General features: G+C 30.7%; 41 protein-coding genes, 3 tRNA genes and 2 pseudogenes (2 of these 46 cut by a window edge). 21 read left to right on the top strand and 25 right to left on the bottom strand.

What is annotated here, in order from left to right:
• The 15 genes and pseudogenes from OLM55_RS09365 to OLM55_RS09290 all read right to left on the bottom strand — a co-directional run.
• Positions 1–280, bottom strand: partial view of a DnaJ domain-containing protein gene (locus OLM55_RS09365; RefSeq protein WP_264558639.1) — the 5' portion only. Its footprint begins 248 nt before the window's first position; the window shows 280 of its 528 coding nt (coding positions 1–280); the start codon lies at positions 278–280; its stop codon lies beyond the left edge, outside the window.
• Positions 280–477, bottom strand: coding sequence for a hypothetical protein (locus tag OLM55_RS09360; protein WP_264558638.1), 198 nt, complete (start codon positions 475–477; stop codon positions 280–282). The genes OLM55_RS09365 and OLM55_RS09360 overlap by 1 nt, the downstream gene beginning before the upstream one ends.
• 213 nt (positions 478–690) lie before the next feature.
• On the bottom strand, positions 691–1,548 hold the full coding sequence (locus OLM55_RS09355) for a tetratricopeptide repeat protein (protein ID WP_264558637.1): 858 nt from the start codon (positions 1,546–1,548) through the stop codon (positions 691–693).
• Between the two features lie 224 nt (positions 1,549–1,772).
• The gene (locus OLM55_RS09350; protein ID WP_264558636.1) at positions 1,773–2,099 is read right to left on the bottom strand and encodes a helix-turn-helix domain-containing protein; all 327 of its coding nucleotides are present in this window, start codon (positions 2,097–2,099) and stop codon (positions 1,773–1,775) included.
• Positions 2,099–5,287 (bottom strand): type I restriction endonuclease subunit R, encoded by a 3,189-nt coding sequence (locus OLM55_RS09345; protein WP_264558635.1) that lies wholly within the window; start codon positions 5,285–5,287, stop codon positions 2,099–2,101. Before OLM55_RS09345 ends, OLM55_RS09350 begins: the two co-directional genes overlap by 1 nt.
• Positions 5,284–5,748: a DUF6998 domain-containing protein gene (locus OLM55_RS09340; protein ID WP_264558634.1), complete on the bottom strand. Its 465-nt coding sequence runs from the start codon at positions 5,746–5,748 to the stop codon at positions 5,284–5,286. Before OLM55_RS09340 ends, OLM55_RS09345 begins: the two co-directional genes overlap by 4 nt.
• Positions 5,748–6,773: a hypothetical protein gene (locus OLM55_RS09335; RefSeq protein WP_264558633.1), complete on the bottom strand. Its 1,026-nt coding sequence runs from the start codon at positions 6,771–6,773 to the stop codon at positions 5,748–5,750. Before OLM55_RS09335 ends, OLM55_RS09340 begins: the two co-directional genes overlap by 1 nt.
• Positions 6,774–6,775: 2 nt before the next feature.
• Complete coding sequence (locus tag OLM55_RS09330) at positions 6,776–6,997, bottom strand: KTSC domain-containing protein (RefSeq protein ID WP_264558632.1); 222 nt, start codon at positions 6,995–6,997, stop codon at positions 6,776–6,778.
• A complete protein-coding gene (locus OLM55_RS09325) occupies positions 6,994–8,778 on the bottom strand; it encodes an ATP-binding protein (RefSeq protein ID WP_264558631.1) in 1,785 nt (594 codons plus the stop codon). Before OLM55_RS09325 ends, OLM55_RS09330 begins: the two co-directional genes overlap by 4 nt.
• A complete protein-coding gene (locus OLM55_RS09320) occupies positions 8,765–9,991 on the bottom strand; it encodes an SIR2 family protein (protein ID WP_264558630.1) in 1,227 nt (408 codons plus the stop codon). The genes OLM55_RS09325 and OLM55_RS09320 overlap by 14 nt, the downstream gene beginning before the upstream one ends.
• 31 nt (positions 9,992–10,022) lie before the next feature.
• Positions 10,023–11,279, bottom strand: a complete 1,257-nt coding sequence (locus OLM55_RS09315) for a restriction endonuclease subunit S (protein WP_264558629.1) — start codon at positions 11,277–11,279, stop codon at positions 10,023–10,025.
• Positions 11,263–12,830, bottom strand: a pseudogene (locus OLM55_RS09305) (N-6 DNA methylase). The gene OLM55_RS09315 and the pseudogene OLM55_RS09305 overlap by 17 nt, the downstream one beginning before the upstream one ends.
• 665 nt (positions 12,831–13,495) lie before the next feature.
• Positions 13,496–13,569, bottom strand: a tRNA-Arg gene (locus tag OLM55_RS09300).
• 14 nt (positions 13,570–13,583) lie between these two features.
• Positions 13,584–13,658 (bottom strand) — tRNA-Pro (locus OLM55_RS09295).
• A 10-nt stretch (positions 13,659–13,668) separates the two neighbouring features.
• Positions 13,669–13,752: transfer RNA gene (locus OLM55_RS09290), tRNA-Ser, on the bottom strand.
• Between the two features lie 274 nt (positions 13,753–14,026).
• Between OLM55_RS09290 and OLM55_RS09285 the strand changes: the two genes are divergently transcribed.
• Positions 14,027–15,205, top strand: a complete 1,179-nt coding sequence (locus OLM55_RS09285) for an acetyl-CoA C-acyltransferase (RefSeq protein ID WP_264558626.1) — start codon at positions 14,027–14,029, stop codon at positions 15,203–15,205.
• Positions 15,206–15,271: 66 nt separating this feature from the next.
• Complete coding sequence (locus tag OLM55_RS09280; protein ID WP_264558625.1) at positions 15,272–16,033, top strand: C40 family peptidase; 762 nt, start codon at positions 15,272–15,274, stop codon at positions 16,031–16,033.
• Positions 16,034–16,079: 46 nt separating this feature from the next.
• Here OLM55_RS09280 and OLM55_RS09275 read toward each other — a convergent pair whose 3' ends face one another.
• Entirely contained in the window at positions 16,080–17,246 is a 1,167-nt protein-coding gene (locus tag OLM55_RS09275) for a tetratricopeptide repeat protein (RefSeq protein WP_264558624.1), read from the bottom strand.
• A 63-nt stretch (positions 17,247–17,309) separates the two neighbouring features.
• Positions 17,310–19,871, bottom strand: a complete 2,562-nt coding sequence (gyrA, locus tag OLM55_RS09270; protein ID WP_264558623.1) for a DNA gyrase subunit A — start codon at positions 19,869–19,871, stop codon at positions 17,310–17,312.
• Between the two features lie 260 nt (positions 19,872–20,131).
• Between gyrA and OLM55_RS09265 the strand changes: the two genes are divergently transcribed.
• Genes OLM55_RS09265 through OLM55_RS09255 form a run of 3 tightly spaced genes read left to right on the top strand, consistent with a single transcriptional unit; the run spans position 20,132 to position 23,724 of the window.
• Positions 20,132–22,681: an ATP-dependent Clp protease ATP-binding subunit gene (locus OLM55_RS09265; RefSeq protein WP_264558622.1), complete on the top strand. Its 2,550-nt coding sequence runs from the start codon at positions 20,132–20,134 to the stop codon at positions 22,679–22,681.
• 25 nt (positions 22,682–22,706) lie between these two features.
• A complete protein-coding gene (locus OLM55_RS09260; protein ID WP_264558621.1) occupies positions 22,707–23,141 on the top strand; it encodes an ATP-dependent zinc protease in 435 nt (144 codons plus the stop codon).
• Between the two features lie 10 nt (positions 23,142–23,151).
• Positions 23,152–23,724, top strand: a complete 573-nt coding sequence (locus tag OLM55_RS09255; protein ID WP_264558620.1) for a HutD family protein — start codon at positions 23,152–23,154, stop codon at positions 23,722–23,724.
• A 39-nt stretch (positions 23,725–23,763) separates the two neighbouring features.
• Here the strand turns inward: OLM55_RS09255 and rho are convergent, their stop codons facing one another.
• Positions 23,764–25,416: a transcription termination factor Rho gene (rho, locus tag OLM55_RS09250; RefSeq protein WP_264558619.1), complete on the bottom strand. Its 1,653-nt coding sequence runs from the start codon at positions 25,414–25,416 to the stop codon at positions 23,764–23,766.
• Between the two features lie 186 nt (positions 25,417–25,602).
• Between rho and OLM55_RS09245 the strand changes: the two genes are divergently transcribed.
• Positions 25,603–26,013 carry a DUF4293 domain-containing protein gene (locus OLM55_RS09245; protein ID WP_264558618.1) on the top strand — a complete coding sequence of 137 codons (411 nt, stop codon included), beginning with the start codon at positions 25,603–25,605 and terminating at the stop codon, positions 26,011–26,013.
• A gap of 86 nt (positions 26,014–26,099) precedes the next feature.
• Here OLM55_RS09245 and OLM55_RS09240 read toward each other — a convergent pair whose 3' ends face one another.
• A complete protein-coding gene (locus OLM55_RS09240; protein ID WP_264558617.1) occupies positions 26,100–26,594 on the bottom strand; it encodes a metallophosphoesterase family protein in 495 nt (164 codons plus the stop codon).
• Between the two features lie 95 nt (positions 26,595–26,689).
• On the opposite strand from OLM55_RS09240, the gene truA reads away from it, so the two are divergent.
• From truA to OLM55_RS09220, 4 genes are all read left to right on the top strand, one after another.
• The gene (gene truA, locus OLM55_RS09235; protein WP_264558616.1) at positions 26,690–27,427 is read left to right on the top strand and encodes a tRNA pseudouridine(38-40) synthase TruA; all 738 of its coding nucleotides are present in this window, start codon (positions 26,690–26,692) and stop codon (positions 27,425–27,427) included.
• A gap of 35 nt (positions 27,428–27,462) precedes the next feature.
• Positions 27,463–29,211 carry an ABC transporter ATP-binding protein gene (locus tag OLM55_RS09230; RefSeq protein WP_264558615.1) on the top strand — a complete coding sequence of 583 codons (1,749 nt, stop codon included), beginning with the start codon at positions 27,463–27,465 and terminating at the stop codon, positions 29,209–29,211.
• Positions 29,212–29,288: 77 nt separating this feature from the next.
• Entirely contained in the window at positions 29,289–30,677 is a 1,389-nt protein-coding gene (lpdA, locus tag OLM55_RS09225; RefSeq protein WP_264558614.1) for a dihydrolipoyl dehydrogenase, read from the top strand.
• Between the two features lie 83 nt (positions 30,678–30,760).
• The gene (locus OLM55_RS09220) at positions 30,761–31,885 is read left to right on the top strand and encodes a hypothetical protein (RefSeq protein WP_264558613.1); all 1,125 of its coding nucleotides are present in this window, start codon (positions 30,761–30,763) and stop codon (positions 31,883–31,885) included.
• 169 nt (positions 31,886–32,054) lie between these two features.
• Here OLM55_RS09220 and OLM55_RS09215 read toward each other — a convergent pair whose 3' ends face one another.
• The 3 genes and pseudogenes from OLM55_RS09215 to OLM55_RS09205 form a co-directional block, all read right to left on the bottom strand.
• Positions 32,055–32,945, bottom strand: coding sequence for a Ppx/GppA phosphatase family protein (locus OLM55_RS09215; protein ID WP_264558612.1), 891 nt, complete (start codon positions 32,943–32,945; stop codon positions 32,055–32,057).
• 36 nt (positions 32,946–32,981) lie between these two features.
• Positions 32,982–35,068, bottom strand: a pseudogene (gene ppk1, locus OLM55_RS09210) (polyphosphate kinase 1).
• Positions 35,034–35,552 (bottom strand): SixA phosphatase family protein, encoded by a 519-nt coding sequence (locus OLM55_RS09205; protein ID WP_264558611.1) that lies wholly within the window; start codon positions 35,550–35,552, stop codon positions 35,034–35,036. The pseudogene ppk1 and the gene OLM55_RS09205 overlap by 35 nt, the downstream one beginning before the upstream one ends.
• 341 nt (positions 35,553–35,893) lie before the next feature.
• Between OLM55_RS09205 and OLM55_RS09200 the strand changes: the two genes are divergently transcribed.
• From OLM55_RS09200 to OLM55_RS09185, 4 genes are read left to right on the top strand one after another with little or no spacing between them, the layout of a single operon-like run.
• A complete protein-coding gene (locus tag OLM55_RS09200) occupies positions 35,894–36,412 on the top strand; it encodes a hypothetical protein (protein WP_264558610.1) in 519 nt (172 codons plus the stop codon).
• Positions 36,413–36,464: 52 nt separating this feature from the next.
• Positions 36,465–43,862, top strand: coding sequence for a gliding motility-associated C-terminal domain-containing protein (locus tag OLM55_RS09195; protein ID WP_264558609.1), 7,398 nt, complete (start codon positions 36,465–36,467; stop codon positions 43,860–43,862).
• A 40-nt stretch (positions 43,863–43,902) separates the two neighbouring features.
• Positions 43,903–44,811, top strand: coding sequence for a type IX secretion system membrane protein PorP/SprF (locus tag OLM55_RS09190; RefSeq protein ID WP_264558608.1), 909 nt, complete (start codon positions 43,903–43,905; stop codon positions 44,809–44,811).
• 12 nt (positions 44,812–44,823) lie between these two features.
• Positions 44,824–46,728: an OmpA family protein gene (locus OLM55_RS09185; protein ID WP_264558607.1), complete on the top strand. Its 1,905-nt coding sequence runs from the start codon at positions 44,824–44,826 to the stop codon at positions 46,726–46,728.
• Positions 46,729–46,787: 59 nt separating this feature from the next.
• Here the strand turns inward: OLM55_RS09185 and OLM55_RS09180 are convergent, their stop codons facing one another.
• Positions 46,788–48,323: a YifB family Mg chelatase-like AAA ATPase gene (locus tag OLM55_RS09180; RefSeq protein WP_264558606.1), complete on the bottom strand. Its 1,536-nt coding sequence runs from the start codon at positions 48,321–48,323 to the stop codon at positions 46,788–46,790.
• 299 nt (positions 48,324–48,622) lie between these two features.
• On the opposite strand from OLM55_RS09180, the gene OLM55_RS09175 reads away from it, so the two are divergent.
• The 7 genes from OLM55_RS09175 to OLM55_RS09145 all read left to right on the top strand — a co-directional run bounded on the left by OLM55_RS09175 (position 48,623) and on the right by OLM55_RS09145 (position 54,803).
• Positions 48,623–50,089, top strand: a complete 1,467-nt coding sequence (locus tag OLM55_RS09175) for a sodium:solute symporter family protein (protein ID WP_264558605.1) — start codon at positions 48,623–48,625, stop codon at positions 50,087–50,089.
• Complete coding sequence (locus tag OLM55_RS09170; RefSeq protein ID WP_264558604.1) at positions 50,070–50,504, top strand: GNAT family N-acetyltransferase; 435 nt, start codon at positions 50,070–50,072, stop codon at positions 50,502–50,504. The genes OLM55_RS09175 and OLM55_RS09170 overlap by 20 nt, the downstream gene beginning before the upstream one ends.
• 6 nt (positions 50,505–50,510) lie before the next feature.
• Positions 50,511–51,641 (top strand): amidohydrolase, encoded by a 1,131-nt coding sequence (locus OLM55_RS09165; RefSeq protein ID WP_264558603.1) that lies wholly within the window; start codon positions 50,511–50,513, stop codon positions 51,639–51,641.
• Positions 51,634–52,785 (top strand): alanine racemase, encoded by a 1,152-nt coding sequence (gene alr / locus OLM55_RS09160; protein ID WP_264558602.1) that lies wholly within the window; start codon positions 51,634–51,636, stop codon positions 52,783–52,785. Before OLM55_RS09165 ends, alr begins: the two co-directional genes overlap by 8 nt.
• Complete coding sequence (locus OLM55_RS09155; protein WP_264558601.1) at positions 52,785–53,858, top strand: alanine/ornithine racemase family PLP-dependent enzyme; 1,074 nt, start codon at positions 52,785–52,787, stop codon at positions 53,856–53,858. Before alr ends, OLM55_RS09155 begins: the two co-directional genes overlap by 1 nt.
• A 275-nt stretch (positions 53,859–54,133) precedes the next feature.
• Positions 54,134–54,613 (top strand): hypothetical protein, encoded by a 480-nt coding sequence (locus OLM55_RS09150; RefSeq protein ID WP_264558600.1) that lies wholly within the window; start codon positions 54,134–54,136, stop codon positions 54,611–54,613.
• The gene (locus tag OLM55_RS09145; protein ID WP_264558599.1) at positions 54,603–54,803 is read left to right on the top strand and encodes a helix-turn-helix transcriptional regulator; all 201 of its coding nucleotides are present in this window, start codon (positions 54,603–54,605) and stop codon (positions 54,801–54,803) included. The genes OLM55_RS09150 and OLM55_RS09145 overlap by 11 nt, the downstream gene beginning before the upstream one ends.
• Before the next feature lie 46 nt (positions 54,804–54,849).
• Here OLM55_RS09145 and OLM55_RS09140 read toward each other — a convergent pair whose 3' ends face one another.
• Both OLM55_RS09140 and tilS read right to left on the bottom strand, forming a co-directional pair.
• A complete protein-coding gene (locus tag OLM55_RS09140) occupies positions 54,850–56,895 on the bottom strand; it encodes a protein-disulfide reductase DsbD family protein (protein WP_264558598.1) in 2,046 nt (681 codons plus the stop codon).
• Between the two features lies 1 nt (position 56,896).
• A protein-coding gene (tilS, locus tag OLM55_RS09135) for a tRNA lysidine(34) synthetase TilS (RefSeq protein ID WP_264558597.1) crosses the window boundary here: on the bottom strand, positions 56,897–57,671 show its 3' portion. Its footprint extends 530 nt past the window's final position; 775 of the gene's 1,305 nt are visible here — the last part of the coding sequence; its start codon lies off the right edge, out of view; its stop codon occupies positions 56,897–56,899.

Raw genomic sequence — 57,671 nt, 5'->3', positions numbered from 1 at the left:
GCCAATCTCTATTTTCGGATTTTTCTTGTTTATTTTCTTTTTCTCGCTTCTCTTCTTTAAATTGTTTAAACTTATCATATTCTATGTCGTAACGTGCTCTTGCTTCCTTGTCTTTTAAAATTAAATACGCTTCGTTTATTTCTTGCATACGCAATGTCGTGTCCGTTCCTTGATTTCTATCAGGGTGCCATTTAATTGCTTGCTCTCTAAATGCTTTCTTTATTTCTTCGTCAGAAGCATTTTGAGGTATGTCAAGAAGCTTATAATAGTCTTTAAACATTATGATTTATCTAGTTCTTGATTTTTGTTGTTATCATTTGGTTCTTCTGGATTGTATTTCCAAACTCCGTAAATTATAGCAAACCCAATAATGTTTTTCACAATAATTGGAATGCCAATTTCTTTAGCTGCGGTCATAAAGACTATTACCACAAGAATGACAACAATTTTGATTGTCCATAAAATACCTTTACTCATTTTCTTTGTTTTTAATTTTATTGCTTACTCTGGTCGGTTTTCAGCTTCCCCGTTTTGTCTGCTGTCGCTCTACGCTTGCAGTTAACGGTTGGGCTATGAGTAGTTGCGTGATTTAGCACTTAACTTAGCAAGTACACACCAAACTGAAAATCCGCGAGGATTTTCAGAAGTATGCGAGAACAAGCAATTACTTATAGCCATTGTTGTGCATAGTTATTTTTTATTCCAGTTCTGTTCAAATTGGTCGATATATTGCAAATATCTTTTGTCTTTAGTTGAGTACTTTCTGGTTAATTCAGCCCATTCATCAAATTTCTTTTTATTCTTGAGTTTGAAATAAGCTTGAGCCATATTAACTGACATTTCACTTTTTCCAAAATCATTATCGGACATCTTAATTCCTTTTCGATAAGTTTTTTCTGCGTCTTCCACTTTATTTAAACCTAAATACGAATAACCTAATTCTCTAAAAAAGTAGTAGTTTTTAGGGTTGTTTTCAATTGCTTTTTCCAAAATTGGAATTGCTTTTTCGAATTGTCCTAAATGATTGTAGGCATATGCTAATTCAAATTCAAGTCCATCAAAATGAGGCTCAATTTCATAAGCTTTTAACAAAGGTTTTAGAGCTTGTTCACAAGCACCAACGTGGTTGTAGTGATAGCCTTCTTGTTTTAAATAGTCCACTTTTTCAGAGCCTTCTTTATAAATCGATAACCATTCAGGCTCTTTAGGTAAATTCAGCGCAGAAATTTGATTGTCGGTCAAAACAGAAACCAAACTTGTATTTGGTTCCAGTCGATATTTCATAAATCCAACTGTTGAATCACGTTTTATATTTATTAGCTTTTGCTCTTTTATTTGAAATTTAGTTTCGTAATTAAAGGTGAAACCTGCTTGATTATCTAAATAAATGAATCCATAAGCGTAAGTTGAATCCGTATCTTTTTTTGGAAATGCAACCCATTTGTCGACTGCGTCAAAATATTTGGTGTCAAATTTTAATTCAGTCAATTCATTTTGTGAAAATCCAATATTTGAAATCAATATCAGAGCTAAAATTGTTATTCTCATAGTTTTTTTCATAATTATGCACAACTTGTTTATATATATAATAAAATCATACAAATCAATTTGATTTTATCTGTATATGTATGAATTTACACATACAATTATACGAATAATAAAACATATATAAATGTGGGAAACCGTAATTTATTATAAAAAATGCTTAGTTTATTTGCTTGTGATTATTATAAATTGACAGTTATTAATCTTACATCGTTAAAGTAATTTCTTTAAATTTTGTTATCCAATTTACTTTTATCTATTATAATTTTGGTTAACTCTAAACCTATATTGATTAACTGTTTAACATCAAAAAAGTATTTATCTAAGTCTGATTTTTTAAAAAATAGTTTGCTCCCAAATTTATAATACGGTATGGTTTTACTACCTACTTTACCGTATATTTTAGGGACTGACATTTTTAAGTATTTTGACGCCTCGTTGATGTCCATTAATTCGTTTTCAATAGGAGTAAAATTGGTTTTATCTTTCAACTCTTTTATTTCATTCTCTATTCTATCTAAACGTTCTAAAATTAGTTCGAAAGGGTTTTCCATTAATTATACTTCTTAAAATTCTCAGCTTGTTCAAAGATTTCTTTATAAACTTCATCTCTATCAATTGGTGGATAACCATTGTCTGCTAATAAGATTATTAAACCCACTTTTAGTTCTGCTTTTATATCATCCCGTTTACTCCAATCCGTGTATTTAGCTTTATCATCTACAACTTCTTTTACTTTTTTAGCTAACAGTATTAATTTATCTTCAGGATAAGGAAAATCATATTTAATAGTTAGCGTCTTTAAAATATCGTAAAAGGCTTTTTCTTCAAAGTCAATTCCTAATTCTTTATAAGATTCATTTTCTTCTTGTAAAGCATAATATAGGTCAATAATTTCATTTGTAAAGTCTTCTAAAACTTCACTTCTAAGAATGTCGGTATCTTCTCTTTCGTTATATTTAGAAACTATTGATTCTAATCTTTTTGAGAAATCTACTCCTGCAACTTTATTGACTTTTTTCATTTTATCAATAGCTTGCTGCAATAGTTTTTGAAGCAGCTTAAACTTAGTATGTGGCAATTTTATTTTATCTAATTTAGCCAAATAATCTTCTGAAAAAATATCTACCTCAGTAGCTTCCTCTTCACCCAATTTAAATATTTCCTCTACTCCTTCACTCTCAATAGCTTCTTGAATCATAATTCTAACTTTATCATTCATTTGAGCAGAGTCTGGAGCAGTTCCTCTTGTTAGTTTATAAACTATGGAACGAATTGCCATGAAGAAATAAATTTTATCTTTTTCTTCTTGTGAGATTAGTTCACTACCAGAACAAATATCAAAAGCAGCTTTTAATCGTTTTACTATATTCATAAAACGATTTTCTATTTCTTTGGTAGTTTGAACAAACTCAGCACCTTTATTTAAAGTTTGTAATTGTTCTAAAGGACTACCTGTAAAATAACCATCTGAATTAAATTTATGAAATATTTTTTCTAATAAATCAATCTGATTCTTTACAATTATAACTGATTTTTCTACTTCTTCAATATTAGATTCTCCACCGTTATTATATTGAGCCAAAGCTAAATTCATTTGCTTTTTAATTCCAATATAATCTACTACCAATCCTTTTTCTTTTCCTTCAAATTTTCTGTTTACTCGGGAAATTGTTTGAATTAAATTATGTTTCTGAAGCGGTTTGTCAATATAAATAGCATCTAAAAACGGTACATCAAAACCTGTTAACCACATATCTACTACAATAGCAATCTTAAAATTAGAGTTTTCAAATTTAAACTGACGGTCTAATCCTTTTCTAAATTCTTTTGTTCCAAGTAAATCATATAATTCTTTTGGATCATCTTTTCCACGTGTCATTACCATTTTAACTCTTTCAATGGCTTTTAGTTCACGTTTTTCTGTTTCAGTAAGTAACTCTATGTTTTCTGCCTCTTTTTCTACACCCCATTCAGGTCTTAACTCAATAATATTTTTATATAAATCATATGCTATTTCTCTACTACTACAAACAAACATTACTTTACCTCTAACGCTTGAATTTTCTTCAATACGTCTATCATAATGTTTTACAAAATCTTCTGCAACAGCTTTTAACCTTGAAGGGTCGCCTAAAATGACATTCATTTGAGACATTGCTTTTTTGCTTTCCTCAATTTGATTTTCATTACTTCCTTCTTCAGCACATTGTTCGTAATACCCTTCTATTTCTTTCAGTTTATCATTGTGTAACATGACTTTTGCAGCACGACCTTCGTACACTAATCGAACGGTAATTTCATCAATTACAGACTCTCTCATTGTATATTCATCCACAATATCCCCAAATACATCAATCGTTGCGTCAATAGGTGTTCCAGTAAAACCAACATAAGTAGCATTTGGCAAAGAGTCGTGTAAGTATTTTGCAAATCCGTATGTTTTCTTAACTCCTCTTACATCATCATGTGTTACTTTTTGTTCTAAATTTGTTTGACTACGATGTGCTTCATCTGAAATACAAATTACATTTGTTCTATCTGTAAGTAATTGTGTGTCTTCTGTAAATTTATGGATAGTAGTTAAAAATACTCCTCCACTATTTCTTCCTTTTAATCTTTCTCTTAATTCTACTCTTGATTCAACACTAATTATTGTTTCATCACCAATAAAACCTTTTGCATTTGTAAACTGTCCAGATAATTGATCATCAAGATCCGTTCTGTCTGTAATAATTATAATGGTAGGGCTTTTGAAATAAGCACTACGCATTAACACTCTACTCAAAAACAACATCGTAAAACTCTTTCCACACCCTGTTGTTCCAAAGTATGTTCCGCCTTTACCATTACCATTAGGTTTCTGGTTTAGCTTAATACTATCGAATAATTTAATTGTTGCATAATATTGTGGATAACGACAAACTATTTTATCATTTCTTTTAGAGCTATCTGGTAAATAAATAAAATTTTGAATGATGTCACGAAGTCTATTACGATTAAACATTCCTTGAATTAAAGTAAACATAGCATCTATACCATCTACCTCTTTAACCATTCCTTCAATCTTACGCCAAGCATAGAAAAACTCATAAGGAGCAAAAAACGAACCTGCTTTGGTGTTTACTCCATCACTTATAACGCAAAAAGCATTGTATTTAAACAACTCCGGAATATCTCGCTTATAACGTGTTGTTATTTGAACGTATGCGTGGTTTAGTGTTGTATTTTCTTGAATAGCCGTTTTAAATTCAAAAACTACTAATGGAAAACCATTGATATATAAAATAAGGTCTGGAATACGCGTTTCGTAACCCTTAATTGCTAATTGATTAACAATTCTATATTGGTTGTTGTCTTTTTCAGAATAGTCTATTAATTGTATGTAAATATCCTTTTGAGCTCTATCTTCTCGTTTTAACAGAAAACCGTTACTCAACTTATCCATGAATGTTTTATTTGAATCATATAAATCTGAAGCAGGTAGCTTTTCAAATTCTCGAATAATCATTTGGATTTCGCTATCCGTAATGTTTTCACTTGTATATTGCGATTTTAAATATGCAATAATATCAGCATCAATTAAAACTTTTTCGGAAGTGATATGACCGTATAAAGTTGGTGGTTCAGACACTCCATTAAATTCTACTTTACGAATATCATTAACTACTTGGTGGACCATATCCTCCTGTTTGAGTAAATCAATAAATGATTGTTCTAATTGTGCTTCTGTGAATTTCATATCACTTGATTTAATAATTTTATTTTATCTTTTTCTAAAACCTCTTTATTTAACTCTCTTAAAACTCCTTTTGACAAAGTATAATATGTGTTTTTATAATGCTTTAACTTTCTAGGTTTTATATAATGTTCTAAGATATATGTTCCTGGACCATTAAACAGCTCTTCAATATCACCATTTTCTAAAATATTGATACTTAAAAAATAATCTGGTATTTTATCTTCTCCAAATGGAAAGTAACTATTGTTTTTAAAAGACGATTTAATTTGAACCATTCTACAAGTAGCTATTTCTTTTGCATCATGTTTAAAAGCATTTTCGCTTAATAATTCTAAGCCATACTTTTCTGCCGCCAACACTTCGCCAATATCACCTACTAAACGACCGTCTAAAGAAAAGCTACGTTTGTATTTTTCTTTGAGCGTTTTTGTGATTGACAGGAGTTGTTTTATTTCTTGCATTATAATTTCTCAATATCTTTTTCAACCAATTTAAACTTATCTTTTACATCCTCACCTAAATAAAAATCAAGCAAATCCTTTTTAGTTAAAGTACCTGATTCAAGGAATGATTTTAAATATTGCTGATTAAATTCGGCTAATAAAATTGATTTTTCAATTTGCTTTAAGATTTCTTTGTTGGTGTCAATATTCTGTTGAACTAAAGTTTTAATCTTTACAATTTCATTAATATCTTTAATAATACGATTAACTAATACCGCTAGTAAATCTTTATCTAATTCAATTGTTTTAGATTTTGTAGCAATGTCTCGAGCCAACATATATGCTATTCCTAAATTAGTATAATCTCCAGCTTGAGAATTAATAATTGCAACAAAACCAATTTCAGGTATATATCCAACATTATCACAGAATTTCAAAATTGAAATATCTACAACTGAAATATCAAAAACAATAATACTCACTTTGGAATTCCTATTTGCATTTGTTTCAATTAATTGACTCCATGCAGTATCTGTTTTTCGGATAAAAATATTATTATTTTCAATATCTCCAAGTTTTATACTCTTATCAAATTTACACTCAATACCAATTTTTAAATCTGAAGTTCCGTCAACTTCACAAATAATATCACCCGTTTTATTTTTCGGAATATATCCTGCTTTATTTCCTGTAAGTAATGCTTTGTCTTTAATTTTTTTCTTTAAAAAGAATTCATTTAAAAACTCCGCTATATCATCTTCAGCCAATGCTCCTTTTATTGTTGATTTATAGAAAAGTTCTTTTTTCATTTCAAAAATCATCTTTAAACTTTCAAGTTCAGTACCTAGCTCATTTGTTGTTTTTGATAAAAATGAAGCAATTCTATCTTCCATTAAAGCCAAAACACCAATGTATATGGCTTTAATCAATTTCGAATTTCTATCTTCTGAAGGTTGATTATTAAAGTAATTAAATACTACTTTATTTTCAATTTCAAACTCTTTTATTTCAACTCTTTTTAATTTTTGATTTAAATATATCATTATTATTCAATTCTTTCATATGGATAAACATTCTTGAAATTACTATTTAAATAAGAACCACAAGAAGTAGCTTCTATTAAGTTTTGAAATTCATGTTCAGGAACTCCTTTATAGACATAAATACTACCATTTAAAAATCTAACATAGACTTCTTGATTTTGTTCATCATATCCAATACTTTCTAGATTAGAAGAACTTACAGGTTTCATTTCAGGTAAACTCATAATTTATAATTTTTATTTCTCCAAGATTTTATTAAGTTTTTATATTCAGTTTGTGCGTCATCAATACTTTCTGACCATTTTTCAGAAGCTTTCGGATCTGAACTTTTAGGTGCATTAGCAATTTTAAAGAACTTTACTCTAGACGGAATTTTAACAGCTTCACCAGATATAAGTGCTTCACCTGTTCTTAAACTAGGCAATAAATCTACCATGCTCTGTAATTCATCCTGAACGGCTGATTTAATATGTCCTCTATCTTTTGAATTGTTCATTCGTAACGCAATCATTGTTCCACATTGACTTAATACGGTTTCATCAAGTTCAGAAGGTCTTTGCGTAACAAGTAATAATCCAACTCCATATTTTCTTCCTTCTTTTGCAATCATTTGAACTGTTCTTGATGAAATAGAATGTTCACCAGATTTTAAATAACTATGTGCTTCTTCCAAAACAATTAATAATGGTTGATTTTTACCTCCAACTTTTGTATTAACACCCCAAAATAAGCCATCATAAATAATTTTTAAAAGTGTACCAGAAATTGAAGACATAATTTCACTTGGGATTCCTGACAAGTCTAAAATAGTTATTGGTAATTCATTGCCAAGCCACTTAAAAAATAAGCTATCTAAATCTTCTTCAATCTTACCTTCTAAATCAGGTGTAAATTTACCAGGTGTAAATAAAAAACTATAACTACTATCATTTAATTTGTTTCTCATAGAATCTAAAAAACTAAGGAGTCCTTTAGCTTTTTGATTTAGAAATGGAGCACTATTACCCATACCTGCTGGAGTATACTCATTAGATATTAAACTATTCTCATTTCCAACTGTAATTAATGCGCTTAAACTTGTACGTGAAGTATCGGTAAAAGTTTGTTTTTCAAAATCAATTAAATCAAACCAAAGTTTATTAATACTAAAAGGAATTGGTGAATCTGCAGTAATTGATTCTTTAGTAACTTCTATTTCATTTTCTACGGCACTCTTTATTTTAGCTTCTACTACTTTTTCTCTAATATATTCTCTGTTCTGATCAGTTAAATTTCCTGAGAATATTTTCATTAATTCATTAAATGGTAAAGCCCAAAAAGGAATTTGTAGTTTATTGTCATCATCTTTAGAGTTTACATCTATAACTTTAGAGTATTTTGACAATGCATCATTATATTCTCCATGTGGGTCAATCACTAAAATTCTCGAACTAGGAAATTCTCTATTAGCAATTGATTGGAGCAAAACAGAAACTGAATTAGATTTTCCACTTCCAGTAGAACCTACAATTGCACAATGTCTTGAAATAAGTTTATCTAAGTCAATTTTAGCATCTAAACTTTCAGAAACACTAATATTACCAATAGTTATTGAATTAGAATCTTCATAACCACCATATATGATATCTAAGTCATTTATTGTGACCAAATGTACTTTATCTCCAGTTGTTGGAAATTGAGTTACACCTCTTTCAAATTTTTTTCCAATTTGTTCACCAGCTAATACAATATTAATCCATCTAGTATTCTTTAAGTGGTCGTAATCTTTTGCAACTGCTTCTCTTAAACTTTCTGGGATTGCTCCTGAGCCAATTTGGGTCACAATTCCATATAAATTTGCATAACCTAAAGGTATTCTAACAAATGAACCTATTTGTCCAACTCTGTAAACAATACCATCAATAATAGGCATGTCAGATTTTATATTATCAAAAAGCTTAACAGAAATACTATTTCCATTAATACTATCTATTTCACCGATTTCTGTAATTTTATTTTTTGCCATTTTCCCCTAACTTTTTGATTTCATTATCACTAATTATAGAATTAAGAAACATAACAAGTTTACCAAAATCAGGTAAAATAAATTCTCCTTTACCAGTCCATTCTCCGTTTTCTGTTTCTTCAATATTATAATATAAATCTATTTCATCATCTAGATTAGGTTTTGTTTTAATTATCCATTCTCCATAATTACCACCTATTACAGCTTCTTTCGAAGCATATATTGAAACTTTAGAATTATTTAAGCCAATTTTTGTAACATTCGAGTGTTCATTAATTCTATCATATTTATCAAAAATTAATCCAATTACATGAGAAGTTGTATTAGTTTTTAATGCTGAAATAATACGGGAATTAATATGTTCATCTCCCCAAGAATATCCACAAGTAATTAAAATTGTATCATCCTGTTTCAAAAAGTTAGATAACCTATCCAATAAACTTTCATACGGTTGTTTCTTAGAGTCTTTATATTTTAAAGTTGATGGATAAATCAATATATCATCATCATCAGGACTAACTCTTAGAATCTTTCCAGTATCTTCATCAAAATGCCAACCTAAAGAACCATGTATTTTCCACAGTTTAGTTTGATTAGTTAAAAATGAAAAATCTTCGACTGATTCAGGATTATAAAAAGCTCTTAGACTACCACAAAAACCATCGTAATAAGGTATTTCTTTATGTTCTAGTCCTAGTTCAAATAAAAAATCATAATTAGTTGTAAAAATTTCAATTGGAAATTTTCTTTCAGCTTGTCCAATCCAATTTGCAAAATCCGTTTGTACAAGTTCACTAACTACATCTTTATTCACTATTTTATTTTCAACATCAAGATGAACACTAACTTTTTTTCTAACACTCTTTTTTACTTCAGTTATTAATTTTATAAATTCTACTTTTTCAAGACCATTTAATTTAGATTTTCCAATAATTGAAACTTTTAATTCTAAGTTCGATAATATTGTTTCAATATTGAAATATTTAACTCCTAATTCTTCTTTTATTTCATCTAAAGCAATTTTATATTTTGGTTCTATTTTTTCTAAATCTTCAACAATTTCTATTGTCATTTTTCCAATTGCCGGAACAGTAAGTGATTTGCCACTTTTTTGAGATAAAGAACTTCCTGCTCCAAACAAAAAACCAATTTTCTTTTTATCAGAGATTAATATTTGTTGAATACCTCTAATATATTCCGAAGGATCATGCATGACTTTAAATTTTATAATTAATATTTTCTCTCTATTTTTCTATCGTCGCTAATTTCGAAAGCAACAAATCTTTTATTTCTACTAGTTTTCTATTCTCAATGTCTTTATTTAGCTTTTTTGTGTATATACTTTCGACAATCATTGAAATATCATTTATTACTTTCTTTATAGGAATAATAATAGGTAAAGAGGATATTGTTTCTAAACTTAAATTTGCTTGTACAGCTTGTTGTATATTGAAACTGTAATATTCTTTTTGCCAATTACTAAGGAACAAACCAAAAATATAAAACCTATTTATTTTTTTTTCATCAACTCTAATTATTGCAATTGCTTGATTTGTGTTAGCTGGCAAAATATACTTATCTACAATAGCAAATTTATCAAGTGTTCCTGCAATAGAATAACAAATATCATTCTCTTCTAAAATTGACCTATTCAATTCTTTATGAGTATTAAAATCAATAAAAGATATTTTATCTACATCAAACAAATGCATTTCTTTAAGTGACTCACCTTTGATGTATTTCACATATGCTATATCATTTTTTTCTGTAAACATTTGCTTGGGTGTTGTACCCTTTGTAATTTTAGTACAGTAATCACCTAAAATTCCTATTTCCCAACCCTCAGGAATCTCCTTTTCTAACTCCTCACACCAAACCATTTTCCCACCATTACTTTTATAAGGCATCTCGACTCCGCTCGATGTGACAAACGGAAACTCAAAATCCACAAACCAATGCTTGTAAATCGCTTGAGCAGTTTCTTCTAATTTGGTAATTAATTGATTATTTAGCGCAATACGGTTTTGAATGATATTGTATTCTCTAACAATTTCTTGTTGTTTTTCTAGTGAAGGAATTGGTAATTTTAAATCTAAAAATGCATTCATTGGCAAGCCACCACGAACATCTGCATCAGTATAAAACCAAGTATTCCTATCAAATTCTTTTCTCGAAAACCACATCATTAAATATTCTGGCAACAAAACATCTGTATCAATAATTTCAAAAACATCATAAGCAGGAGATACCATAAATGGTTCTTCTTTATCTGACAATGCAATAGGAATTCTATAATCTCGCCCAACGTGCATTCTATTGCAGGCAAATTGATTTTTTTTAACAATTTTATAATTAGTCATATCAGTTCCAATAACATTTGCAACTGAAGGCATGAAAAATTTATCGATATTGATACCTAATAATAAGGTTGCTTCGAGATTTACATTTTTTACTTTAATAGGATTAATATAATCTCCTAAGCGTTTATAATTCGACTTCATAACCTAATTCTTTAAACACGGTTAATAAATCGTTTTTAGATTGCGCTTCTGCTTTCAATAGTTCGGAAAACTCGGTTTGTAAACCTTTCATTTTATCTTCAAAATCGATGTTTTCATCACGGTTTATAAATTCAATATATTTACTTGGTACTAACGAATAGTCTTTGGCTACTACTTCCACTTTTGAAGCTGCATAACTAAATTCGGCAACGTCTTGGTATTTTGTTACATCCGTTTGCCAATTGTGGTAGGCTTCTGTAATTTCTGTAATATTTTCAGGAGAAAATTGAATAAACTTTTTTTCAAAAGGGATACCCACTTGTCTTAAATCCATGAATAATATCTCATTTTGTCTATCTCTATACTTTTTGGTTGTATCTGGTAATTTAACCGTTCTTTCTTTTTGTTTTTGTTTAATATCCATAACGTAACACTAATGTTAGTCGTATAAAACATATTTTGAGGTAAAATCACAATGGCTTCCACTATGTCATTTTCAATTAGTTTTCTTCTGATTTTATATTCTTCTCCACCACCAGAAAGTGCACCGTTTGCCAAGATAAAACCAGCTACACCATTTTCAGACAGCTTAGCTACCATGTTTAAAATCCATGCATAATTAGCATTACTTGTTGGTGGCACATCATAGCCTCTCCAACGTGGGTCGTCTATTAGTTCATCACTTGCTCTCCAGTCTTTTTGGTTGAATGGTGGGTTTGCCATTATGAAATCGGCTTTCAAATCTGGGTGTTGGTCTTTACCAAAAGTATCGGCAGGCACATCACCTAAATTAGCTGCTATTCCTCTAATAGCAAGGTTCATTTTGGCTAGTTTATAAGTAGTAGCCGTATATTCTTGTCCGTAAATGGAAATCTCTTTTTTGTCTCCATGATGGTTTTCAATAAACTTCATAGATTGTACAAACATACCACCAGAACCACAAGCAGGATCATAAATGACACCTTTGTACGGTTCAATCATTTCTGCAATAAGATTTACAATACTTTTTGGAGTATAGAACTCTCCTTTTCCTTTTCCTTCGGCTAAAGCAAACTTGCTTAAGAAGTATTCATACACACGTCCAACAATATCTGTTTGTTTGTCTTTTATAGTGTCAATGTTGTTTATAGTGTCCAACAAAGCTGCTAACTTACTCACGTCCATATTTAAACGAGAGAAGTAATTATCGGGTAAAGCTCCTTTTAAGGCTGGATTGTTTTTTTCAATAGTGTGTAAAGCCGTATCAATTTTTAATGCAATATCGTTTTGTTTGGAATTTTCTATAATGAATGTCCAACGTGCTTCTTCTGGTAAATAAAAAATGTTGGACATGTTATAGAATTCCTTCATTTCAAGGAATGCCTCTTTTTTGTCTGCAATTAATTCTCTTCTACGTTCTTCAAATTTATCACTGGCAAACTTTAAGAATATTAATCCCAGTACTACGTGCTTGTATTCTGAAGACTCAACTGTTCCTCTTAGCTTATTAGCTGAATCCCATAGTGTTTCTTCAATTGATTTTTCTTTTTTTGCTTTTACTGCTTTTGCCATTTTTATGATGTATACTTAAAAATATTTGAACTTTTTTTTAAAAATTTTACAACTAAACTGGATAGTTATAAAACGTGGTACACAAACTTACGAAAAGCAACTCAAGAAAAATTGTGGAAAACCTCAATTTGATTAAGAGTTATTAACAAAAAGTAAGAATTATATTAGATAAAGTATTAACTATGATAAAAATGAGTTAACTGTTTTCACGTACCATTCACGTACCATTCACGTACCATTCGCGTACCATTTGCGAACCAAATAAACTGTTTTCACGTACCACTCACGTACCACATAAATTAAATTTCACGTACGGTTCACGTACCTTTCACGTACTTCACGAACTTTTAACGTAATTTTACTTAAGTTTTGAGAGTAAAAACTTAAAAAAAATAAATATCAATAATTCCAATACACATTAAAATTTTACTTAAAAAATTTAATTAAGTACTATTTAAAGAACTATTAATCTAACTTAAATATTGTTTTTAGATTTAAAATTAAAAAAAATAATATAAAATTTACTAACTAAATTAGCGTATTATTAATTTAGATTAAGAGAAGTTACTGTAAAAAAAGAGAGATTTTTTCGGCATTTTTTCGGCAAAAAAAGACACAAAAAAACCGTAATCTATTGACTAGCAATATCATACGGTTTAATTCTGTGATCGCGCCAGGATTCGAACCTGGGACCTACTCATTAGAAGTGAGTTGCTCTATCCAGCTGAGCTACGCAACCATTAATCATTTTTGTCGGGGTGGCAGGATTCGAACCTGCGACCTCCTGCTCCCAAAGCAGGCGCGATGACCGGGCTACGCTACACCCCGAGAATAAAAGCGGAGAGACAGGGACTCGAACCCTGGCGACGGTTGCCCGTCGACAGATTAGCAATCTGCTCCATTACCACTCTGGCACCTCTCCTATCTCAATCTCTTGCATTAAAGAACTTATCCTTTTTTGCGATTGCAAATGTACACTTTCACTTCATATATCACAACATTTTTTACTTTTTTTTTAATAATAAAATCAAAAAAACATTGAAACAGTTCTAATTCAATAACATACATTTTAAAAAAAATCAATAAAAATTCACTTAAACAATCACTTTTTGCAAAAAAACTTTAATCAATGAAAAAATTATAGGATTAAAAATAAAAATAGTAAATTCGCATAACATTTAAAATTAAAAGAAAACATGAGTAAGAAAGTTGTAATTGTATCTGCTGTTAGAACTCCAATAGGAAGTTTCATGGGTGCTTTATCTACTGTTCCAGCAACTAAACTTGGTGCAGCAGCAATAAAAGGTGCTTTAAATAGAATTAATTTAGACCCAAATAAAGTTGATGAAGTTTTAATGGGTAATGTTGTTCAGGCAGGAAACGGACAAGCTCCGGCAAGACAAGCAGCGATTTACGCAGGATTACCAAATACAGTACCTTGTACAACAATTAACAAAGTTTGTGCTAGCGGTATGAAAGCTGTAATGCAAGGAGCACAAGCTATTATGAGTGGAGATGCAGAAGTTATTGTAGCTGGTGGAATGGAAAACATGAGTCTTATTCCTCACTATGTACATATGAGAAATGGAGTAAAGTTTGGACCAACTTCTCTTGTTGATGGAATGCAAAAAGACGGATTAGTTGACGCATATGATAACAATGCAATGGGAGTTGCAGCTGATTTATGCGCTTCTGAACATAAAATTTCTAGAGAAGACCAAGACAACTTTGCTATTCAATCTTATAAAAGATCTGCTAATGCTTGGGATGCTGGAAAGTTTGACTCAGAAATTGTACCTGTTGAAGTACCTCAAAGACGTGGAGATGCAATTATTGTATCTAGAGATGAAGAATATACTAATGTTAAATTAGATAAGATACCTGCACTTAATGCTGTTTTTACAAAAGAAGGAACAGTAACTGCTGCTAATGCTTCAACAATTAATGATGGTGCAGCAGCATTAGTATTAATGAGCGAAGAAAAAGCAAATGAGTTAGGTTTAAAACCTTTAGCATATATAAAATCATATGCAGATGCTGCACATGAACCTGTTTGGTTTACTACCGCACCTTCAAAAGCATTACCAATTGCACTAAAAAAAGCTAATTTATCTATTTCAGATGTTGACTTTTTTGAATTTAATGAAGCATTCTCTGTAGTAGGTTTAGCTAATGCTAAAATTTTAGGATTAGCTAATGATAAAATTAACGTAAACGGTGGAGCTGTTTCTTTAGGTCACCCTCTTGGGTGCTCTGGAGCAAGAATTATTGTAACTTTAATTAATGTTTTAGAACAAAATAATGCCAAAATTGGAGCTGCTGCTATTTGTAATGGTGGTGGTGGTGCTTCAGCAATTGTAATTGAAAAAGCATAATATTATAAATTATGAGTTGTAAAACTTATTTTACAACTCATAATTATTAACTCATAACTATTTTTAATGTTCGGAATTTGTAATCTTTCTATAGTTCCTGTTCGATTTGAACCTTCAGATATAAGCGAGCAAGTTTCTCAACTTTTATTTGGAGAGCACTTTACAATTTTAGAACAAGAAAAAAAATGGACTAAAATTGAAATTGCATTTGATAATTATATTGGATGGATTGATAATAAACAATATACTATCATTGGCGAAGAGCAGTTTAATTATTTAAATAATGCTCCAATTATTTTAAATAACGATTTAATTGAATACATTTCTACTCCAAATAATTTGCTTACCCCTATTTCATTAGGTGCTTCTTTATCATTTTTAGAAAATGAACAAATTAATACATCAAATTATACTTTTGAAGGTATTAAAATTTGTGGTAAAAAGGAGAAAGAAAATCTTGTTAAAACCGCATTTATGTATTTAAACTCTCCCTATTTATGGGGAGGAAAAACACCTTTTGGAATAGATTGTTCTGGTTTTACGCAAATGGTTTATAAAATTAATGGTTATAAACTCTTAAGAGATGCTTCTCAACAAGCAACTCAAGGTGATGCATTAAGTTTTATTGAGGAAAGTGAACCTGGAGATTTAGCTTTTTTTGATAATGATGAAGGAAATATTACACATGTAGGAATTATGATGAATGACAATTATATTATTCATGCTTCTGGAAAAGTTAGAATTGATAGATTAGATCATCTAGGAATTTACAATGTAGATACAGGAAGACATACACACAAACTAAGAGTTATTAAAAAAATAATATAAAAAAAATCCCGCTAAAAGCGGGATTTTTTTTATAAACTATATAATATTATTTTATTGTAGTAGCTTTATCTTTCATTCCTAGAGCTTCATAACAGGTTCTCAAAATGTTTTTTATATCAACATTTTCTGAATCAAATTTATAAGCTTTTTCAAAATAAGGAAGTGCTTTTTTAAATAAACCTTTTCTTTCTTCTAATAATTTATCGTACTTAGCTCTTTGACTTGGAGCCGTAGATGCATTTATTTCTTCAACAATTTTACCTTCAGGCAATAAAGCGGCATAACCTAAACTTGTATTTACATTTACATTATTTGGTTCAAATACTAAAATATCATTTAATAGTTTTTCATAAGTAACATAATCTTTTGACTGATAGTATAAATTTGCCTCGTCTAATAAAAATGGAACATCTTTTATATCGAATTTTTTTGCTTCAGTATAAGCTTTCTTAGCGTTATCAATATCTCCATTTTGAGCAGCTAACATAGCAACAGCTTTAATATATTCATCTTTTTTTGATAGAATTTTCTCTTCTCTAGGCATTGTATGAGAACCCGCTTTAATAAAAATATCTCTTTCTCTTGCTGTTGAAAATTTTTCTTCAGCTTGATTCATTTTATTTGTCGCATAATAAAATGTTCCACTACCTGTGTAATCACTCTCATATAATTCTCTATAATATTTTTCAGCCATTTTATAATTTTTAGCTTGAACAGCTAAAATTGAAGCATTCTCTAAACTTTGACCGTCTTTTTTATCTAACTTATATATGTTATAGAAAAAAAATGCTGCATTATCAAAATTAGATTCTGAATTCATTTTAAAGGCATAATCTCTTATAAGAGGTAATAAAATTGTATTTCCTTGTCTAATTTTTTCAAAATTTGGATTTGAACTATCGTTTGCAATTTTTAAATATGAAGCATAATTCTCATCGTTTAATATTTGAAGTAAAACTGTTGAATTAATTTTTTGTCCTAAAGAGCTTACATGAACTATTGGTGAATAGCTATTATAAAAAGTATACTCATCTTTGTCTGCATCTAAAGTTGCAATTTCTTTTAAACTTGATAAAGCATCAAGATAAGATTTGTAATCTTTCTCTGAAATATTAGACTTACTAGATATTTTATTTAATGTTTTTAACTCATCTTTTTGAGCAAAAGTAGCTACTGATGACAACAGTACTAAACTTAATAATATTTTTTTCATTGTATTAAAAATTAGATTATAACATAAAGCCCAAAAAAATTTGGGCTTTTATTTTTTTATTATTTATTCTTGAGAATCATCATCAGAAGAAGCTTCTTCTTCAGATTGATTTTCATCTAAAACTTCTCCTTCAATGTCTTCAGTAACTTCTTCATCTTCTTCTTCACGAAGAACTTTAGTAACAGCAGCGATTGAATCGTTTCCTTTAATGTTAATTAAACGAACTCCTTGTGTTGCTCTACCCATAACACGTAAGTCAGAAATTTCCATCCTAATTGTTAAACCAGATTTATTGATAATCATTAAATCGTCTTCATCTGTAACACCATTAATTGAAATTAAAGAACCTGTTTTTTCGGTTAAATTAAGAGTTTTAACACCTTTCCCTCCTCGATTTGTTACACGATAAACATCTTCTCCATCTTCGTCAACTAATTTGGTTCGTTTACCATATCCATTTTCAGTTACAACTAAAATTTGAGAGTCATTAATGTCATTTTCATCAATTGCAACCATTCCAATAAGTTCATCTTTATCATTCGCTAAGGTAATACCTCTTACTCCAGATGCTGTTCTACCCATTGGTCTTGTTTTACTTTCTTCAAATCGAACTAATTTACCAGATTTAACAGCAAGTAAAACATGACTATTACCTGTTGTTAATTTAGCTTCTAATAACTCATCATTATCTTTAATAGTAATAGCATTGATTCCATTTTGGCGTGGACGAGAATATTGTTCAAGTGGCGTTTTCTTAACCTGACCTTGTTTTGTAGCCATAATCACAAAGTGATTATTTACATATTCTTCATCTTTTAAATCTTGTGTACAGATGTAAGCTTTAACTTTATCATCGTTTTCAATATTTATAAGATTTTGAATTGCTCTACCTTTACTTGATTTTGTTCCTTCCGGAATTTCAAAAACACGCATCCAATAACATTTACCTTTTTGAGTAAAGAACATTAAATATTGATGATTTGTTGCTACAAATAAGTGTTCTAAGAAATCTTGATCTCTTGTAGCAGCACTTTTTTGCCCAACCCCTCCTCTATTTTGTGTTTTATATTCTGTTAATGAAGTTCTTTTGATATAACCGGCATGTGAAATAGTAATAACTACTTGTTCATCGGCAATTAAATCTTCAATACTTACATCTCCACCAGCATATTCAATTACAGAGCGTCTTTCGTCTCCGTATTTTTCTTTTACTTCAGCCAATTCATCTTTAATTAGCTGAGCTCTCATTTCTTTACTTGCTAATAACTCTTTTAAATGAGCAATTAACTTCATAATTTCTTCGTATTCTGCACGAAGTTTATCTTGTTCAAGACCTGTTAATTGTCTTAAACGCATTTCAACAATTGCACGAGCTTGAATTTCAGATAAATTAAATCTTTCAATTAATTTAGCTCTTGCTTCTTCACCATCTTTAGATGAACGGATTAACGCTATTACTTCATCAATATTATCTGAAGCAATAATTAATCCTTCTAAAATATGAGCGCGTTCTTCAGCTTTTCTTAATTCGTATTGTGCTCTTCTTACTACGACATCATGTCTATGTTCAACAAAATAATGAATCAATTCTTTTAGATTCAGCATTTGTGGTCTTCCATTTACTAATGCAATATTATTTACACTAAATGAAGATTGAAGTTGAGTATATTTATAAAGTGTATTTAAAACTACATTTGGTACAGCGTCGCGTTTAAGTTCATAAACTATACGCATTCCATTCCTATCTGACTCATCACGAATAGTAGAAATACCTTCAATTTTTTTATCGTTAATTAAATCGGCTGTTTTCTTTATCATATCGGCCTTATTCACTTGATAAGGGATTTCCGTTACAATAATTGCTTCTCTATTATTACTTTCTTCAAAACGAGCTTTTGCACGCATAACAATACGTCCACGACCTGTTTTAAAAGCTTCACGAACACCTTCATAACCATAAATAATTCCTCCAGTTGGAAAATCGGGAGCTTTAATATGAGTCATTAACTCATCAATTTCAATATCGTTATTATCAATATAAGCTAAAATACCATCAATAACCTCTGATAAGTTATGTGGAGCCATATTTGTAGCCATACCTACTGCAATACCAGATGCACCATTAATTAATAAGGTAGGTATTTTGGTTGGCATTACTGTTGGCTCTTCTAAAGTATCATCAAAATTCAATTGAAAATCAACTGTTTCTTTCTCTAAATCAGCCATCATATCTTCCGATATTTTACGCATACGAGCCTCTGTATAACGCATCGCTGCCGGGCTATCACCATCAACTGAGCCAAAGTTACCTTGACCATCAACCATCATATAACGCAAACTCCATTCTTGAGCCATACGAACCATGGCATCATAAACCGAAGTATCTCCATGTGGATGATACTTTCCTAGCACTTCTCCTACAATTCTTGCTGATTTTTTATGAGCTCTATTTGAAAAAACTCCTAATTCATGCATTCCAAATAAAACTCTACGATGTACAGGCTTCAAACCATCTCTTACATCTGGAAGTGCTCTCGATACAATAACTGACATTGAATAATCAATGTAAGCTGACTTCATTTCGTCTTCAATGTTAATCGAAATTAACTTTTCTCCGTCAGACATATATATTTATTTATATTAAAATTATCATTCATTCTTAAACGCGACAATATACGGATTTTTCTAGTTTTCAAAGTGATTTTAAACTAGAAATTTAAACGATTTATTAACAATTTTATCTTCAAAAAATAATATCAATTAGTAAACTTTTGATTTTTATTTTTCATTTATTTTTTGTCAATTAGCATATAAATACAGTTTAGGTACGTTTTTTGCTTTATTTAAAGCAATTCTTTTTACTTTTACAATAAACAAAACAGAAGATGGACGATAATTTTTCACCAAGAGTTAAAGAGGTGATTTCTTATAGTAAGGAAGAAGCTTTAAGGCTAGGACACGATTTTATAGGAACAGAACACTTAATGCTGGGCTTACTTAGAGAAGGTCAAGGTAAAGCTATGGCTATTTTAAATAACATGGCTGTTGATTTTATGCACCTAAGAAATAAGGTCGAAATTTTAAGTCCTGCAAACACAACTGATATTCAAAACAACGATAAAAAAAACCTCCATTTAACGAGGCAGGCTGAAAGAGCTTTAAAAACTACTTTTTTAGAAGCAAAACTTTATAATAGTACACTTATAAGTACAGCTCATTTATTACTTTGTATTTTAAGAAACGAAAATGATCCTACGACTAAGTTACTTAATAAACTTAAAATTGATTACGAAAGCGTTAAAGACCAATATTCTACAATGATGACAAACGAAAATGACTATATAGAAAATCTTCCCAAAGCTGAATCTTTTAACGATGATTCTAGTCAAGAAGAAACTCCAAAAGATGCTGGTTTTAACAACCCAACTAGCGGAAATAAAAGTACAAAAAAATCTAAAACACCCGTTTTGGATAATTTTGGAAGAGATTTAACAGAAATGGCCGAACAAGGTAAGCTTGATCCTGTAGTTGGTCGTGAAAAAGAAATTGAAAGAGTTTCTCAAATTTTAAGTAGAAGAAAGAAAAACAACCCACTCTTAATAGGTGAACCTGGAGTTGGTAAATCTGCTATAGCAGAAGGCTTAGCTTTACGAATTACCCAAAGAAAAGTTTCTCGTGTTTTATTTAACAAGCGAGTAGTTACATTAGACTTAGCAAGTTTAGTTGCTGGAACTAAATATCGTGGACAGTTTGAAGAACGCATGAAAGCTGTAATGAATGAATTAGAGAAAAATGACGACATTATTTTATTTATTGATGAAATTCACACTATTGTTGGTGCTGGTGGAGCAACTGGCTCTCTAGACGCATCAAACATGTTCAAACCTGCTTTAGCAAGAGGAGAAATTCAATGTGTTGGAGCAACAACTTTAGACGAATACCGTCAATATATAGAGAAAGACGGAGCTTTAGAAAGACGATTTCAAAAAGTAATTATTGAACCTACTTCAATTGAAGAAACAATTACTATTCTTAATAACATTAAAGGGAAATACGAAGAACACCATACAGTTACTTATACCCCAGAAGCTATTGAAGCTTGTGTTAAATTGACAAGTAGATACATGACTGATCGTTTCCTTCCAGACAAAGCTATTGATGCTTTAGATGAAGCTGGTTCAAGAGTTCACATTACAAATATCGATGTTCCAAAGCAAATCATTGAGTTAGAGAGACAACTTGAAGATGTAAGAGAATTAAAAACTACTGTAGTTAAAAAACAGAAGTATGAAGAAGCTGCAAAACTCAGAGACGACGAAAAGAAAATTGAAAAGGAACTAGCTATTGCTCAAGAAAAATGGGAAGAAGACGCTAAAAGCAATAGAATTACTGTAACCGAAGATAATGTTGCTGATGTAGTATCAATGATGACAGGAATTCCTGTGAATAGAATTGCACAAACAGAAAGTAACAAATTGGCGCATTTACCTGAATTAATTAAAGGAAAAGTTATCGGTCAAGATGAAGCTGTTGAAAAAGTTGCAAAAGCTATTCAAAGAAATCGTGCAGGTTTAAAAGATCCAAACAAACCCATTGGATCATTCATATTTTTAGGGCAAACTGGTGTTGGAAAAACACAATTAGCTAAAGTAATTGCTAAAGAATTATTCGACTCTGAAGACACTTTAGTTAGAATTGATATGAGTGAATACATGGAAAAATTTGCAATTTCTAGATTAGTTGGTGCACCTCCAGGATATGTAGGCTATGAAGAAGGCGGACAATTAACAGAAAAAGTAAGAAGAAAACCATACAGTGTAGTACTTTTAGATGAAATTGAAAAAGCACATCCAGATGTATTTAATATGATGCTTCAAGTTTTAGATGACGGGCATTTAACTGACAGTTTAGGTCGTAAAATAGATTTTAGAAATACTATTATTATTATGACTTCAAATGTTGGAGCACGTCAATTAAAAGATTTCGGTCAAGGTGTTGGTTTTGGAACGTCTGCAAAAACAGCACAAGCAGATGATCATTCTAAAGGAATTATTGAAAATGCACTTAAGAAAGCATTTGCTCCTGAATTTTTAAATAGAATTGATGACGTAGTAGTATTCAATGCTTTAGAAAAAGAAGATATTGATAAAATTATCGATATTGAAATGGCTAAACTTTATTTAAGAGTTAAAGATTTAGGCTATCATTTATCTTTATCTGAAAATGCAAAAGATTATATTGCAGAAAAAGGTTTTGATAAGCAATTTGGAGCTAGACCTTTAAAAAGAGCTATACAAAAATATGTAGAAGACGCTCTTGCTGAAGAAATAATTACTTCTAAAATTCATGAAGGTGATGAAATTTTCATGGATTTAGATGATGAATCAAAAGAGTTAAAAATTTCAATTAAAAAAGCTAAAAAACCTACTGAATAGTAGGTTTTTTATTGACATTTATAATATGAGTAAAACAATTATTGGATCAAGAGAGTGGTGTTCTTTACCACAATTAGGCATTGAATTAATAAAAGCTAAAGTTGATTCTGGAGCTAAAACAACTGCATTACATGCAGACAATTTAACTGAATTTATTAAAGATGGGGAAGAATGGGTTAAATTTTCTTTACACCCACTAAAATCTAGACCAGATTTAATTGTGAATTGTGAAGCTAAATTTATTGAAAAAAGGATCATAAAAAGTTCAAATGGAACCAAGGAAGAGCGTTATGTAATTGAAACTGAACTCTTATTAGGTAAAGACTCTTACCTAATTGAAGTAACGCTTACTAATAGAAAGTTAATGGGTTTTCATATGTTATTAGGAAGACAAGCTATGAACAACAGAGTGTTGATTGATTGTGAATTTAGATACCTATTAGGCAAACCTATTTTATAAGTTTACAGAAATGAAATATAAAATTATTTCTAAAAAAGAACTTATTACAACAACTTGGCAAGGCGGTACTACAACTGAATTATATATTTTCCCTGAAAATTCCAAATACCAAGAAAAAAATTTTGGGTTTAGGATAAGTACAGCTCAAGTTTTGCTTAAAGAATCAATTTTCACATCTTTACCGAATATTAATAGAGAATTGATGATTTTAGATGGCTCAATTGAAATTTTTCATGAACATCAGTATTCTAAAATAATGAATAAATTTGGTACTGATTCCTTTAAAGGAGAATGGAAAACTTCGGCTAAAGGAATTTGTACAGATTTTAATATAATGTCAAATGAAAATTATAATTGTAAAATTGAGGTTTTAAGTTCTAATTCTAAACAAAAAACTACTTTAAAAAATTTAAATGAATTCTTAATACTTTACATCTATAAAGGAGAAGCTAAAGTTAAAATTCTAAATGAATCTATTAAATTAGAAAATGGTGCTGTATTTATTTTAAAGATAAAAGATAGTTTTGAAATATACTTCACAAAAAAAAGTCAAATTATTGTTTCAAAAATAAATTCAAAATAAAAAATCCCAATCTTTCGATTGGGATTTTTTATTTTGAATTTATTGATTCATGGAAATTAAAAATTCCTCATTATTTGCCGTTTTTCTAAATCGATCATGAATAAAGTCCATTGCTTCAATAGGATTCATATCGGCAAGATACTTTCTCATAATCCACATTCTTTGAATAGTATTATCATCTAATAATAAATCATCTCTACGAGTACTTGATGAAACCAAATCAATTGCAGGGAAAATTCGCTTATTGGCAATTTTTCTATCTAATTGAAGTTCCATATTACCCGTTCCTTTAAATTCTTCAAAGATAACTTCATCCATTTTAGAACCTGTATCAGTTAAAGCTGTAGCAATAATACTTAATGAACCTCCATTCTCTACATTACGAGCAGCACCAAAGAAACGTTTTGGTTTTTGTAATGCATTTGCATCAACACCTCCACTTAATATTTTTCCCGATGCAGGTTGAACTGTATTATATGCTCTTGCTAAACGTGTAATAGAGTCTAATAAAATAACAACATCATGTCCACATTCTGTTAAACGTTTTGCTTTTTCTAAAACAATATTAGCAATTTTAACATGTTCTTGAGGTTCACGGTCAAAAGTAGAAGCGATTACTTCTCCTTTTACACTTCTTTGCATATCGGTAACCTCTTCAGGTCTTTCATCAATAAGTAAAACTATTAAGTAAACTTCTGGATGATTTGCAGCAATTGCATTTGCAATTTCTTTTAGTAATATTGTTTTACCTGTTTTTGGTTGGGCAACAATCATACCTCTTTGTCCTTTACCAATAGGAGAAAATAAATCGATAATTCTTGTTGAAACTGTACTTTGCTTTTCAGCTATATTGAATTTTTCTTTTGGAAATATTGGAGTTAAGTGTTCAAACGAAATTCTATCTCTTACTTCTTGCGGATCATGTCCGTTAATTTTTGAGACTCTAACTAAAGGAAAGTATTTTTCTCCTTCCTTTGGAGGTCGCACTACTCCTTTAACTGTATCTCCTGTTTTTAATCCAAATAATCTAATTTGAGATTGAGATAAATAAATATCATCTGGAGAGGATAAATAATTATAATCCGAAGATCGAAGAAATCCATAGCCATCTGGCATCATTTCTAAAACTCCTTCACTTTCTATAATTCCATCAAATTCAAATTCTGGTTCTCTAAAGTTAGACTTTGTATTTTGTTTTGGATTTGGTGAAGAAGGATTATTCTTTTTATAACTTGGATGATTGGGGTTATTTTGATTTGCCTTATGATTTATATTTGGTTGAGGTTTTTTAACTTCAGTTTCATTATTTTCAACAACTTCATCTTTAACTATTACTGGTTTTTCAATAGATGAAGTAGTTATTTTTTCTTTTTGAGCTTTAATTGGTTTAGATTTTACCTTATTGTCAACAGGAGTTTTAACTTCTTTAATTGGTGCTTCAGTCTTAGAAGCAACTATTTTTTTAGAAGCTACACGAGCTCTTTTAGGTTTTGGTTTAGTATCTTCAGACGGGTTAACTACAGTTTTAATTGCATCAGATTTTACTGTTTCAGGATTTGCAGCTTGTAAATCTAAAATTTGGTAAACAAGTTCGTCTTTTTTAAGAGTTCTGTACTTTTTTACTTTAGCAACTTTAGCAATTTCTTGCAAATCAGAGAGTTTCATCTCTTTTAAGACTTCAATATCAAACATGGATAAATTTTGAATTATTTATTTATAAGAATAATAAATTTTTGTGATAAGATTTTTTGGGGTTGTAACCTATCGTAGTATGAAGTACTTACGATAGTTCTATGCAATAATACGAATAAAATTGAATTAAACAATAGTTTTTTTACAAAAGAAAACATATTTTTGCTCTGCAATTTTATTAAAAAAATGATTCAACGTATTCAAAGCTTGTTTTTAATTTGTAGCATTATTATAACTGCTGTACTTCCTTTTTTCTTTCCATTATGGACAGAAAATGAAGTTAAAATAGTTTATTTTAATGAGTCAATATTATATATAGCCTTTTTTGCAGGAATTTCTGCATTAGCTGCATTGAGTTTATTTTTATTTAAAAAAAGACAAACACAATTTGTTTTAAACAGATTGGCAATCATATTTAACTTTATTTTACTAGGATTTTTTGTTTTTCGAACACTAAACTTATCCGGAGAGATGCAAATTTCAGAGAAGGGTATTGGGATGTTTCTTCCTACTATTTCTATCGTTTTACTTGTTTTGGCTAACAGAGCAATTAAAAAGGACGAAGATCTCGTAAAATCTGTGGATCGACTACGTTAAACCTATCATCTTAGTTTTATTAGTGCGTAGAAAAACCCGAAACCAAAAGTTTCGGGTTTTTTGTTTTTTTTTATATAATCTCAAAGCTACTTCTTCCCTATTTCAATTACTTCAAGGTTTTGTATTTTATCTTTATCAATTTCAAAGCGTAACATAGTTCGCACTTGATGAAATCCATGTTTCCCAGCCGCACCCGGATTCATATGCAACAAGTTTAATTTCTTATCGAATTGAACTTTTAAAATATGAGAGTGACCACAAATAAAAAGTTTGGGAGGATTTTGACGAATTTCGTCTCTTACATTTACATTGTATTTATCAGGATATCCGCCAATATGAGTAATCCAAACATCAACATCTTCGCACATAAATCTATTATTTAATGGAAACTCTTTTCGAGCTTTAGCATCATCAATATTTCCAAAAACAGCTCGTAATGGTTTTAATGATTTTATTTTATCGGTTATTGTCAAGTCACCAATATCACCAGCATGCCAAACTTCATCAGCTAAATTGACGTATTTTAGAATCACATCATCAATGTGGCTATGTGTATCAGAAAGTAGTAATATCTTAATCATATCACAAAAATAGATTAATTATTGAAATTGAAATTGTCATTGCTCTTGAATTTCGTAATTTTGCTTTCACATTATAAAACTTACAATTTTTCAACTTGAGGTATTTTATTGAATTTGCATACAACGGAAAAGATTTTTATGGTTTTCAGGTTCAACCTGATGTAATTTCAGTACAAGAAACTTTAGATAAAGCATTGAGTTTATTATTCAAACAACCTATTCAAATTGTTGGTGCTGGAAGGACTGATAGCGGTGTTCATGCCAAACAAATGTATGCTCATTTTGATTGTGATATTGAAATTGATTCTGATTATTGGGTAAGTAAATTCAACTCTTATTTAGGTAAAAATATTGTTGTTTATCGTTTTATTCCTGTTCATGAAGATGCTCATACACGTTTTGATGCAACAAGTAGAACTTATGAATATTACATCCACACGTTTAAAGACGTTTTTCAAAATGAAGGAAGTTGGTATTATTTCAACAAATTGAATGTTGATTTAATGAATGAAGCTTGTAAAATTTTATTCGAATTTGAAGATTTTGAATGCTTTTCAAAAACCAATACTGATGTAAACACTTTTTTATGCGATATTACCGAAGCACATTGGAAAGTAAACGGAAATCAATTAGTATTTACAATTACCGCTAATCGTTTTTTACGCAATATGGTTCGCGCTATAGTTGGAACTTTAGTTAATGTAGGAATTGGTAAAATTACTTTAGACGATTTTAGAGCAATTATAGAAAGTAAAAACCGAGGAAAAGCTGGATTTTCTGTTCCTGCGCACGGATTATATTTAGTAAAAGTAAAATATCCTTATATAAATTAGTATTTAATACTAAAAATTATCAATTAAAAATATAAATGAAATTTATAAAATCTAAAGCCTTAAAACAAGTACTTTTTTATGCCAAACCTTATCAAAACAGGTTCAATTGGGTAATCGTTTGGGCAATTTCATTATCCATATTTGCAGCAGCAAGGCCTTACTTGTTAAAAGAAACAGTTGATAACTACTTACAGCATAATGACAAAGGAGGTTTACTTTTTTACATTATCATTATGGCTATTGTTTTACTTTTTGAAGTAATGTCACAATTTTTCTTTACCTATTGGGCAAACTGGCTAGGACAAGATATTATTAAAGATATTCGTTTAAAATTATACCAACATATTACATCGTTTAAAATGAAATATTTTGACAATGAGCCTGTTGGAAAACTTGTAACCAGAACCGTTTCAGATATAGAATCTATTGCAAGTATATTTAGTCAAGGACTTTTTATGATAGTAAGTGATTTACTAAAAATGATTGTCATTCTTGGAATCATGCTTTACATGAACTGGAAATTAACTTTAATCGTTTTACTTGCAATGCCGGTTTTAATTTATGCTACTAATATTTTTCAAAAGAAAATGAAAGTTGCATTTAACGAAGTAAGAAATGAGGTTTCAAATTTAAATACATTTATCCAAGAGCGATTAACTGGAATGAAAATCGTTCAACTCTTTAATAGAGAAGCTATTGAACTTGAAAAATTCAAAGAAATCAATCAAAAACACAACAAAGCTTGGCTTAAAAACATTTTATATAACTCCATCTTCTTCCCTATTGCCGATATTGTTTCTTCATTAACACTTGGAACAATTGTATGGTATGGTGGAATTAATATCTTAAATGGCGACACTATAACTACTTTTGGAGATTTATTTGCCTACACAATGCTTATTTCAATGTTATTCAATCCATTGCGTCAAATTGCAGATAAATTTAACGTTATGCAAATGGGAATAATTGCTGCCGAACGTGTTTTTGAAGTTTTAGACACGGATAGTCAAATTCAAAATACAGGAACAATAACAGCACATTCATTTAAAGGAAATATAGAATTTGATAATGTTCGTTTCAGTTATATTAAAGATGAAGAAGTTTTAAAAGGAATTTCATTTACTGTTTCAGAAGGAGAAACTGTAGCAATTGTAGGAAGCACTGGAGCTGGAAAATCGACAATTATTAATTTATTGAATCGTTTTTACGAAATTAATTCAGGAAACATTACAATTGAAAACCACAATATTAAAGACTATAAATTAGAAAGTCTACGCAAGCAAATTGCAGTGGTTTTACAAGATGTATTTTTATTTGCCGATACAATTTACAATAACATTACACTTTACAATGAATCAATTACTAGAGATGATGTTGTAAACGCCGCTAAAACAATTGGTGTACATAATTTCATTATGAGTTTGCCAAACGGATACGATTATAATGTAAAAGAACGTGGTGTAATGTTATCATCAGGTCAAAGACAATTAATAGCGTTTTTAAGAGCTTATGTGAGCCAACCAAGTATATTAATTTTAGATGAAGCTACTTCTTCTATTGATTCATATTCAGAAGATTTAATTCAAAACGCAACAGATATTTTAACAAAAGGTAGGACTTCAATTGTAATTGCACATCGATTGGCTACAATTGTAAATGCAGATACTATTATTGTTATGGATAAAGGTGAAATTGTTGAAAAAGGTTCACACAATGAACTTTTGCAAATTGAAAATGGATATTATAGAAAATTATACGATTCTCAATTTTCAGTTTCCGCATAAAGTTGAAATTGTTATTGAAACTTTTAAATTAATTGTTTAATTTCGCAAGCATTATAAATTAGAGAAAATCATAGATTATGAAATACGATATTATAGTTTTAGGAAGTGGTCCTGGTGGTTATGTTACTGCAATTAGAGCCTCTCAATTAGGTTTTAAAGTAGCCGTTATTGAAAAAGAAAACTTAGGTGGAATTTGTTTAAATTGGGGTTGTATCCCAACAAAAGCATTATTAAAATCTGCTCAAGTATTTGATTATTTAAAACATGCTTCAGACTACGGACTAAAAGTAGATAACGTAGATAAAGATTTTTCTGCTGTTGTTGCACGTTCAAGAAATGTAGCTGACGGGATGAGCAAAGGAGTTCAATTCTTAATGAAAAAGAATAAAATTGATGTTATTGACGGTTTTGGAAAAGTATTACCTGGGAAAAAAGTTGCTGTAACAGCTGCTGATGGAAAAGTAACTGAATATTCTGCTGATAACATTATTATTGCAACTGGTGCACGTTCTCGTGAATTACCTAACTTACCACAAGATGGTAAAAAAGTAATTGGTTACCGCCAAGCAATGACTTTACCAGAACAACCAAAATCGATGATTGTTGTGGGTTCTGGAGCAATTGGTGTAGAATTTGCACATTTTTATAATGCAATGGGTACAGATGTGACTATTGTTGAATTTATGCCAAATGTAGTTCCTGTTGAAGATGAAGATATTTCAAAACAATTTGAGCGTTCACTAAAGAAAGCTGGAATTAAAATAATGACAAACTCTTCAGTTGAGCGAATTGATACTTCTGGAAATGGAGTTAAAGCTTTCGTAAAAACTTCAAAAGGAGAAGAAGTTTTAGAAGCTGATATTTTACTTTCTGCTGTTGGAATTAAAACTAATATTGAAAACATTGGTTTAGAAGAAGTTGGAATTGCTACAGATAGAGATAAAATCTTAGTTAACGATTTTTATCAAACTAATATTCCTGGTTATTATGCAATTGGAGATGTTACTCCAGGTCAAGCTTTAGCACACGTTGCTTCTGCTGAAGGAATCTTATTAGTTGAAAAATTAGCAGGTTTACACGTTGAACCATTAGATTATGGAAACATTCCTGGTTGTACTTATGCAACTCCAGAAATTGCTTCAGTAGGTATGACAGAAAAACAAGCAAAAGAAAAAGGATACGAATTAAAAATTGGTAAATTTCCTTTTTCAGCATCAGGAAAAGCAAAAGCAGCTGGAACACCAGACGGATTTGTAAAAGTTATTTTTGATGCAAAATACGGAGAATGGTTAGGTTGCCACATGATTGGTGCTGGTGTAACAGATATGATTGCTGAAGCAGTTGTAGCTCGTAAACTAGAAACAACAGGACATGAAATATTAAAAGCAGTTCACCCTCACCCAACTATGAGTGAGGCTGTAATGGAAGCTGTTGCTGATGCTTATGGTGAAGTGATTCACTTATAAGAAATTTAGAATTTAGAAATATAGAAATCCTCGACAGTTTTGTTGAGGATTTTTTTTATGTTTGCTATTCTAAAAAATTAAATATGAAACTCTATTTCTTAATAATTTTACTAATTATTACTTCAACTGTCAAATCACAAGTTTCAAATATAGATTCAATTTATGGTAACATTAAGCGTGTTCGTGAGAAAGTATTTGATATTAGTAATAAAGAAAACCCAAGACAGATAGAAATTAATGAGTATAGTGACTCTATGATTTTAATTCCTAATAGTTTAAACTTAACTATCTATGATAGTGCATTTTCCGGAAGTCAAAATGGATACGAAAATTTTGAGCGATTCTACAATGAAAATGGCAAAATAGTAAAGCACATTTGGTATGTGAAAAAAGATGATTTTTATAAATCTATATCTTATCAATATGATGAAAAAAATAGGGTAATAAAAGAAATAGACTCTTTAAGTAACTTTGTGTCATATGATAAACATTATTATGAGGATTTTGATAATTACACCAATGAAAATATAATTTCTTTAAATTTAAATTCAAATTATTTTAATCATAGTATCAAACAATACAAAGAAAATAAAGTTATAAGAACAAAACTAATTGATGATTATGGAAATATTACAGAATTTATAAACAACTACAATGAAAACGGAAAATTAAAATATACTACATTAAAAACTCCAGAAACTTGGCAAAAAAATGAATATGGAGGTTGGTCACATGGTGTTCATGATTCTACATCTATTGTATTTAAGAATTCAGCTTATGAATATGATGATAAACATAGACTATTAAAAAGGTTAGAATATAATTATTCCAATAAAAATAATTATGAAAAACCTATATTATTGCATCAAATTTTATACACATATAATGACAATAAAACTACCGTAAAAAAAATTTATGAATCAGGTATGATTTCATCCTTTATTTACGTTTATGATAAAAAAAACAGAATAATTGAATATCATTGCTGTAGTGATAATATTTCAGATTCAAAGAGTGTTAAAAAGTATACATATAAAAACGATAAAATTGTTTCACTTCAATATATAACTAAAGACAACAATAAAACTAAAATTCAAAATATTGATTTCAAATATAAATATGATGATAAAAACAATTGGATAGAAATTATTAAAATTGTTGATGGTAAAGAAAAGTCCAAAAGAACGAGAGAAATAGAATATTATTAATATACTAATTAATCATAACTTATTATACCCTCACCCTACTATGAGTGAAGCGGTTATGGAAGCTGTTGCTGATGCTTATGGCAAAGTGATTCACTTATAAGAATTAGATTCTAAATAAAAAATCCGACTTTTAAACGAGTCGGATTTTTTTTTAAAAATTATTTTTAATTTAAAGTTTACCAAAATACATAGCTTTTACAATACCATCTGAAAGTCCTATTTTAGGAACATAAATTTGTCTTGCTCCACTCCATTTCATTGCATTTAAATAAATACGAGTTGCAGGAATAATAACATCTGCTCTATCAGGGTTTAATCCAAGTTCTGTAATTCTTTGCTCATAAGTCATAGAATTAAACTTTTGAAACTGAGCATTTAAATACATGTATGATAAAGGTTTTGACTGATGTTTTTCTGACAATTTGAATAATTTATTAATATTTCCTCCAGAACCTATAAGAGTAATTTCCTCATAAGGAGCAACGGCATTTTTAATCCATTTTTCAATTTCTACCCAAACAATTTCAGAAACCATATTATTTAATAATCGCACCGTTCCGTTCTTGAATGATTTTGAAGTAACAATTTTACCTTCACTAAAAATTGAAAATTCGGTACTTCCACCACCAACATCTACATATAAATACGTCTTATCTGAATTGATAAATTGTTTTAAGTCGGAACTCGAAATAATTGCAGCTTCTTTCCTACCGTCAATAATATCAATTTTAATATCGGTTTTCTTTTTAATTAGCGATACAATATCAGTTCCATTATATGCTTCCCTCATTGCAGAAGTGGCACATGCTTTGTATTTTTCAACTTTATGTACCTTCATTAATAAGCTAAAAGCTTTCATAGCATCAACCATTCGTTGAATATTTTCATCTGAAATTTCTCCAACAGTAAATGCATCTTGACCCAAACGAATTGGCACACGAACTAATGAACTTTTATTAAACTGTGGAGGTTGCCCTTTTTGCTCAACAATATTGGTCACCAATAAACGCATAGCGTTGGAACCTATATCAATTGCAGCATATTTTTTTAATGTAATCATTTATTTTTTTGTTGAATTACTATTCTAAACTTTTAATTATACCTTTTCGGTAACGACTTCTAGTTTATTTCTATAATAATTATACATTTCTAATTGTGCTCTATATGGTTTTTCATCGCCATTTCTTCGGTATTCGTTTTTTAAATTTTCAGAATGAATTCTAGCTTTAACATTTGCTTTCCAACTTATATTAAAAATTTCAATTAATTCTTGTTTAATATCTTCATCATAAATTGGACAAGTAACTTCAACACGGGCATCTAAATTACGTGTCATAAAGTCAGCAGAAGAAATGTAAACATCTGGATTTCCATCATTTCCAAAAATATAAATACGAGAATGTTCTAAGTAATTATCTACAATACTAATTGCTTCAATATTTTCGCTCATTCCTTTAACTCCTGGGATAATACAACAAATTCCTCTTATTACAAGTTGAATTTTTACTCCTGCATTACTTGCTTCATATAATCTGTCAATTAATTTAAAATCAGAAAGACTATTCATTTTTAAACCAATATAAGCTTCTTTACCTGATTTTGCATTTAAAATTTCTCTTTCAATAAGTTTGTTAAACTTAATTCTTGTATAATGTGGAGAAACAAATAAATGTTTATATCGATGTACTTTGTAATTAATTTCGAAAAATTCAAAAACTTTAGCTGTGTCTTTTAATATTTCTTGATTAGCTGTAAATAAGGTAACATCGGTATAAATTTTTGCAGAATTTTCATTGAAATTTCCTGTAGAAATAAATCCATAACGTTTTACTTTGGCTTCTTCAACTCTTTCAATTACACATATTTTACTATGTACTTTTAATCCTTTTACACCAAAAATCAATTCAATTCCTTCCGTTTGCATTTGCTCAGAATAAGAAATGTTATTTGCTTCGTCAAAACGAGCTTGTAATTCAATTTGTACGGTTACTTTCTTTCCATTTTTAGCAGCGTTAATTAGTGAACTTACAATTTGTGAATTCTTAGCTAATCGGTATAAAGTTATTTTTATGGAAACTACATTTGGATCAATTGCTGCTTCTCTTAAAAACTTAATTAAATATGAAAAAGATTGATAAGGTGTTGAAAGTAAATAATCTTTCTTTTTTATTTTTTCTAATAAACTTCCGTCTAAATCAAAACCTGGAACGGGTAACGGAACATTTCTTTTATATAGCAAATCATATCTTCCAAGATTTGGAAAATTCATATAATCTCTTCTATTGTGGTATCTTCCACCAGGAATTATACTATCTGAACTATTAATGTGCATTCTATGTAAGAAAAAATCTAACGTATCTTGATCAATAGCTTGGTCGTAAACAAAACGAACGGGTTCTCCTACTCTACGTTCTTTAACACTGTCAGATATTTTTTCAATAAAACTTTTACTTAAATCACTATCAAACTCTAATTGAGCATCTCTAGTAATTTTTATCATGTGCGCTGAAATACTTGTATAGTTGAAAACGTTAAATATAGAATGTAAGTTTAAACGAATAACATCATCTAATAAAATTATATGTTGATGTTCATCTTTAGAAGGTAAAACTACAAACCTATTTATTGATGTAGGAATTTCAACAACCGCGTACCTAACCTCATTTTGTTTTCCAAAAGAATTTATCTTTAGCTTTATTGCTAAATAACCTGATGTATCTTTTAAAAGAGGAAAAGTATCTAAATCATTTAACATTATTGTTACTAATGCAGGACTAACCACTTGAGTAAAATAGTCTTTAATAAAAGCTTCTTGCTCTTTGGAAATTTCATTTTCATTAATTATGAAAATATTTTCTTTTTCTAATTTTTGCTCAATTTCACCAAGAATACGTAAACTTTCAGATTGATGCTCAATTACAATTTCTGTAATTTTTTTTAGTAATTTTTCTGCACTAATCCCTTTTAATACTTTTTCGGTATCTATATTTTCAAAGTTCATTCTACGAATAGCAGCATAACGTACTCTAAAAAATTCGTCAAGATTATTTGAAAAAATTCCTAAAAACGAAGTCTATCCAAAAGTGGTACCGAAGAATCTCCTGCTTCTTGTAATACTCTAGCGTTAAATGTTAGCCAACTTTTTTCTCTATCTATGTATTTGTTTGGATTTGTATTGTTCATGTTTATAATGACTTGGAAAAATAAATCTATTTACTTTACCTTTTTCTAGTTCATTCCAATCATTTGTATCAAAATGCATAAATACTACACCTGATGTTGGAACATTTTCTATAAAAGTATCCCCAAATTTATTAACAAAATTTGTAATAGCTTCATTATGTCCAAAAAGAATTAGATTATCATACGTATTTTTACATTTTTTTATGAATTCTTCTAACTTTTTCACTTCAAAAGTGTAAAGTTCTTCTTCAATTTGAATATTTTCATATGAAATTAAAAGATTTTGAGAAAAAATCATAGCTGTTTCTTTTGCTCTTTTTGCATTACTACTCCAAATAATAAAAGACTTAGGTAATAAATCGTGTAATTTAGATGAAATTAAATGAGCATCATGAATTCCTCTTTTTGATAATGGTCTATCAATATCATTTAAAGGTAAATCCCAACTTGATTTAGAATGACGAACAATAATTAAGTTTTTCATAACAAAATATTTTAATTACTTTAAAGAAAGTTATTTTTTTTTACATAAAAAATTAATTTTTAACATAATTACTGTTATTTCATAGATATTTAACTACTGTTTATCGAAATAGGTATAAATACGTATTTGTAACTATCATCATTTTAGTAATTTAGCAAAAGATTTAAACAATTAATCATAATTAAGTAAAACCTAATTTACTTATTATTAATGAAAAAATTTATTTGTTTATAATTATGATTTAACCCCCAAATCAAAAAAAAGTTTTTCTCCCCAAAACTAACATTTTACAACTTACTGCTTTTTAAAAAAAAATTAATTATTTTAAAAAAGTGGATGTTATGAAACCAAAAAAAACATTTAAAAAAGAAGGCAATTTCAAAAGAAAAATGATTTTGAAACTTACTTTTTTTATCATTCTATTTAATGTTACTATATCGTATAGTCAATCTAATCAATGTAATGCAACTTTAAATGTAGAAAAGGATAGAAATGTAAGAAGCGCTCCACAAAACGGGACTTATTACTCGATGATTTTAACAAACAATGGTTCGGTAACAAATACATTTACTTTAAACTCAAATATTATTAACAACTCATGTCAAAACCCAGACAATAGTAACACTTCACAAAATGTAATTGTAACCTCTACATTTTTAGATAAAAAACTTAACCCAATAAGTGTAATATCAGTTCCACCAGGACAAAAAGTTAAGTTTTTTGTTCATATCACTGTCCCAAATGGAACAAATACTAATAAATGGTGTTGTACGAAAATAAATGCTGTTTCTAATATATGCCCTGCGTATGAAGTAAATACTATTTTACAAACTCTCATAATTAAATCAACCGAAGATTAATCATAATATATCAAATTGTTATAACAGACAAACTGTCTAAAATAATTTAAAGATGAAAAAATATTTACTCTTATCAACCCCTAAATTACTTAGTATCAAAAAATATTTTGTTATACTATTTATTTTCGCAAATTTTATTGGTTTTACACAAACAATTACACCAACAAAAACAGTTACAGTAAACCCAAATTCATGCAGCTTAATTGATGTGGAATTAATGATTCAAGGGGCAAATCCAATTAACAGACCGTTGGAAGTTATGTTAGTTATTGATGTTTCAGGAAGTATGGGATATAATATACAAGGAGATACAAATACTCCAATAGATTATGCAAAAGACGCTGCCACAGATTTTATAAATAATATTTTCTTGACTGCAAATAATCCAACAGGGTTAAATAAAGTTGGAATTGTTAGTTTTGGAACTACAGCTACTCTTAGACAAGGACTTACTCTTGCTTCTGGCAAAAACGGATTGTTATCTATTATAAATGGATTAAATGCTAATGGATCAACTAATAATCAAGACGGTATTGTAAAAGCTGATGCAGAGTTAACAGCAAATGGAACATTTAATTGCGTCACTGCAAGAAGTATCGTACTCTTAACAGATGGAGTTACAAACCGAACTGGGCCAACTGGCTCATCATGTTCTTCTGGAACTGGAGGATCTTGTGTTCAAAGTACAATTACTGCAGCAAATAATGCAAAAACAACCACTGTATCTGGTACAGTATATAATAATCAAATATTCGCAATTGGGTTATTTGGTGCAATTTCAGGTTCAGATCAAAACACTGCAGAATATACTTTAAACAATGTCCAATCTGGTGGTGCTTTTTTTACAGAAAGTGCAGCTAATTTAACTGGAATTTACACTCAAATATTTACTCAACTATCTTGGGTTGCAGCTCAAATTACAGGAACTCCATTTACTACTGAAACAATTAGTAATGATTTTACATTAGTTCCTGGCTCTATTTCAATTTCTAAAGGAACTTATAGTTTAGCGGGTAACGTAATTTCATGGAATATTGATTTTTTAAATGTAGAAACAATAATCTTAAGGTATCAACTGACAGCTAATGCAAATATTTGTGGAAGTCAAATAGTTAGTTCAACAAGATTAGATTACAAAAATTCTACATGTACAAATTCTTCACAAAATGTAATAACTCCTCCTTACTGTGTTCCATGTCCACCAATTATCACTAAAGGTAGTATAGCTTCATGTTATTCTTCTGTTTCTAGCGCTGAAGCAGCAGCAATTACTGCGACTACAGCTACAAATAATTGCTCACAATCATTAACTAAAACTGCTTCTACTTCTGGAACCTGTAATGCAGTAATAACAGTAACAGTTACAAATAGTTGTGGAAGCAGTAATTCTGTTACATATAATACAAAAATAGACAATACTGCACCTGTTATTGCAGCACTTCCGGCAACTTCAACTATCAATTGTCCGGCTACTCCTGTATTCGCTGTAGCAACTGCAACTGATAATTGTGGTGCTGACTTTACTCTAACTTATAATGATGTTACAACTAACGGAGATTGTGCTGGATCATATTCAATCACTAGAACGTGGACTGCGACAGATGCATGTGGAAACTTCTCTACAGCTTCGCAAACCATAAACGTGCAAGATAATACCGCACCAGTTATTGCAGCACTTCCGGCTACTTCAACTATCAATTGTCCGGCTACTCCTGTATTCGCTGTAGCAACTGCAACTGATAATTGTGGTGCTGACTTTACTCTAACTTATAATGATGTTACAACCAACGGAGATTGTGCTGGATCATATTCAATCACTAGAACGTGGACTGCGACAGATGCATGTGGAAACTTCTCTACAGCTTCGCAAACCATAAACGTGCAAGATAATACCGCACCAGTTATTGCAGCACTTCCGGCTACTTCAACTATCAATTGTCCGGCTACTCCTGTATTCGCTGTAGCAACTGCAACTGATAATTGTGGTGCTGACTTTACTCTAACTTATAATGATGTTACAACCAACGGAGATTGTGCTGGATCATATTCAATCACTAGAACGTGGACTGCGACAGATGCATGTGGAAACTTCTCTACAGCTTCGCAAACCATAAACGTGCAAGATAATACCGCACCAGTTATTGCAGCACTTCCGGCTACTTCAACTATCAATTGTCCGGCTACTCCTGTATTCGCTGTAGCAACTGCAACTGATAATTGTGGTGCTGACTTTACTCTAACTTATAATGATGTTACAACTAACGGAGATTGTGCTGGATCATATTCAATCACTAGAACGTGGACTGCGACAGATGCATGTGGAAATTTCTCTACAGCTTCGCAAACCATAAACGTGCAAGATAATACTGCACCTGTTATTGCAGCACTTCCGGCTACTTCAACTATCAATTGTCCGGCTACTCCTGTATTCGCTGTAGCAACTGCAACTGATAATTGTGGTGCTGACTTTACTCTAACTTATAATGATGTTACAACCAACGGAGATTGTGCTGGATCATATTCAATCACTAGAACGTGGACTGCGACAGATGCATGTGGAAATTTCTCTACAGCTTCGCAAACCATAAACGTGCAAGATAATACTGCACCAGTTATTGCAGCACTTCCGGCTACTTCAACTATCAATTGTCCGGCTACTCCTGTATTCGCTGTAGCAACTGCAACTGATAATTGTGGTGCTGACTTTACTCTAACTTATAATGATGTTACAACTAACGGAGATTGTGCTGGATCATATTCAATCACTAGAACGTGGACTGCGACAGATGCATGTGGAAACTTCTCTACAGCTTCGCAAACCATAAACGTGCAAGATAATACTGCACCTGTTATTGCAGCACTTCCGGCTACTTCAACTATCAATTGTCCGGCTACTCCTGTATTCGCTGTAGCAACTGCAACTGATAATTGTGGTGCTGACTTTACTCTAACTTATAATGATGTTACAACCAACGGAGATTGTGCTGGATCATATTCAATCACTAGAACGTGGACTGCGACAGATGCATGTGGAAATTTCTCTACAGCTTCGCAAACCATAAACGTGCAAGATAATACTGCACCAGTTATTGCAGCACTTCCGGCTACTTCAACTATCAATTGTCCGGCTACTCCTGTATTCGCTGTAGCAACTGCAACTGATAATTGTGGTGCTGACTTTACTCTAACTTATAATGATGTTACAACTAACGGAGATTGTGCTGGATCATATTCAATCACTAGAACGTGGACTGCGACAGATGCATGTGGAAACTTCTCTACAGCTTCGCAAACCATAAACGTGCAAGATAATACTGCACCTGTTATTGCAGCACTTCCGGCTACTTCAACTATCAATTGTCCGGCTACTCCTGTATTCGCTGTAGCAACTGCAACTGATAATTGTGGTGCTGACTTTACTCTAACTTATAATGATGTTACAACCAACGGAGATTGTGCTGGATCATATTCAATCACTAGAACGTGGACTGCGACAGATGCATGTGGAAATTTCTCTACAGCTTCGCAAACCATAAACGTGCAAGATAATACTGCACCAGTTATTGCAGCACTTCCGGCTACTTCAACTATCAATTGTCCGGCTACTCCTGTATTCGCTGTAGCAACTGCAACTGATAATTGTGGTGCTGACTTTACTCTAACTTATAATGATGTTACAACTAACGGAGATTGTGCTGGATCATATTCAATCACTAGAACGTGGACTGCGACAGATGCATGTGGAAATTTCTCTACAGCTTCGCAAACCATAAACGTGCAAGATAATACTGCACCTGTTATTGCAGCACTTCCGGCTACTTCAACTATCAATTGTCCGGCTACTCCTGTATTCGCTGTAGCAACTGCAACTGATAATTGTGGTGCTGACTTTACTCTAACTTATAATGATGTTACAACTAACGGAGATTGTGCTGGATCATATTCAATCACTAGAACGTGGACTGCGACAGATGCATGTGGAAACTTCTCTACAGCTTCGCAAACCATAAACGTGCAAGATAATACTGCACCAGCTATTGCAGCACTTCCGGCTACTTCAACTATCAATTGTCCGGCTACTCCTGTATTCGCTGTAGCAACTGCAACTGATAATTGTGGTGCTGACTTTACTCTAACTTATAATGATGTTACAACTAACGGAGATTGTGCTGGATCATATTCAATCACTAGAACGTGGACTGCGACAGATGCATGTGGAAACTTCTCTACAGCTTCGCAAACCATAAACGTGCAAGATAATACTGCACCTGTTATTGCAGCACTTCCGGCAACTTCAACTATCAATTGTCCGGCTACTCCTGTATTCGCTGTAGCAACTGCAACTGATAATTGTGGTGCTGACTTTACTCTAACTTATAATGATGTTACAACTAACGGAGATTGTGCTGGATCATATTCAATCACTAGAACGTGGACTGCGACAGATGCATGTGGAAATTTCTCTACAGCTTCGCAAACCATAAACGTGCAAGATAATACTGCACCTGTTATTGCAGCACTTCCGGCTACTTCAACTATCAATTGTCCGGCTACTCCTGTATTCGCTGTAGCAACTGCAACTGATAATTGTGGTGCTGACTTTACTCTAACTTATAATGATGTTACAACCAACGGAGATTGTGCTGGATCATATTCAATCACTAGAACGTGGACTGCGACAGATGCATGTGGAAATTTCTCTACAGCTTCGCAAACCATAAACGTGCAAGATAATACTGCACCTGTTATTGCAGCACTTCCGGCTACTTCAACTATCAATTGTCCGGCTACTCCTGTATTCGCTGTAGCAACTGCAACTGATAATTGTGGTGCTGACTTTACTCTAACTTATAATGATGTTACAACTAACGGAGATTGTGCTGGATCATATTCAATCACTAGAACGTGGACTGCGACAGATGCATGTGGAAACTTCTCTACAGCTTCGCAAACCATAAACGTGCAAGATAATACTGCACCAGCTATTGCAGCACTTCCGGCTACTTCAACTATCAATTGTCCGGCTACTCCTGTATTCGCTGTAGCAACTGCAACTGATAATTGTGGTGCTGACTTTACTCTAACTTATAATGATGTTACAACTAACGGAGATTGTGCTGGATCATATTCAATCACTAGAACGTGGACTGCGACAGATGCATGTGGAAACTTCTCTACAGCTTCGCAAACCATAAACGTGCAAGATAATACTGCACCTGTTATTGCAGCACTTCCGGCAACTTCAACTATCAATTGTCCGGCTACTCCTGTATTCGCTGTAGCAACTGCAACTGATAATTGTGGTGCTGACTTTACTCTAACTTATAATGATGTTACAACTAACGGAGATTGTGCTGGATCATATTCAATCACTAGAACGTGGACTGCGACAGATGCATGTGGAAATTTCTCTACAGCTTCGCAAACCATAAACGTGCAAGATAATACTGCACCTGTTATTGCAGCACTTCCGGCTACTTCAACTATCAATTGTCCGGCTACTCCTGTATTCGCTGTAGCAACTGCAACTGATAATTGTGGTGCTGACTTTACTCTAACTTATAATGATGTTACAACCAACGGAGATTGTGCTGGATCATATTCAATCACTAGAACGTGGACTGCGACAGATGCATGTGGAAATTTCTCTACAGCTTCGCAAACCATAAACGTGCAAGATAATACTGCACCAGTTATTGCAGCACTTCCGGCTACTTCAACTATCAATTGTCCGGCTACTCCTGTATTCGCTGTAGCAACTGCAACTGATAATTGTGGTGCTGACTTTACTCTAACTTATAATGATGTTACAACTAACGGAGATTGTGCTGGATCATATTCAATCACTAGAACGTGGACTGCGACAGATGCATGTGGAAACTTCTCTACAGCTTCGCAAACCATAAACGTGCAAGATAATACTGCACCTGTTATTGCAGCACTTCCGGCTACTTCAACTATCAATTGTCCGGCTACTCCTGTATTCGCTGTAGCAACTGCAACTGATAATTGTGGTGCTGACTTTACTCTAACTTATAATGATGTTACAACCAACGGAGATTGTGCTGGATCATATTCAATCACTAGAACGTGGACTGCGACAGATGCATGTGGAAATTTCTCTACAGCTTCGCAAACCATAAACGTGCAAGATAATACTGCACCAGTTATTGCAGCACTTCCGGCTACTTCAACTATCAATTGTCCGGCTACTCCTGTATTCGCTGTAGCAACTGCAACTGATAATTGTGGTGCTGACTTTACTCTAACTTATAATGATGTTACAACTAACGGAGATTGTGCTGGATCATATTCAATCACTAGAACGTGGACTGCGACAGATGCATGTGGAAACTTCTCTACAGCTTCGCAAACCATAAACGTGCAAGATTTAACAGAACCAATATTTATATCAGAATTACCAGATGATATTTCTGTTTCTTGTGATGATATTCCAAGTCCTGAAGTAGTTGAAGCTAGTGATAATTGTGATTCAGAAGTTGATATCATAATAAATGATGTTATAAATATTGAGGAAGGAAATTGTGCTGGCAATTATACAATATTAAGAACATGGACAATAACTGACGACTGTGGGAATAACAATAGTTATACACAAACTATTACAGTATACGACAATACAGCTCCTACGATTATAACCCCAATTGATGAAGAGTTAAATGTTAATTGTTCAAGTGTACCTGAAATACCTAATTTAGAATTTATTGATAACTGTTCAGGCGTAGCAAATGTAAGTTTTACTGAAGAAACTACAACCATTTCAATTTATGAATATGTAATTGTAAGAGAGTGGTTTGTAAGTGATAATTGTGGAAATTCTGATATATTTACACAAACAATAAACGTAAATGTAGAAGAACCATTTGATGCAATACCATATGCTATTTGTACTCAAGATGAACCTATAAATTTATTTACTATATTAGGTAACTCAATTCCTACAAATGGAGAATGGGTTGATTTGAGTCAGACTGGTGGATTAAATAATAATATTTTTAATCCTTCAAATATCCCTGTTGGTTATTATACATTACAATATATTGTAACAACTGAAAATAATGATTGTCCAATGATATTTGAAGTTTATTTGAATATTAACGATGATTGTATAGTTTTGCCAGCATGTGATATAACCATTTACAACGCAGTGTCACCAAATAATGATGGATTAAACGATTTCTTCTTCATAGATGGAATAGATTGTTATCCAAATAATACTGTTGAAATTTATAATAAATGGGGAATATTAATTTATGAAACTAAAGGTTATGACAATAATGTAAGAGCATTTAGAGGCCGTTCAGAAGGAAGATCAACTTTAAACAAAAATGAAGGAGTACCAGATGGAACATATTATTACATTTTAAAATATGTAGATGAGGAAAATAAATCGCATGATAAAGCTGGATATTTATATGTTAGTAAATAAATGCTATTCCATTAAAAATTATCAATTAAAATATTAGCACATGAAAACAAAAATCATATTTATAGCTTTACTTATATCGCAAATGTTGTGCTTTTCTCAACAAGATTCACAATATACTCAGTATATGTATAATACGGTAAATGTAAATCCAGCATATGCTGGTTCTAGAGAAACACTAAGCGTTTTCTTATTACATCGAAATCAATGGGTTGGATTAGACGGAGCACCGGTAACCAATAATGTTTCATTAAACACGCCTATAGGAGATTCAAATTTTGGACTAGGATTTTCAATTGTTAATGATAAAATTGGTCCAACAACTGAAAATCAAATCTCAGCTGATCTAGCTTATTTTATTCAAATGTCTGAAAATTATAAATTATCATTCGGTCTTAAAGGAACGGCAAACATATTCAATTTAGATGTTAACAAATTGAATATATATGATCAAAATGATCCTCAATTTCAAAATTTAGATAGTGAATTTACACCAAACGTTGGTGCTGGAATTTATTTGTTTTCAGATAACACCTATTTTGGGGTATCCGTACCTAATCTATTCGAAACAAAGCATTTTGATGACAATGAAGTAGCAATTACAAGGGAAAAAATGCATTATTATGTAATTGGAGGTCACGTATTTGATATTAGTCCAAATTTAAAATTTAAACCTGCTTTCTTAACTAAAATAGTGGAAGGTGCTCCATTACAAGCAGATATTACTGCAAATTTTTTAATAAACGATAAATTAACTCTTGGTGCAGCATATAGATGGAGTGCTGCGGTAAGCGGATTAGTAGGCTTTCAAATATCAGACTCTTGGTTCATAGGATATGGATATGATATGGAAACAACAAAATTATCGAATTACAACTCTGGTTCTCATGAAATCTTTTTGAGATATGAATTTTTAAATAAAAGTAGAATTTCTTCACCTAGATTCTTTTAATTCAAAAAAATTATGAAAACAATATACTCAATATTATTGATTGGTTTGATGTTTACTGGATTTGCTCAAACATCAAAACTTAATTCAGCAGATAAAAAATATGAAAAATATTCATACATAGATGCAATTGAAATTTATGAAAAAGTAGCTGAAAAAGGACATAAATCGACCGATTTATTTAAGAAATTAGGAAACTCTTACTATTTTAATGGCGAATTAGATAAATCTGCAAAATGGTACAAAGAATTATTTGCATTAAATGAGACCGTTGAACCTGAGTATTATTTTAGATACGCACAATCTTTAAAGTCAATAGAAGATTATGAAAATGCAAATAAATATTTAGATTTATTTAATAAAAACACTACTGATTCAAGAGGAAAAGAATTTGCTAAAAACAAAAATTATTTAGCAACTATTGAAGAAAACTCAGGTAAATATACTCTCAAAAAAACTGATATAAATTCTGAATATATGGACTATGGTGTTAGCTATTTTGGAAATAAAATTGTTTTTACCTCATCAAGAACTGAAGGAGCTATATATAGCAAAGTTCATGATTGGACAAATCAAAATTACACCGATTTATATGTTTCAACATTAGATGAGAACAATAAAATTGGTACACCTGAAAATTTTTCAAAAACTATTAATACAAAATATAATGAATCGTCTCCTGTTTTTACAAAAGATGGTAAAACCATGTATTTTACACGAAATAATTATTTAAAGAAAAAAGGTAAGGATGACGATAAAACAACATGGATTAAAATTTACAAAGCTACGTTTTCTGATAATGAATGGGGAAATATAATAGAATTACCTTTTAATAATGATAATTATAGTGTAGGACATCCAAGTTTAAGTACTGATGAAAAAACATTATATTTTTCTTCAGATATGCCTGGTGGTTATGGTGGTGCAGATATTTACAAAGTAAGTATAAACGGAAATAACTCATACGGAAATCCTGAAAATTTAGGCCCTATAATTAATACTGAAGGAAGAGAAAGTTTTCCATTTATTTCTCATGATAATATTTTATATTTTGCTTCAGATGGACATTTAGGTTTAGGCGGACTTGATGTTTTTGAATCTAAAATAATTAATAATAAGTTTACTAAACCCGAGAATTTAGCAAAACCTATTAACAGTCCTAAAGATGATTTTAGTTTTATTATTAACAATAATAATTCAGGTTTTTTATCCTCAAATAGAGATGGAGGGATTGGTTTTGATGACATTTATACTTTTACAGTATGTAATCAAAAAATTACTGGATTTATTACTGATTTAGATACTAAAGAATTATTACCAAATTCTAAAGTAACTTTATTTGACGAAGATATGAATCAGTTAGAAGAAACAACTTCAGATGAAAATGCAAATTATTCATTTAACATCGATTGTAATAAAAAATATTATGTAAGAGCTATTAAAGAAGAATATGACGCAGCGGAAAAATCGTTCCCACCTCAACAAGAAAGCGGTATAACCGAATTAAATATTGAGTTAGAAAGAAACGTATTCCCAATTGAAGAAGGAACAGATTTGGCTAAAATATTTAATATTAGTATTATATATTTTGACTTAGATAAATGGGATATAAGACCAAGTGCTGAAAAAGATTTACAAAAAATAATTGAGGTAATGAAAGAATATCCTAATATTCATATCTCAATTAGATCTCATACAGATAGTAGACAAACCCATAAATACAATGAGTTATTATCTGACAGAAGAGCTAAATCAACAATGGAATATATAATTCAAAATGGAATTGACCGTAAACGCTTAACATCTAAAGGTTATGGAGAAACACAATTAATCAATAAATGCGCTGATGGCGTTAAATGTTCTGAAGCTGAACATCAACAAAACAGAAGAAGTGAATTTATTGTTGTAAAAATGAATTAAACAACTGTTCATACTTATTAAAACGCCTCTAGTAAATAATAGAGGCGTTTTTTATATAATTATCCTAACCAACCTTCTCTATCTAAACTTCTATACTGAATAGCTTCTGCTATATGATGTGACATAACAGTATGGCTTGCTTCTAAATCGGCAATTGTACGAGCAACTTTTAAAATTCTATCATAAGCCCTAGCAGATAAATTCAATCGCTCCATAGCTGTTTTTAATAATTGTAAAGAAGTTTCGTCAAGTTCACAAAATTCTCGAATTTGCTTTGAACCCATTTGGGCGTTATAATGAATATTTTCAAACGATTCAAATCGGATTGATTGCAATTGTCTTGCTTTTGAAACGCGTTCTCTAATTATAACACTACTTTCAGCTTTTCTTGTTTCTGTAAGTTTTTCAAAAGGAACCGGAGTAACTTCAATATGAATATCAATTCTGTCTAATAAAGGACCAGAAATCTTACTTAAATACCGTTGCATTTCCATAGGTGAAGATGAAACTGGAGCATTCGGATCATTAAAATATCCACCTGGACTTGGATTCATACTGGCAACTAACATAAATGAAGATGGATAAGTAATCGTAAATTTTGCTCTTGCAATCGTAACTTCCCTATCTTCTAAAGGTTGACGCATTACTTCTAAAACTTCTCGTTTAAATTCTGGCAATTCATCTAAAAATAAAACACCATTATGCGCTAACGAAATTTCGCCAGGTTGAGGATAACTCCCTCCTCCTACAAGTGAAACAGAACTTGCGGTATGATGTGGACTTCGAAATGGTCGTTGAGCCATTAAACCTCCTTCTTTTGTTTTACCTGCAACTGAATGAATTTTGGTTGTTTCCAAAGCTTCTTTCATTGTCATTGGTGGCAAAATACTTGGCAAACGCTTGGCTAACATCGTTTTTCCCGAACCAGGCGGACCAATTAAAATTATATTATGCCCACCAGCAGCAGCAATTTCCATGCAACGTTTAATGCTTTCTTGTCCTTTCACATCCGCAAAATCATGTTCTGGAAATTCTAACGTTTTATTAAATTCCTCTGAAGAATCAATTATGGTTGGTTCTAGGTTTCCTCTACCTTCAAAAAAATCAATTACTTGTAAAACGTTTTCAATTCCATATACATCAATTCCTTCCACAATTGCAGCTTCTTTTACATTTTGAATAGGTAACATTATTCCTTTAAATCCTTCCTCTTTTGCCTTAATAGCAATAGATAAAGCGCCTTTAATAGGTTGTAAACTTCCATCTAAAGATAATTCGCCCATTATAATATAATTAGCGACATCTTCCGCTTTAATTTGTCCAGAAGCTACTAAAATTCCTATAGCTAAAGTTAAATCATAAGCAGAGCCTTCTTTACGCAAATCGGCAGGAGCCATATTTATCGTGATTTTTTTTCCAGGAAGATTATAATTGTTATTTTTAAGAGCAGCAGCAATTCGGTAACTACTTTCTTTAATTGCGGAATCTGGTAATCCTACCAAGTGGTAGCCTATTCCTTTGTCGATATTTACTTCTACAGTAATAGTCGTGGCTTCAACGCCAAAAACGGCGCTTCCAAATACTTTAATTAACATGGCGTATACTTTTAAAATTGGCTTATATAGGTACAAATGTAAAAAATTATTTTAATTATAAAATAGAAAATTTAAAATCTTAACTAAAAGAGAATCAAAGCATAACACCTCAATTGGGCTTTCCAAATCATTTTTTGTACCTTTGCCCTCGTTATTTGATTTCATATAATCGTTTATCTAACCATTATATATAAGATTTTTGAATTAAAATCTTTCATTCTAATCATTCGATTTGTAGTTCGCTACGTCATGCTTTGGAAAAATTCCATGTCAGTCAAAAAAATATTTAAAACAATAAAATGCACACCATAGATTATATAATCTTTGTGGTTTACATGTTAGCAATGCTAGGTGTAGGCTTTTATTTTTACAAAAAAAACACTTCCTCCGAAGATTTTTACGTTAGTGGACGAAACATGAGCAGTTGGCACATTGGTTTATCCGTTGTGGCAACAGATGTTGGTGGTGGTTTTTCAATTGGTTTAGGTGGATTAGGTTTCACTATGGGAATTTCAGGTTCATGGATGTTGTTTACGGGTTTAATTGGTGCTTGGTTAAGTGCTGTATTTTTAATTCCTAAAGTAAGTAAATTAGGTCATCAACATAAATTTTTCACCTTTCCTCAAATTTTCAATCATTTTTATAACGGAAAAGTAGCTTTATTGGCCGGAGTTATTTCTGCTATTGGTTACATTGGATTTACTAGTTCACAAGTTTTAGCTGGAGCCAAATTAGCTTCTGCAACAATTGATGGATTAGATTTGCAATGGGCTTTAGTAGTTATGGGAGCAATTGCAGTTATTTATACGGCTGTTGGTGGTTTAAAGGCGGTTATTTATACGGATACCATTCAATGGATAATTTTAATTGCTGGTTTGGTTTTTATTGGAATACCGATTGCTTATAACGCAGTTGGTGGTTATGATGTCATCAAAGCAACGTTAGCTCCTGAATATTTATCCTTAACTAATGTTTCTTGGCACCAACTTTTAAATTGGTCTGTTACTATAATTCCAATTTGGTTTATCGGAATGACTTTATACCAACGAATTTACGCTTGTAAAGACGAAAAGGAAGCCAAAAAAGCTTGGTTTATTGCTGGTTTATTTGAATGGCCAATAATGGCTTTTATGGGAGTAATTCTTGGAATGTTAGCCAAAGTAGCTGCTACACAAGGAATGTTTGAAGGAATTACCAATGCCTCAACAATGGATAGTGAAATGGGATTGCCTATTTTATTAAGTACTATTCTTCCCGTTGGTTTAATGGGATTAATGCTTTCTTCATATTTTTCTGCAATTTTATCTACTGCTGATAGTTGTCTAATGGCTGCTTCTGGAAATATTGTTACAGATATTATTTCTAAGTTCTATAAAAAAGAATTAACACAGAAAAAATTATTACGTTTATCTCAGATTGTAACACTTTCAGTAGGTGTATTTGCTATATTGTTAGCTTCACAAATGCAAAACGTTTTAGAGCTCATGCTTTACTCCTACGCTTTTATGGTTTCTGGATTATTTGTACCTGTTTTAGGAGCTTTATTCTGGAAAAAAAGCAATCCAATTGCTGCTTTTTGGAGTATGTTACTTGGTGGTTCAACAACGATTGGACTTATTCTTTCAAATAATAAATTACCCTTTAATATAAATTTACCTGAACATTTAGATGCAAATATATTCGGAATTAGCGTATCTTTAATCACGTTCATACTATTATCAAATTATCATTATAAAAAAAATAACAATGGAATTCAAAATCATTAATCCAGCTACTGGAGAAGACAAAACATATTCACATCAAACTATTGCAAATTTTCTATTCACACACTTGGAAGAATATGGAGATAAAGTAGAAGATATTTTAAAATGCATTGATTATGCTATGAATCCTGCTAAAGGAGGAAATATAATCGTTGGTTTAGATAATGAAAAAATTGTGGGTGTAGTAATTTTAAACAACACTGGAATGAAAGACTTTATTCCAGAAAATATTTTAGTTTACATTGCAGTAGATAATAGTCAACGTGGAAAAGGTTTTGGTAAAAAATTAATGCAAAAAGCAATTGATACTGCCAAAGGAAATATTGCTTTACACGTAGAGCCAAATAATCCTGCTAAAGGTTTGTATGAAAGTTTAGGTTTTACCAATAAATATTTGGAAATGCGTTTAACGAAATAAAATATTTTGGAAGAACTTATTCAATTAAGACAAGAATTACATAAACATCCTGAAGTTTCGGGAAATGAATTTAAAACTGCTCAAAGAATTTTAGATTTTCTTGCGAAATACAAACCCAATCAAGTGACTACTAATCTTGGCGGAAATGGTATTTTGGCTATTTACAAAGGAAAAAAAGACGGAAAAACAATCTTATTTCGATGTGAATTAGATGCTTTACCTATTCAAGAAATCAATGAGTTTGATTATAAGTCAATTTACGAAGGAATTTCTCATAAATGTGGTCATGATGGTCATATGGCTATTTTGTGTGGAATGGCAAAAACATTGCATGAAAATCCTTTAGAAAAAGGAACAGTAATGCTTTTGTTTCAACCTGCAGAAGAAGACGGAAATGGTGCCAAAAGAGTTTTAAATGACTCCAATTTTGATGCTATAAAACCTGATTTTGCGTTTGCTTTACACAATCTCCCTGGATTTAAGAAACATCAAATAATTGTAAAAGAAAACACGTTTACTTGTGCTGTTAACAGTATGATTATTCATTTAAACGGAAAAACTTCTCACGCAGGTGAACCTGAAAACGGAATTAATCCTTCATTGGCTATAGCCGAAATTATTCAGGTTTTTAATTCCAAAATCAATACTGACGTTTCTTCTAAAAAGTATTGTCTCATCACTCCTATTCATATTAATATGGGCGAAAAAGCTTATGGTGTTTCTGCTGGTTATGGTGAAGTTCATTTTACAGTTAGAAGCAATAGTAATGCTCAAATGAGAATTATAGAATCAAATTTGGAAGAAAATGTAAACAAAATTGCCACTAAATTTAATTTGAGAACAAAAATCAATTGGACAGAAAGCTTTCAAGCGAATGAAAATAATAGTGAAGCTGTAAATTTCATTAGAAAATCGGCTTCAAATCTTAATTTGAATATTCTAGAAAAAGAGCTTCCTTTTACTTTTGGTGAAGATTTTGGGTTATTTACTCAAAATTTTAAAGGAGCTATGTTAGGATTAGGTTCTGGAGAAAACACACCTTCATTACACAATCCTGATTATGATTTTCCAGATGAAATTATTAAAACAGGTTCTACTCTATTTTATCAAATTACAAAAGAAATTTTACATGCATAAAAATTCGGTTATAGAAATTAATCCGTCAGCTCACAAAGAAAACATTGACTTCCTAAGAAAGACTTTTGGCAAAAAAGTCATTTTATCTTCTGTTGTAAAAGGAAATGCATACGGCCATGGATTAAAAGAATTTGCCGAAATGGCTTATTCTAATGGAATTACGCATTTTTCTGTTTTTGATGTGGAAGAAGCTAAAATTATATTTGATACTTTAGAAAAAAAAGTTACCATTTTAATTATGGGTTTTGTTGCCGATGATGATTTAGATTGGGTAATAGAAAACCAAATTGAGTTTTTTGTTTTTGAACGTTATCGATTAGCAAAAGCTACAAAAATTGCTAAAAAATTAAAGAAAAAAGCAATTATTCATATTGAGGTTGAAACTGGTATGAATAGAACTGGATTTGATTTAAAAAACATTTCAAAAGTGGCTCAATATTTAATTAAAGAAAAAGAATATTTACATTTTAAGGGGCTTTGCACGCATTATGCTGGAGCAGAAAGTATTGCCAATTATTATAGAGTTACCAAACAAATAGAAATATTTAACAAAGCAGAAGAAATATTTAAATCTTTAGGAATTAAGCCCGAAATTAAGCATTCTGCGTGTTCTGCGGCTTCGATGATGTTTCCAGAAACTAGAATGGATTTAGTTAGAATCGGAATCATTCAATATGGTTTTTGGCCAAGTACAGAAGTCTTAGTCAGCTATTTAAATTCTAAAAAAAAGAAAATAGATCCTCTACAGCGCGTTATCAGTTGGAAAAGTGAAATAATGAGTGTTAAGCGAGTAAAATCTGGGGAATTTATTGGTTACGGAACCAGTTATATGGCTAAAGATAATATGAAAATTGCTACGATTCCTCTTGGATATTCACACGGATATAGTCGTTCTTTAAGCAACCAAGGAAGAGTTTTAATCAACGGAAAACGTTGTGGAGTTATTGGAACTATTAATATGAATATGCTAACAATTGATGTTACAGAAATTGATAATGTAAAAAAAGGAGATGAAGTTGTGTTAATAGGAAACCAAGAAAGCTTATCTTTATCAGTAGCATCGTTTAGTGATTTAAGTAATATGCTCAACTATGAATTATTAACTCGAATTTCGAAAACTATTCCACGAAAAATTATAAAATAATGGCATTTTTAAAATTATACCGACAAAAATTAAAAGAGAACTACACTTTTCTTGATACGCTCTTTAAAGAACGAAATATTGAATGGGGAGTTGTTACAAAATTATTGTGTGGGAATACGATTTACCTAAAAGAAATCATAGAATTAGGAGTAACTGAAATGCACGATTCGAGAATTAGTAATCTGAAAAAGATAAAAAAACTAAATCCGAATATTAAAACAGTATATATAAAACCACCTTCTAAAAGAAATATTTCAAAAATTGTACAATATGCCGATGTAAGTTTTAATACAGAAATTTATACGATTCAAATGCTTTCAGAAGAAGCAAAACTTCAAAATAAAACTCACGGAATCATTATTATGATAGAAATGGGCGATTTACGTGAAGGTGTTTTAGGTGAAGAATTACTTAATTTTTATGAACAAGTTTTTAGTTTACCAAATATTGAAATAAGAGGAATTGGAACCAACTTAAACTGTTTAAGCGGTGTAATGCCAACTCAAGATAAACTAATTCAATTAAGTTTATACAAACAATTAATTGAAGCAAAATTCAATGTAAAAATACCATGGGTTTCAGGAGGAACTTCAGTTGCCATTCCTTTAATGTTAAAAAATGCTCGCCCATTAGCAGTAAATCATTTTAGAATAGGTGAAGCTTTATTTTTTGCCAAAGATTTATTTACAGGTGAAACGATTGAAGGAATGCATAATGATGTGTTTAAATTATATGCTGAAATTATAGAAATAACTGAAAAACCAAACAATCCTACAGGTGAATTAGGTGAAAATGTAGCGGGTCATACTTATGAAATTGATAAAAATACCGATTTAAGTGAAACATCATTAAGGGCCATTTTAGATTTTGGTTTATTAGATATGCAACCTCAATATTTAACACCAACGGATAATTCAATTACAATTATTGATTCTAGTTCAGACATGACCGTAATTGATATTAGTAATTCTGAAAAGAAATATCAAGTGGGTGATTTAGTTTCGTTCGACCTTCAGTATATGGGAGCTTTGTATCTATTAAATTCAGATTATATTGAAAAAAGAGTGGAATAATATTTTTTATTTTAGAGGCATAACAGTTGTTTTCACATCAAAAACTCTCCTGCTTTCTACTATATCTTTTTTGTTTTAAAAGAAAACAAAAAAGGATGCCGTTGCAATCAGGGCTATAATTCACAAGTAATTTTCATAATAACTAATAAACCAAAAAGCTTTTTTAAAGACTTAGTAAACAGAATAAAGACAATTTTAATTTACTTTTTGTTAAATTTATTTGTCAATATGTAAAATAAACTTTACATTTGAAAAATAAATTTAAAACCATTTTTATGAAAACACATTTTCTTTTTCCAAACAAGTTTAAAACTTTCGGTTGGATTTTATTTGTTCCAAGTCTAATTTTAATAATTTCAAGTTCTGTTTTTAATTTATCATTAGATGATTATTTAACAATAAAAGTTTTTGCAATTTATCAGGAAACAATTGGTGAAGTTCCAGGTTTCTTTACTATAATTACCAATAGCATTTCAGATGAATTGTTAACTTTTGGAATGATTCTAGGTGCAATTTTTATTGGATTCTCTAAACTTAAAGAGGAAGATGAAATGATATCGAAAATTAGATATGAAAGTTTAGTTTGGGCAACCTATTTTAATTATGGTTTAATACTATTTTTTACATTATTTATATACGGAATGCCCTATTTGAATGTGTTATTTTATAATATGTTTACGTTATTAATATTCTTCATCATTCGATTTCAATACAAAATTTATAAACTAAATAAAACCAATCAAGATGACGAATAATTTAAAAGTATTACGAGCCATCAAAAATATTTCACAAGAAGAATTGGCTAAACAAATAGAAGTCAGCAGACAAACCATAAACGCTATGGAAAAAGGAAAATATGTTCCTTCTACTCTATTAGCTTTAAAATTAGCACGATATTTTGAAAAACCAGTTGAAGAAATATTTTCTTTAGAAGAAACAGATTAAAAAAAATCCCAATCAAATTAATGATTGGGATTTTTATTTATAAATATTATTTCTTTTTAAAAGCTGCTAAACCTTCATTTAACCAAGCTTTATATTCTTCAACATCTGGTGTATAACCCACTTGTTTTGTTAAATCTTTTCCTTCATCATCTAGAATAATATAATAAGGTTGTGCATTATTTTTGTAACGTGTAATTTGATAATCGCTCCATTTATTTCCAACAGTTACAATTTCTTTTCCTGTTGCTGGAGAAACATATTGCTCTGCTTTTGGTAATTCTTCTTTTGAGTCAACATATAATGAAATTAAAACAAACTCTTCTTTCAACATGGGTAAAATTTCTGATGTTGACCAAACAAAATCTTCCATTTTTCTACAGTTTACACAAGCATATCCTGTAAAGTCTAATAATATTGGTTTTCCAATTTCTTTCGCGTAAGCTAAACCTTTTTCGTAATCATGAAAAGCAACAATTCCGTGTGGTCCTTTGTGTGCGTGTTCTGGTAAAGCAGAAATTTCTCCTACATTTCCTTCAAACTTATAACCTACTCCATTTGGACTTTCACTATAAGTCATTGGTGGTGGAAACCCTGAAATTAATTTTAAAGGTGCTCCCCAAAGTCCAGGGATTAAATATAAAGTGAACATAGAAACTAGAATTGCCATATATAATCTTCCTACAGATAAATGTGTAATTGGACTATCGTGTGGTAACATCAATTTTCCGAACAAATATAAAGCCCAAGCTCCAAAAATCACAATCCATATAATTAAGAATAATTCTCTTTCTAAATAATGACCTTGCACAACTAAATCTGCATTGGATAAAAATTTAAAAGCCAAAGCTAACTCTAAAAATCCAAGTGAAACTTTAACCGTATTTAACCATCCTCCCGATTTTGGTAATGAATTCATCCAACCTGGGAACATTGCAAATAACATAAATGGTAAAGCTAACGCTAAAGAAAAACCAACCATTCCAACAATTGGTGCAATTCCTCCTTTTGAAGCTGCTTCAACTAATAACGTTCCAACAATAGGTCCAGTACACGAAAAAGATACAATTGCCAGGGCTAAAGCCATGAATAAAATTCCAACAAGGCCACCTCTATCAGCTTGTTTGTCGACTTTATTGGCCCATGAATTTGGTAATACAATTTCAAATGCTCCTAAGAATGAAGTAGCGAAAAACACTAATAGACCAAAGAATATTACATTAAACCAAACGTTAGTTGATAACGCATTTAAAGCATCAGCACCAAAAATTCCAGTTACTAATGAACCTAATAAAACATAGATTAAGATAATTGAAATTCCGTATAAAATTGCATTACGTTTTCCTTCAGCTTTAGTTTTACTTTGTTTAGTAAAAAAACTAACTGTCATTGGAATCATTGGAAATACACAAGGAGTTAACAAAGCTGCAAAACCACCAAAAAAAGCTAAAAAGAAAATAGTCCATAGTCCTTTTTGTTCTTCTTCCTTTGGTTCAGCAGTAGAAGTTACTTTAGCAGTTGCATTAGCTATTTTTTCAACTTTAGTTTCAGTAGTTGTTAAAACCGTATCATTTGAACTAGTTTCTAAAGAAATAATTTCATTATTTGGTTCTTCATTTGCAATTTCTTCAACTTTTTCTGTTGCTTTTATTGCTGGTAATTTAAAGGTAAACGTTTTATCTTGTTGAATACATTGTTCTTTACAAACTTGGTACTCTACATACACTTTTACTTCCTTTAAAGAAGTATTTGTTACCTTAATTATTTGTTTAAATTGTGCTTTTTTTGCAAAATAATATTCCTCTACTTCGAATATATCGTTAAACGATTTTTTATATGCACTTTCATTTGTTTTACCAACAAGAGCATAATTCCCTTTTTTATTTTTATATTCAAAAATCATAGGTAAAGAACCTCCTTCTGGTGTAAATTGTGAATACATGTGCCATTCTGGTTCAATTACAGCATCCATAACCAACTCAAATTCTGTATCTGATTTTTGAACAACTTTAGTAGTCCATTTTACTGGATCTAATATTTGAGTATTTCCTACAAAGGAAAATAAAAGGACAAAAAGGGCTATTAATTTTTTCATTTTATATTTCTATCTTTAAAATATTAATCGTTTTATCGTTTGCTAAAAATCGTTCGTCGTCACGTTTACCAATTATCCAAACTATATCATTATTTGAAGTAAGCAACCATTGTTTTTCTTTATCTATTAACGAATATTTTTCGTCTTTAAAATACTTACTCAACTTCTTCTTTCCTTTCATTCGAGAAGGATAAAAGAAATCACCTTCATGCCATTTTCTAATAACTAAAGGAAACTGAATCTTATCTTCATCTACAAATATAGTATTGTTAGATGTATTAGAAGTGTTATCTACCTTACTTACCTTAATATTTAAGGGAACTTTAAGAGTTTTTTGGTTTTTATTAAGGAAATATTCTTGATTTTCGCTCTTCTCTTTTTTTGAAAAAAGAATCAATTTATTTCTATCTTTTAAAATAATGTGTGTTTCTGAAAAAACTTGTTTACCCGATTGAGCATTTACTAGATTATAAATATCTTCCCAAGAAGTAAAATCATATTTTTTTAACCATTGAAACAAATATCCTTTGTAATTTTCATATTCTAATAACTTAGGTAAATCAATTTCAATAACATCATTGTTTGAATTGACTATTTTTTGATAGACTTCATTTGAAACTTCAGCAAGTAAATTATTAGCTTGTTTTAAATGATTTAAAGTGTTTTGAAATGAATGCATGAAACTTGGATTCAACTCTTTCAAAACAGGAACAACATCGTGTCGTAATTTATTTCGCAAATATTTGTTAGAAGCATTACTTGAATCTTCTCTCCAT

The organism is Flavobacterium sp. N2270 (assembly GCF_025947225.1).
Taxonomy (GTDB): Bacteria; Bacteroidota; Bacteroidia; order Flavobacteriales; family Flavobacteriaceae; genus Flavobacterium.
Note: the sequence above shows the minus strand (reverse complement) of the source record. Positions and strands in the feature narration are given on the sequence as shown.

Coding starts and splice junctions, on each gene's coding strand:
- OLM55_RS09360 (WP_264558638.1), bottom strand. CDS start 477: ATGAGTAAAGGTATTTTATGGACAATCAAAATTGTTGTCATTCTTGTG.
- alr (WP_264558602.1), top strand. CDS start 51,634: ATGCATAAAAATTCGGTTATAGAAATTAATCCGTCAGCTCACAAAGAA.
- OLM55_RS09330 (WP_264558632.1), bottom strand. CDS start 6,997: ATGAGTTTACCTGAAATGAAACCTGTAAGTTCTTCTAATCTAGAAAGT.
- OLM55_RS09150 (WP_264558600.1), top strand. CDS start 54,134: ATGAAAACACATTTTCTTTTTCCAAACAAGTTTAAAACTTTCGGTTGG.
- OLM55_RS09140 (WP_264558598.1), bottom strand. CDS start 56,895: ATGAAAAAATTAATAGCCCTTTTTGTCCTTTTATTTTCCTTTGTAGGA.
- OLM55_RS09320 (WP_264558630.1), bottom strand. CDS start 9,991: ATGCATGATCCTTCGGAATATATTAGAGGTATTCAACAAATATTAATC.
- OLM55_RS09265 (WP_264558622.1), top strand. CDS start 20,132: ATGGACGATAATTTTTCACCAAGAGTTAAAGAGGTGATTTCTTATAGT.
- OLM55_RS09355 (WP_264558637.1), bottom strand. CDS start 1,548: ATGAGAATAACAATTTTAGCTCTGATATTGATTTCAAATATTGGATTT.
- OLM55_RS09155 (WP_264558601.1), top strand. CDS start 52,785: ATGGCATTTTTAAAATTATACCGACAAAAATTAAAAGAGAACTACACT.
- OLM55_RS09180 (WP_264558606.1), bottom strand. CDS start 48,323: ATGTTAATTAAAGTATTTGGAAGCGCCGTTTTTGGCGTTGAAGCCACG.
- gyrA (WP_264558623.1), bottom strand. CDS start 19,871: ATGTCTGACGGAGAAAAGTTAATTTCGATTAACATTGAAGACGAAATG.
- OLM55_RS09185 (WP_264558607.1), top strand. CDS start 44,824: ATGAAAACAATATACTCAATATTATTGATTGGTTTGATGTTTACTGGA.
- OLM55_RS09345 (WP_264558635.1), bottom strand. CDS start 5,287: ATGAAATTCACAGAAGCACAATTAGAACAATCATTTATTGATTTACTC.
- OLM55_RS09240 (WP_264558617.1), bottom strand. CDS start 26,594: ATGATTAAGATATTACTACTTTCTGATACACATAGCCACATTGATGAT.
- OLM55_RS09195 (WP_264558609.1), top strand. CDS start 36,465: ATGAAAAAATATTTACTCTTATCAACCCCTAAATTACTTAGTATCAAA.
- lpdA (WP_264558614.1), top strand. CDS start 29,289: ATGAAATACGATATTATAGTTTTAGGAAGTGGTCCTGGTGGTTATGTT.
- OLM55_RS09350 (WP_264558636.1), bottom strand. CDS start 2,099: ATGGAAAACCCTTTCGAACTAATTTTAGAACGTTTAGATAGAATAGAG.
- OLM55_RS09175 (WP_264558605.1), top strand. CDS start 48,623: ATGCACACCATAGATTATATAATCTTTGTGGTTTACATGTTAGCAATG.
- OLM55_RS09205 (WP_264558611.1), bottom strand. CDS start 35,552: ATGAAAAACTTAATTATTGTTCGTCATTCTAAATCAAGTTGGGATTTA.
- OLM55_RS09245 (WP_264558618.1), top strand. CDS start 25,603: ATGATTCAACGTATTCAAAGCTTGTTTTTAATTTGTAGCATTATTATA.
- OLM55_RS09255 (WP_264558620.1), top strand. CDS start 23,152: ATGAAATATAAAATTATTTCTAAAAAAGAACTTATTACAACAACTTGG.
- OLM55_RS09280 (WP_264558625.1), top strand. CDS start 15,272: ATGTTCGGAATTTGTAATCTTTCTATAGTTCCTGTTCGATTTGAACCT.
- OLM55_RS09275 (WP_264558624.1), bottom strand. CDS start 17,246: ATGAAAAAAATATTATTAAGTTTAGTACTGTTGTCATCAGTAGCTACT.
- OLM55_RS09170 (WP_264558604.1), top strand. CDS start 50,070: ATGGAATTCAAAATCATTAATCCAGCTACTGGAGAAGACAAAACATAT.
- OLM55_RS09335 (WP_264558633.1), bottom strand. CDS start 6,773: ATGATATATTTAAATCAAAAATTAAAAAGAGTTGAAATAAAAGAGTTT.
- OLM55_RS09325 (WP_264558631.1), bottom strand. CDS start 8,778: ATGGCAAAAAATAAAATTACAGAAATCGGTGAAATAGATAGTATTAAT.
- OLM55_RS09215 (WP_264558612.1), bottom strand. CDS start 32,945: ATGATTACATTAAAAAAATATGCTGCAATTGATATAGGTTCCAACGCT.
- OLM55_RS09285 (WP_264558626.1), top strand. CDS start 14,027: ATGAGTAAGAAAGTTGTAATTGTATCTGCTGTTAGAACTCCAATAGGA.
- OLM55_RS09145 (WP_264558599.1), top strand. CDS start 54,603: ATGACGAATAATTTAAAAGTATTACGAGCCATCAAAAATATTTCACAA.
- OLM55_RS09260 (WP_264558621.1), top strand. CDS start 22,707: ATGAGTAAAACAATTATTGGATCAAGAGAGTGGTGTTCTTTACCACAA.
- OLM55_RS09190 (WP_264558608.1), top strand. CDS start 43,903: ATGAAAACAAAAATCATATTTATAGCTTTACTTATATCGCAAATGTTG.
- OLM55_RS09230 (WP_264558615.1), top strand. CDS start 27,463: ATGAAATTTATAAAATCTAAAGCCTTAAAACAAGTACTTTTTTATGCC.
- rho (WP_264558619.1), bottom strand. CDS start 25,416: ATGTTTGATATTGAAGTCTTAAAAGAGATGAAACTCTCTGATTTGCAA.
- OLM55_RS09200 (WP_264558610.1), top strand. CDS start 35,894: ATGAAACCAAAAAAAACATTTAAAAAAGAAGGCAATTTCAAAAGAAAA.
- OLM55_RS09340 (WP_264558634.1), bottom strand. CDS start 5,748: ATGCAAGAAATAAAACAACTCCTGTCAATCACAAAAACGCTCAAAGAA.
- OLM55_RS09315 (WP_264558629.1), bottom strand. CDS start 11,279: ATGAAGTCGAATTATAAACGCTTAGGAGATTATATTAATCCTATTAAA.
- OLM55_RS09220 (WP_264558613.1), top strand. CDS start 30,761: ATGAAACTCTATTTCTTAATAATTTTACTAATTATTACTTCAACTGTC.